Annotated in this window: 54 protein-coding genes (1 of these 54 running past the window's edge); 22 read left to right on the plus strand and 32 right to left on the minus strand. The window is 67.1% G+C overall.

Translation table 11 applies throughout. The annotated features are described in order from the left end of the window. Together glp and ASE48_RS17090 are read right to left on the minus strand one after the other, a co-directional pair. Positions 1 to 404: the beginning of a molybdotransferase-like divisome protein Glp gene (glp, locus tag ASE48_RS17085; protein ID WP_057168297.1), read on the minus strand. The gene continues 850 nt to the left of window position 1, outside the view; only the first 404 of its 1,254 coding nucleotides appear in the window; it begins with the start codon at positions 402 to 404; its stop codon lies off the left edge, out of view. 39 nt (positions 405 to 443) lie between these two features. Next, positions 444 to 1,355 (minus strand): UTP--glucose-1-phosphate uridylyltransferase, encoded by a 912-nt coding sequence (locus ASE48_RS17090; RefSeq protein WP_057168298.1) that lies wholly within the window; start codon positions 1,353 to 1,355, stop codon positions 444 to 446. Between the two features lie 53 nt (positions 1,356 to 1,408). Here ASE48_RS17090 and ASE48_RS17095 point away from each other — a divergent pair, with 53 nt between their 5' ends. The 4 genes from ASE48_RS17095 (at position 1,409) to mscL (ending at position 3,601) form a co-directional block, all read left to right on the plus strand. After that, positions 1,409 to 1,990: a 5-formyltetrahydrofolate cyclo-ligase gene (locus ASE48_RS17095; protein ID WP_057168594.1), complete on the plus strand. Its 582-nt coding sequence runs from the start codon at positions 1,409 to 1,411 to the stop codon at positions 1,988 to 1,990. A 67-nt stretch (positions 1,991 to 2,057) separates the two neighbouring features. Further along, positions 2,058 to 2,402: an FmdB family zinc ribbon protein gene (locus ASE48_RS17100; RefSeq protein ID WP_057168299.1), complete on the plus strand. Its 345-nt coding sequence runs from the start codon at positions 2,058 to 2,060 to the stop codon at positions 2,400 to 2,402. A gap of 67 nt (positions 2,403 to 2,469) precedes the next feature. Continuing rightward, positions 2,470 to 3,129, plus strand: coding sequence for an SAF domain-containing protein (locus tag ASE48_RS17105; RefSeq protein WP_057168300.1), 660 nt, complete (start codon positions 2,470 to 2,472; stop codon positions 3,127 to 3,129). Between the two features lie 64 nt (positions 3,130 to 3,193). Next, positions 3,194 to 3,601: a large-conductance mechanosensitive channel protein MscL gene (mscL, locus tag ASE48_RS17110; protein WP_057168301.1), complete on the plus strand. Its 408-nt coding sequence runs from the start codon at positions 3,194 to 3,196 to the stop codon at positions 3,599 to 3,601. A 75-nt stretch (positions 3,602 to 3,676) separates the two neighbouring features. On the opposite strand, the gene ASE48_RS17115 is transcribed toward mscL, so the two are convergent. The 9 genes from ASE48_RS17115 to rpmF all read right to left on the minus strand — a co-directional run bounded on the left by ASE48_RS17115 (position 3,677) and on the right by rpmF (position 10,450). After that, positions 3,677 to 4,030, minus strand: a complete 354-nt coding sequence (locus ASE48_RS17115; RefSeq protein WP_057168595.1) for a hypothetical protein — start codon at positions 4,028 to 4,030, stop codon at positions 3,677 to 3,679. Positions 4,031 to 4,202: 172 nt separating this feature from the next. Beyond that, a complete protein-coding gene (locus ASE48_RS17120) occupies positions 4,203 to 4,556 on the minus strand; it encodes a hypothetical protein (protein WP_057168302.1) in 354 nt (117 codons plus the stop codon). A gap of 99 nt (positions 4,557 to 4,655) precedes the next feature. Further along, positions 4,656 to 5,309 (minus strand): MspA family porin, encoded by a 654-nt coding sequence (locus tag ASE48_RS17125; RefSeq protein ID WP_057168303.1) that lies wholly within the window; start codon positions 5,307 to 5,309, stop codon positions 4,656 to 4,658. A 377-nt stretch (positions 5,310 to 5,686) separates the two neighbouring features. After that, the gene (locus ASE48_RS33140) at positions 5,687 to 5,845 is read right to left on the minus strand and encodes a hypothetical protein (RefSeq protein WP_200962190.1); all 159 of its coding nucleotides are present in this window, start codon (positions 5,843 to 5,845) and stop codon (positions 5,687 to 5,689) included. 127 nt (positions 5,846 to 5,972) lie between these two features. Continuing rightward, the gene (locus ASE48_RS17130) at positions 5,973 to 6,467 is read right to left on the minus strand and encodes a MogA/MoaB family molybdenum cofactor biosynthesis protein (protein WP_057168304.1); all 495 of its coding nucleotides are present in this window, start codon (positions 6,465 to 6,467) and stop codon (positions 5,973 to 5,975) included. Positions 6,468 to 6,523: 56 nt separating this feature from the next. Then, positions 6,524 to 7,822: a S1C family serine protease gene (locus tag ASE48_RS17135; protein WP_057168305.1), complete on the minus strand. Its 1,299-nt coding sequence runs from the start codon at positions 7,820 to 7,822 to the stop codon at positions 6,524 to 6,526. A 148-nt stretch (positions 7,823 to 7,970) separates the two neighbouring features. After that, positions 7,971 to 9,500, minus strand: coding sequence for a HAMP domain-containing sensor histidine kinase (locus tag ASE48_RS17140; protein WP_057168306.1), 1,530 nt, complete (start codon positions 9,498 to 9,500; stop codon positions 7,971 to 7,973). Continuing rightward, positions 9,500 to 10,189, minus strand: coding sequence for a response regulator transcription factor (locus ASE48_RS17145; RefSeq protein ID WP_057168307.1), 690 nt, complete (start codon positions 10,187 to 10,189; stop codon positions 9,500 to 9,502). The genes ASE48_RS17140 and ASE48_RS17145 overlap by 1 nt, the downstream gene beginning before the upstream one ends. 87 nt (positions 10,190 to 10,276) lie before the next feature. Beyond that, the gene (rpmF, locus tag ASE48_RS17150) at positions 10,277 to 10,450 is read right to left on the minus strand and encodes a 50S ribosomal protein L32 (protein WP_057168308.1); all 174 of its coding nucleotides are present in this window, start codon (positions 10,448 to 10,450) and stop codon (positions 10,277 to 10,279) included. 254 nt (positions 10,451 to 10,704) lie between these two features. On the opposite strand from rpmF, the gene ASE48_RS17155 reads away from it, so the two are divergent. From ASE48_RS17155 to ASE48_RS17185, 7 genes are all read left to right on the plus strand, one after another. After that, positions 10,705 to 12,408, plus strand: a complete 1,704-nt coding sequence (locus ASE48_RS17155; RefSeq protein WP_057168309.1) for an acyclic terpene utilization AtuA family protein — start codon at positions 10,705 to 10,707, stop codon at positions 12,406 to 12,408. Further along, positions 12,405 to 13,553 carry an acyl-CoA dehydrogenase family protein gene (locus ASE48_RS17160; RefSeq protein ID WP_235571280.1) on the plus strand — a complete coding sequence of 383 codons (1,149 nt, stop codon included), beginning with the start codon at positions 12,405 to 12,407 and terminating at the stop codon, positions 13,551 to 13,553. Before ASE48_RS17155 ends, ASE48_RS17160 begins: the two co-directional genes overlap by 4 nt. Next, entirely contained in the window at positions 13,550 to 15,145 is a 1,596-nt protein-coding gene (locus tag ASE48_RS17165) for an acyl-CoA carboxylase subunit beta (protein ID WP_057168311.1), read from the plus strand. The genes ASE48_RS17160 and ASE48_RS17165 overlap by 4 nt, the downstream gene beginning before the upstream one ends. Before the next feature lie 12 nt (positions 15,146 to 15,157). Further along, entirely contained in the window at positions 15,158 to 17,134 is a 1,977-nt protein-coding gene (locus ASE48_RS17170) for an ATP-binding protein (RefSeq protein ID WP_057168312.1), read from the plus strand. After that, positions 17,131 to 18,291, plus strand: a complete 1,161-nt coding sequence (locus ASE48_RS17175; RefSeq protein WP_057168313.1) for an acyl-CoA dehydrogenase family protein — start codon at positions 17,131 to 17,133, stop codon at positions 18,289 to 18,291. Before ASE48_RS17170 ends, ASE48_RS17175 begins: the two co-directional genes overlap by 4 nt. Beyond that, positions 18,291 to 19,046, plus strand: a complete 756-nt coding sequence (locus tag ASE48_RS17180; protein WP_057168314.1) for an enoyl-CoA hydratase family protein — start codon at positions 18,291 to 18,293, stop codon at positions 19,044 to 19,046. Before ASE48_RS17175 ends, ASE48_RS17180 begins: the two co-directional genes overlap by 1 nt. 72 nt (positions 19,047 to 19,118) lie before the next feature. Continuing rightward, on the plus strand, positions 19,119 to 19,697 hold the full coding sequence (locus ASE48_RS17185) for a DUF1707 SHOCT-like domain-containing protein (protein WP_057168315.1): 579 nt from the start codon (positions 19,119 to 19,121) through the stop codon (positions 19,695 to 19,697). A gap of 44 nt (positions 19,698 to 19,741) precedes the next feature. Here the strand turns inward: ASE48_RS17185 and ASE48_RS17190 are convergent, their stop codons facing one another. Continuing rightward, positions 19,742 to 21,724, minus strand: a complete 1,983-nt coding sequence (locus tag ASE48_RS17190) for a vWA domain-containing protein (protein ID WP_156409249.1) — start codon at positions 21,722 to 21,724, stop codon at positions 19,742 to 19,744. Then, positions 21,699 to 23,081: an ATP-binding protein gene (locus tag ASE48_RS17195; protein WP_057168596.1), complete on the minus strand. Its 1,383-nt coding sequence runs from the start codon at positions 23,079 to 23,081 to the stop codon at positions 21,699 to 21,701. The genes ASE48_RS17190 and ASE48_RS17195 overlap by 26 nt, the downstream gene beginning before the upstream one ends. 84 nt (positions 23,082 to 23,165) lie before the next feature. Here ASE48_RS17195 and ASE48_RS17200 point away from each other — a divergent pair, with 84 nt between their 5' ends. After that, entirely contained in the window at positions 23,166 to 24,188 is a 1,023-nt protein-coding gene (locus ASE48_RS17200; protein WP_442928729.1) for an alpha/beta hydrolase, read from the plus strand. A 79-nt stretch (positions 24,189 to 24,267) separates the two neighbouring features. On the opposite strand, the gene purH is transcribed toward ASE48_RS17200, so the two are convergent. From purH to sfnG, 5 genes are all read right to left on the minus strand, one after another. Then, positions 24,268 to 25,830 carry a bifunctional phosphoribosylaminoimidazolecarboxamide formyltransferase/IMP cyclohydrolase gene (purH, locus tag ASE48_RS17205; RefSeq protein WP_057168317.1) on the minus strand — a complete coding sequence of 521 codons (1,563 nt, stop codon included), beginning with the start codon at positions 25,828 to 25,830 and terminating at the stop codon, positions 24,268 to 24,270. After that, positions 25,827 to 26,459, minus strand: a complete 633-nt coding sequence (gene purN / locus ASE48_RS17210; RefSeq protein WP_057168318.1) for a phosphoribosylglycinamide formyltransferase — start codon at positions 26,457 to 26,459, stop codon at positions 25,827 to 25,829. Before purN ends, purH begins: the two co-directional genes overlap by 4 nt. Before the next feature lie 10 nt (positions 26,460 to 26,469). Next, entirely contained in the window at positions 26,470 to 27,858 is a 1,389-nt protein-coding gene (locus tag ASE48_RS17215; protein WP_057168598.1) for a cell division protein PerM, read from the minus strand. A gap of 63 nt (positions 27,859 to 27,921) precedes the next feature. Next, positions 27,922 to 28,803: a DUF5336 domain-containing protein gene (locus ASE48_RS17220; protein ID WP_057168319.1), complete on the minus strand. Its 882-nt coding sequence runs from the start codon at positions 28,801 to 28,803 to the stop codon at positions 27,922 to 27,924. Between the two features lie 57 nt (positions 28,804 to 28,860). Next, entirely contained in the window at positions 28,861 to 29,991 is a 1,131-nt protein-coding gene (gene sfnG, locus ASE48_RS17225; RefSeq protein ID WP_057168599.1) for a dimethylsulfone monooxygenase SfnG, read from the minus strand. A 115-nt stretch (positions 29,992 to 30,106) separates the two neighbouring features. On the opposite strand from sfnG, the gene ASE48_RS17230 reads away from it, so the two are divergent. Continuing rightward, positions 30,107 to 30,955, plus strand: coding sequence for an LLM class F420-dependent oxidoreductase (locus ASE48_RS17230; protein ID WP_057168320.1), 849 nt, complete (start codon positions 30,107 to 30,109; stop codon positions 30,953 to 30,955). A 1-nt stretch (position 30,956) separates the two neighbouring features. Here the strand turns inward: ASE48_RS17230 and ASE48_RS17235 are convergent, their stop codons facing one another. Further along, entirely contained in the window at positions 30,957 to 32,489 is a 1,533-nt protein-coding gene (locus ASE48_RS17235) for an acetyl-CoA acetyltransferase (protein WP_057168321.1), read from the minus strand. A gap of 142 nt (positions 32,490 to 32,631) precedes the next feature. Here ASE48_RS17235 and ASE48_RS17240 point away from each other — a divergent pair, with 142 nt between their 5' ends. The 3 genes from ASE48_RS17240 to ASE48_RS17250 all read left to right on the plus strand — a co-directional run bounded on the left by ASE48_RS17240 (position 32,632) and on the right by ASE48_RS17250 (position 36,748). After that, positions 32,632 to 33,747, plus strand: coding sequence for an ATP-binding protein (locus ASE48_RS17240; protein WP_057168600.1), 1,116 nt, complete (start codon positions 32,632 to 32,634; stop codon positions 33,745 to 33,747). Positions 33,748 to 33,749: 2 nt separating this feature from the next. Further along, on the plus strand, positions 33,750 to 34,814 hold the full coding sequence (locus tag ASE48_RS17245) for an ATP-binding protein (protein ID WP_327049652.1): 1,065 nt from the start codon (positions 33,750 to 33,752) through the stop codon (positions 34,812 to 34,814). Positions 34,815 to 34,879: 65 nt separating this feature from the next. Next, on the plus strand, positions 34,880 to 36,748 hold the full coding sequence (locus tag ASE48_RS17250; RefSeq protein WP_235571282.1) for a S9 family peptidase: 1,869 nt from the start codon (positions 34,880 to 34,882) through the stop codon (positions 36,746 to 36,748). Between the two features lie 64 nt (positions 36,749 to 36,812). On the opposite strand, the gene sucD is transcribed toward ASE48_RS17250, so the two are convergent. Together sucD and sucC are read right to left on the minus strand one after the other, a co-directional pair. Continuing rightward, positions 36,813 to 37,715 carry a succinate--CoA ligase subunit alpha gene (gene sucD, locus ASE48_RS17255; RefSeq protein WP_057168323.1) on the minus strand — a complete coding sequence of 301 codons (903 nt, stop codon included), beginning with the start codon at positions 37,713 to 37,715 and terminating at the stop codon, positions 36,813 to 36,815. Between the two features lie 14 nt (positions 37,716 to 37,729). Further along, positions 37,730 to 38,893 carry an ADP-forming succinate--CoA ligase subunit beta gene (gene sucC, locus ASE48_RS17260; protein WP_057168324.1) on the minus strand — a complete coding sequence of 388 codons (1,164 nt, stop codon included), beginning with the start codon at positions 38,891 to 38,893 and terminating at the stop codon, positions 37,730 to 37,732. A gap of 274 nt (positions 38,894 to 39,167) precedes the next feature. Between sucC and ASE48_RS17265 the strand changes: the two genes are divergently transcribed. Next, on the plus strand, positions 39,168 to 40,256 hold the full coding sequence (locus ASE48_RS17265; RefSeq protein ID WP_057168325.1) for a M23 family metallopeptidase: 1,089 nt from the start codon (positions 39,168 to 39,170) through the stop codon (positions 40,254 to 40,256). Between the two features lie 10 nt (positions 40,257 to 40,266). Further along, the gene (locus ASE48_RS17270) at positions 40,267 to 40,839 is read left to right on the plus strand and encodes a hypothetical protein (RefSeq protein ID WP_057168326.1); all 573 of its coding nucleotides are present in this window, start codon (positions 40,267 to 40,269) and stop codon (positions 40,837 to 40,839) included. On the opposite strand, the gene pcrA is transcribed toward ASE48_RS17270, so the two are convergent. After that, positions 40,840 to 43,179, minus strand: a complete 2,340-nt coding sequence (gene pcrA / locus ASE48_RS17275) for a DNA helicase PcrA (RefSeq protein WP_057168602.1) — start codon at positions 43,177 to 43,179, stop codon at positions 40,840 to 40,842. 84 nt (positions 43,180 to 43,263) lie between these two features. Here pcrA and ASE48_RS17280 point away from each other — a divergent pair, with 84 nt between their 5' ends. The 3 genes from ASE48_RS17280 (at position 43,264) to ASE48_RS17290 (ending at position 45,790) form a co-directional block, all read left to right on the plus strand. Beyond that, positions 43,264 to 43,521 carry a chorismate mutase gene (locus ASE48_RS17280; protein ID WP_057168327.1) on the plus strand — a complete coding sequence of 86 codons (258 nt, stop codon included), beginning with the start codon at positions 43,264 to 43,266 and terminating at the stop codon, positions 43,519 to 43,521. 382 nt (positions 43,522 to 43,903) lie between these two features. Then, positions 43,904 to 44,719 carry a methyltransferase domain-containing protein gene (locus ASE48_RS17285; RefSeq protein WP_057168328.1) on the plus strand — a complete coding sequence of 272 codons (816 nt, stop codon included), beginning with the start codon at positions 43,904 to 43,906 and terminating at the stop codon, positions 44,717 to 44,719. 3 nt (positions 44,720 to 44,722) lie between these two features. Then, on the plus strand, positions 44,723 to 45,790 hold the full coding sequence (locus tag ASE48_RS17290; protein ID WP_082614254.1) for a rhamnan synthesis F family protein: 1,068 nt from the start codon (positions 44,723 to 44,725) through the stop codon (positions 45,788 to 45,790). 854 nt (positions 45,791 to 46,644) lie between these two features. On the opposite strand, the gene ASE48_RS17300 is transcribed toward ASE48_RS17290, so the two are convergent. From ASE48_RS17300 to ASE48_RS17310, 3 genes are all read right to left on the minus strand, one after another. Beyond that, positions 46,645 to 47,397, minus strand: coding sequence for a class I SAM-dependent methyltransferase (locus ASE48_RS17300; RefSeq protein WP_057168331.1), 753 nt, complete (start codon positions 47,395 to 47,397; stop codon positions 46,645 to 46,647). Positions 47,398 to 47,657: 260 nt separating this feature from the next. Further along, positions 47,658 to 48,638: a glycosyltransferase family 2 protein gene (locus ASE48_RS17305; protein WP_057168332.1), complete on the minus strand. Its 981-nt coding sequence runs from the start codon at positions 48,636 to 48,638 to the stop codon at positions 47,658 to 47,660. 202 nt (positions 48,639 to 48,840) lie between these two features. Continuing rightward, entirely contained in the window at positions 48,841 to 50,289 is a 1,449-nt protein-coding gene (locus ASE48_RS17310; RefSeq protein ID WP_057168333.1) for an NAD-dependent succinate-semialdehyde dehydrogenase, read from the minus strand. A gap of 50 nt (positions 50,290 to 50,339) precedes the next feature. Between ASE48_RS17310 and pgi the strand changes: the two genes are divergently transcribed. Continuing rightward, positions 50,340 to 51,989, plus strand: a complete 1,650-nt coding sequence (gene pgi / locus ASE48_RS17315) for a glucose-6-phosphate isomerase (protein WP_057168334.1) — start codon at positions 50,340 to 50,342, stop codon at positions 51,987 to 51,989. 3 nt (positions 51,990 to 51,992) lie between these two features. Here the strand turns inward: pgi and ASE48_RS17320 are convergent, their stop codons facing one another. From ASE48_RS17320 to ASE48_RS33460, 7 genes are all read right to left on the minus strand, one after another. Beyond that, positions 51,993 to 52,532 carry a hypothetical protein gene (locus tag ASE48_RS17320; protein ID WP_057168335.1) on the minus strand — a complete coding sequence of 180 codons (540 nt, stop codon included), beginning with the start codon at positions 52,530 to 52,532 and terminating at the stop codon, positions 51,993 to 51,995. Continuing rightward, positions 52,516 to 52,818 (minus strand): helix-turn-helix transcriptional regulator, encoded by a 303-nt coding sequence (locus tag ASE48_RS17325; protein WP_057168336.1) that lies wholly within the window; start codon positions 52,816 to 52,818, stop codon positions 52,516 to 52,518. Before ASE48_RS17325 ends, ASE48_RS17320 begins: the two co-directional genes overlap by 17 nt. 153 nt (positions 52,819 to 52,971) lie before the next feature. After that, positions 52,972 to 53,418, minus strand: coding sequence for a hypothetical protein (locus ASE48_RS17330; protein ID WP_235571288.1), 447 nt, complete (start codon positions 53,416 to 53,418; stop codon positions 52,972 to 52,974). 85 nt (positions 53,419 to 53,503) lie between these two features. Continuing rightward, complete coding sequence (locus tag ASE48_RS17335; protein ID WP_057168337.1) at positions 53,504 to 54,253, minus strand: SDR family oxidoreductase; 750 nt, start codon at positions 54,251 to 54,253, stop codon at positions 53,504 to 53,506. A 46-nt stretch (positions 54,254 to 54,299) separates the two neighbouring features. After that, complete coding sequence (locus tag ASE48_RS17340) at positions 54,300 to 55,520, minus strand: threonine/serine ThrE exporter family protein (RefSeq protein ID WP_235571290.1); 1,221 nt, start codon at positions 55,518 to 55,520, stop codon at positions 54,300 to 54,302. Further along, positions 55,513 to 57,027, minus strand: coding sequence for an MFS transporter (locus ASE48_RS17345; RefSeq protein ID WP_057168338.1), 1,515 nt, complete (start codon positions 57,025 to 57,027; stop codon positions 55,513 to 55,515). Before ASE48_RS17345 ends, ASE48_RS17340 begins: the two co-directional genes overlap by 8 nt. 9 nt (positions 57,028 to 57,036) lie before the next feature. Next, a complete protein-coding gene (locus ASE48_RS33460; RefSeq protein WP_235571306.1) occupies positions 57,037 to 57,510 on the minus strand; it encodes a zinc finger domain-containing protein in 474 nt (157 codons plus the stop codon). Positions 57,511 to 57,553 lie beyond the last annotated feature (43 nt).

Genomic DNA, 57,553 nt, shown 5'->3' on the forward strand with positions numbered 1-57,553 from the left:
CGCACACCGCGCAGCACCCGGACCCGGGACTGGCCGCCGTCGGTCCAGCGCAGCGGCAGCACCGCATCGGCAAGGGTGGGCATCGGCGCGCCGGTCTGCACGCGCGCGGCCTGGCGTGGCTGCAACCGGCTCGGTGTCCGTGCGCCGGCCTCGATCTCGCCCACCACCGGCAGGCTGACCTCGCGGTTGAGGCCGTCGTCATCGGTCCCGCCGACCGACAGCACATCCACGCTGCGCACCGCGTAACCGTCGATCGCCGCCTGGTCGAATCCCGGCAACGGCCTTTCGGTGACCACCTCTTCGGCGCACATCAAGCCCTGGGATTCGGCGATGGCCACCCGCACCGGCCGGGGAGCCACCGCAGCGGCCGCTACTCGAGCCTGCTGCTCCTCAACCGACCGCACTGCATGCCTTTCTCCTGTCCAAGACCCGCCGTGCTGTCGTTATTCTCCGGCCAGGCCCAATCGCTCGACCAACCAGCGCCGCAGTTCCGGTCCGTAGTCGTCGCGCTCTAGCGCAAAGTCAACCGCAGCCTTGAGGTAGCCGCCGGGATTTCCCAAGTCGTGTCGGGAACCGCGGTGCACCACCACGTGCACCGGATGGCCCTCGGCGATGAGCAGCGCGATGGCGTCGGTCAGCTGGATTTCGCCACCGACACCGCGGTCGACCCGGCGCAGCGCGTCGAAGATCGCCCGGTCGAGCACATAGCGGCCTGCCGCTGCGAAGTGCGACGGTGCGTCCTCGGGCTTGGGCTTCTCGACCATGCCCTTGACCTTCAGCACATTCGGGTTCGCCGCGTCGGGCACCACCTCGACGTCGAACACACCGTAGGCACTGATCTCGTCGCCGGGGACCTCGATGGCGCACAGCACCGTTCCGCCGCGCTTGGCACGCACCTTGGACATCGTCTCCAGTACGCCGGTCGGCAGCACCAGATCGTCGGGCAGCAGCACGGCGATGGCATCTTCGTCGGGCAGCAGCGTGGACTCGACACAGCCCACCGCGTGCCCCAGGCCGAGAGGTTCGGCCTGCACCACGGCCTCCACCTTGATCAGCGCGGGTGCGCGGCGCACCTTTTCGAGCATCACATGCTTGCCGCGGGCCTCCAGCGTGCCCTCCAGCACCAGGTCCTCGACGAAGTGCGCGACGACGCCGTCCTTGCCTTCGGAGGTGATGATGATCAGCCGCTCGGCGCCGGCTTCGGCAGCCTCGGCGGCCACCAGCTCGATGCCCGGGGTGTCGACCACCGGTAGCAGTTCCTTCGGGACCGTCTTGGTCGCCGGGAGAAATCGGGTTCCCAGACCTGCCGCGGGGACCACAGCGGTCCGCGGAATAGGAACAAGTGCCTGTGCCATCGTTGACACACTAATGCCCAATGGTGGTTCAGGCGAAGGGTGTCGGCGCAAACGTGTCAATCCGGACAAAACCCGCGCTCAGGACGAGGATTCTTGCGGCTCGGCGGGCGCTCACCGAGCACCAGCGGGCAACGGAAACACGTTCCCTGCAAACGCAAATATCCGAACTCACCTTCGGTGCCGGCACCGTGGGCGCCTACATTCCGGTCGGATCCGAGCCCGGCGCGGCCAAGGATTCGGTACCGCTGCTGGATGTCCTGTTCGGGGTGCGGATTCTGGTGCCGATCGCACGCACCAATTTGCCCATGCAGTGGGCCGAGTACCGGCCCGGGGAGCTGGTTGCGGCGCCCTTCGGTTTGCGCGAACCGCCGCCGCCGTGGCTGACCCCGGAATCCATCGCTGAGGCGTCGGTCGTCCTGGTGCCCGCGCTGGCCGTGGACCATCACGGCAACCGGCTCGGCCGGGGCGCCGGCTTCTACGACCGTGCCCTGCCGTTGGCCGCCGCCGGCGCGCAACTGATCGCGGTGGTCCGTGATGAGGAACTTCTCGACGCCGTTCCCGCCGAACCGCACGACGTCCCGATGACGCATGCCCTGACCCCCGGCCGGGGCCTGATCCGGTTGGGAATGACCTAGCCCACGTAGCGGTTCTAGCACTTGAGCCGCTAGAGTGCTAGAAGGTTTGACAGTCTCGGAGGATTTCGTGCCTACCTACTCCTACGCGTGTACCGAATGTGACAATCGGTTCGACGAGGTCCAGGCGTTCAGCGATGATGCGCTGACCGTATGCCCCAAGTGCAACGGACGGCTGCGCAAGCTGTTCGGCAAGGTGGGCGTCGTATTCAAGGGCAGCGGCTTCTACCGCAACGACAGCCGCGACTCCTCGAAGTCCAGCAGCACCGTGGGCTCGTCGAAGGGCAGCGACAGCTCGACGTCGACATCCAACGGTTCCTCGGACTCCTCGAGCAGCTCCTCGGATTCCTCGAGTACCTCGTCGTCCTCGTCGTCGAGCTCGACCAGCTCGACGCCGGCCGCAGCCTCCAGCTAGCGAGTTATCCACAGGGCACGCCGTCGCCGACTGCCGTCATACCCCCGGGCCGCCTAGCGTTGCCCTGGTGGGGGAATCGCTGAATCCATCGGTGCTGTCCCGGCTGCGCCGGGCACTACGCCCGGACTGGACGCGTACCGTCGCCGCCCGCCGAACCGCCGCCGGGCTGCTGGTGGTGCTGGCCGCCGTCGCCGCGTTACGCCCGGACCCGGCCGGTGAGCGCACCGATGTCGTCATCGCACTGCGCGACCTACCCCCGGGCGCACCGCTCACCGCCGGCGATATCGTCGTCGAATCCCGTTTGGCCACAACAGTTCCCGACGGCGCGACCGGAGACGTGGGCGTCGTGATCGGAGCCACTCTGGCCGGCCCAGCGCGCCGCGGTGAGGTGCTCACCGACGTACGGCTGCTCGGAACCCGGCTGACCGAGGCGAGCGCCGGTCCCGACGCCCGGATCGTGCCGTTGCACCTCGCCGACGATGCGCTCGTCGATCTCATCCGGCCCGGAGACGTCGTCGACGTCCTCGCGGCCGGCAGCACCGGCACCGGGCCGGACACCCCGCCGGAGGTCATCGCGACCGAGGCTGTCGTCGCGCTGGTGTCGGCCGAACCCGCGGGTCCGGCAGGCTCGACAGGCCGGGTGGTGCTGGTGGCACTGCCGCGGCACGCCGCCAATGCGGTGGCCGGTGCGGCGCTCACCCGCCAGATCACCGTGACCTTTCACTGACTCCGGGCGCCACCTGCTCGGTTACTGTTTGCGTGTCACCATTACCTGCTGGAAGGGTCCCCGCATGATCAAGGGTTTCAAGGAATTCCTGCTGCGCGGCAACATCGTCGATCTGTCGATCGCGGTGGTCATCGGCACCGCGTTCACCGCGCTCGTCACCAAATTCACCGAGAGCATCATCCAGCCGCTGATCGACCGGATCGGCGCGGGCGGCGAATCCGATTACGGGGTGCTGCGCATCCCCATCGGCGGCGATCAGACCATCGACCTTAATGTGCTGCTCTCCGCGATGATCAACTTCGTCCTCGTCGCCGCCGTCGTCTACTTCCTGATCGTGCTGCCCTACAGCAAGTTCCGGAAGAAGGAAGAGGAGACGGTCGAGGCCGAGGTCGTGCTGCTCACCGAGATCCGCGACCTGCTGGCGACGCGTCCCGGTCCGACCGCCGGAGAACGCGTCACTCCCGACGCCTGATCCGGCGACACGCACACCAACGCCCGGCTGGAGAACCCAGCCGGGCGTTGGTGGTTGACAGCTATCGGACGACGATCACCAGTCGCCGATGGGCGGGCTGAAGACGAACGCCCCGTTGGAGTCGAGGTTGAACGGTGCGGACTTGGTGCCCGGCACCGCCTTGATGGTGTCGACATGCACACCTTCACCCTGGGCGTGCACGATGCCGGAGTCGGCGCTGCGGGTCTCGAGGAACCCGCGCGCCTGGCCATAATCGGACACGCGCAGCGCGTTGTCGTCGACCAGCAGCGCCTGACGGCTAGTGACATAGGGGGCCGGTGCCGATTCCTCGACCTCTGCACTCGCGGTGGCGCTGCCCAGACCGGCCAGCAGCGTCGCTCCCGCGAAGGAACCGAGCCCGAGGATTACGAACTTCTTCGATGAAGCCATGAGCGCCACTCTCTCAACTGTCGTCCAGCATCTACACCTGGTGCCCCAAGGGTAGCGCGTGTCACACCGGCGGGTTGCCGGTTCACCATCGACGGCTGACCCCACACAGCAAAACGCCCGGCCGGGGAGAACCCCGACCGGGCGTTTGCGTGAAGCAACTACGAAACGTCGGTCACCAGTCGCCAATCGGCGGGCTGAAGACGAACGAGCCGTTGGACTCAAGGTTGAACGGCGCGGACTTGGTGCCCGGCACCGCCTTGATGGTGTCGACGTGCACACCTTCACCCTGGGCGTGGACGATGCCGGAGTCGGCGCTGCGGGTGTCCAGGAACCCGCGTGCCTGGCCATAATCGGCCACCCGAAGGGCGTTGTCGTCGACCAGGAGGGCCTGACGGCTGGTGACATAGGGGGCCGGTGCCGATTCCTCGACCTCTGCACTCGCGGTGGCGCTGCCCAGACCGGCCAGCAGCGTGGCACCCGCAAATGAACCGAACCCGAGAACTGCAAGCTTCTTCGATAGGGCCATGACCCTTTCCTTTCCTGCTTGGGTAGTCCCACTCGTCACCATGTGGCCCGCCTGTCAGAGCACGGGCCACATGGCAACGTCGGGTTTAGGAGCGAACTGTCAGTTCATGTTCCAGGGCTCGCCGTAGGTGGTGACGCTGTCACCCTCCGAGGCGATGAGCCGTGCGTAGGGGCGCAGCAGCACGCCGCCGGCAGCACCGGTCACGGTCCCGTGAGCGTTGGAGACTGCAACCGCACCGCTCTCGCCTGCGACGTCAGCGGAGAAGGTCGCAACTTCCTGGATGCCGGGGCCGTTGCCGAGGTCGGCGCTGATCGAGGCACCGGGGAACAGCGGCGGGGTCACGATGGCCGGGATGATGTCGAAGTCGACGCCACCGGGGCCCACGTAGCCGTAGTCCTGACCGTCGAACGCGATGTTCGGGGTGGTGTAGCTGAAGTTGATGCCGACGCCCAGCGACCACGGGAAGCCGACCTGGTAGCCCAGCTCCAGCACGCCCTCGAAGTCCTCAGCGCCCGGACCCGAGACGATGTACTTGGCCTTGCCGGAGTGGAACCACTCGCGGGTCAGGCGGTTGCGGTCGAGCGGGAACACACCATTGAGGAAGGTGTCCCACTGCTGGATGGTCAGGGTCCGGTCCTTGCCGTCCACGAGGCTGAGCTCGTTGTCCAGACCCGCGTTGGAGGTGCCTGTGCTCACGAACAGCGACGCAATGGCCGCGATCATCGCGATCAGCACCCGACTGATTACCTTCATGTTCTCCCTATGCTGCCGACGGTTGGTGTGCTGTCAACCGTGTTTGTTGATGCGGATCCCGGCCCTACCGAGATATCACACCTTGCAAGACCTCCATGTGGTGCGAATTAGAAACTCCACATGTTGCTCTTACGATTCGCTCATCGTTGACACGAGGAACATAACGGTGCCCCATCAACCCGGCAACGCGTAGGTCCCATCGCGGGGACCCGACCCGATGGGGCTCCAGGGTTTGCTGGGACGGCCATACAGAGGTATTCAAGGTGTCGTGACCAGCGCGACAACTTAGCGTGCCTCAGTTTGCTTCGCACGTCGTGGAGAAAGAAATGATCGGCTGGAATCAAGAAGATTCCAGCCGATCAGGGGGAAATTACTGCTCAGTCGTGGTGCGGAGGGACGTTGTCCCGGAGCCACCGATCGCGGTCGAAGTTCTCTTCGGAGGTATCGCCATCACGCTCGTCGCGGGTGGTGCTCGGCAGTTCCTCGCCGAAGATCGCGTTAACTGCGTCCTTCGATGGCCGCGTAGGCCCGGTCACGATGCGGTAGCTCCTGTGACCAACGTCACATTGGCGGTGGGATTACCGTTCACCTGCCCGTAACCTGCCGCGCTTGAAAAGAGTGCGCAGACCTGCATGATTGCCATCCGGACACGCACTTCCCGGCTCAGATATCGAGGCTCGAGAGCTGCCCGATCACCTGGACGGCGAGCGGGTTGAGGGTGGCCATGCCGTCCCGCACCGCGGCACGTGAGCCGGCGATGTTCACCACGAGGGTGCTGCCCGAGATGCCGGCCAGTCCGCGCGATACGCCGGCATCCACGATGCCCGCAGACAGCCCGGAAGCGCGCAACGCCTCGGAGATGCCCAACAACTCACGGTCGAGCAGCTCGACAGTGGCCTCAGGGGTCACGTCGCGGGGGCTCACCCCGGTGCCGCCGACCGAGATCACCAGGTCGACTCCGCCGATGACGGCGGTGTTGAGCGCGTTGCGGATCTCCACCTCGTCGGCGGAGACCACCACGACCCCGTCCACCAGGAAACCGCTCTCACCGAGCAGCTCGGTGACCAACGGTCCGCTGTGATCCTCTTCGCCGTGTGCTGTCCGGTCGTCGACGACGACAACGAGCGCCCGCCCGACGAACTCCGCTGGTTGTTCCATGACAGTCACCGTATATCCGGACGCCGTCAACGAGTTCGACAAGGGTTCCAATACGGTCACTGCTGAGCCTTCCCCAAGGTCACGTCCAGGGTCTCGGCTCCGCCGGACCCCTGAAAGGTCAACGTCACCTTGGTACCGGGCGCCTTCGAGCGCACCGCGGCGACCAGGGCGTCGGCGCTGTTGATCACGCGTCCGTCGACCTTGGTGACCACCACGCCGCTGGGCAGTCCCGCCGCAGCCGCCGCACCGCCCTCGGTGACCTCGACGATCTTGGCGCCGTCCACCGAGGCATCGTTACCGACCTGCACACCCAGCGAGGCGTGCGATGCGGTGCCGCCCTGCACCAACTCGTCGGCGATCCGCTTGGCCTGGTCCACCGGAATGGCGAACCCGAGGCCGATCGAGCCGCTCTGGGACTCCGCGGAATCGCCACCGAGGGTCGCGATGGCCGAGTTCACCCCGACCAGCTCACCGTTCATGTTGACCAGCGCGCCACCGGAGTTACCCGGGTTGATCGCGGCGTCGGTCTGGATCGCGTCCAGCACGGTGTTCTGGTCATTGCTGTTCCCGCCGGCGGCCACCGGGCGGTTCAGCGCGCTGACGATGCCGACGGTGACGGTGCCCTCCAGGCCGAGGGGCGAGCCGATCGCGACCACGTCCTGGCCGACCCGCAGATCCCCCGAGGACCCGAGTGCGATGGGGGTCAGATCCGATACCCCTTCGGCCCGCACCACGGCGATGTCACTGCTGGGGTCGGTGCCGACCACCGTGAACGGTGCGGTGCGACCGTCGGCGAAGGTCACCTTGGTCTGCGGCCGCCCGCCGGGCGCGCCTTCGGTGGCGACGACGTGGTTGTTGGTGAGGATCAGTCCGTCGGTGGACAGGATGATGCCCGAACCCTCCTCGGAGGCCCGGCCCAGGTTCGTCTCCAGCTTGACCACGCTGGGGACCACCTTGGCCGCAACCTGCTCCACCGAGCCCACCGGCAGGCTCGCCGCCGGCATGCCCGGAGTGGCACCGCCGCCGCTGGAGAAGCTGGTGGAGGGCTGGTCGGGCTGAGCCAGCACCGCCACGCCGCCGCCGATACCGGCGGAGACGACCGCTATCGCTGCCGCGCCGGCAATCAAAGCGCCTGCACGCGAACGCTTCTGGGGCCTGGCGGCGGGCGTTCCGGCCGGGCGGTACGGGTCGTACTGCGACCGCGTCTGCTGGGGATGCTGCTGGGCGTAGCGCCAGTCATAGGGCTGCTGTTGGTAGCCCTGCTGGTAAGTGTTGCGCTGCGTGGAATAGCCGGTCGGGTTCGCTTCGTAGCCGGGCTGGGACGGAGGCGGTGTGTACCTCGGGTCGTTCGTCATATCGCTCGGCGCTCTTTCTTTTCAGCGGTTCAGTTATCTGTTCAACGCATCGGACAGCCATACAGTGCCGAGTGGGGCTGAGAATCCACTTAGAGAATGACGCGTAGGAACCCATCAATTTCTGAAGATTTCCCCACGTCACACCCCGCTACCCATTGTCGGCGCCCGAAGACGTGGCGTCCATCGATTTGTCCCCGCGTGTCGGCGACAAACCGGCAGGCACCTGGAACGGCGCGGTCGCCGTGGCGCTCTCGGGCAACACCCGCCGGCCGGGCAGCACGAGGCGAACCGAGGTACCCGACGGCTCACCTCCGGGCACGGTGTCCTCAACCTGAAGTGTCCCACCGTGTTTGAGGACCACCTGCTTGACGATCGCCAACCCCAGACCCGAACCCGGCATCGCACGGGCCGATGTGGAGCGGTAGAAGCGCTCGAACACGAGCTCGCGTTCCTGCGGCGGAATGCCCGGGCCCATATCGGAGATCACGAGTTCGGCGTGCAGTGCGTCACGTTGCCTCAGCCGCACCAGCACGGTGCTGTCGGGCGGACTCCACTTGGCCGCGTTGTCGAGCACGTTGAGCACCGCCCGGGACAGTCCGGCGACGTCGCCGTCGACCTGCCAGTCGATCAACTGCACGTCGAAGTCAATATCGTTGCGGCGGCGTCGAACTCGTTCCAGTGCGCGATCCACCACATCGGACAGGTCGACCTTCTCCCGGATCACCACACCGGCGTCGTCGCGGGTGAGGTCCACCAGATCGCCCACCAATGTGGACAATTCCTCGATCTGGGCAATCACATCGGCCTGCAGCTCGACCATCTCGCCGGCGGGCAACCGCGGAGCGCCGGGCGCCATCGCCGCCATCAGCAGCTCGACATTGGTGCGCAACGAGGTGAGCGGAGTGCGCAGCTCGTGCCCGGCGTCGGTCACCAGCCGGGACTGGCGCTCCCGCGATTCCGCGAGCGCGCGCAACATCATGTTGAACGCATCGGTAAGCCGGGCCAGCTCGTCGGTGCCGACCACGGGGATGGGCCGCAGATCGTCGGTGCGCGCGACCCGCTCGGCGGCCTGGGTCAACCGGGCCACCGGGCGCAGACCGGCGCGGGCGACCATCCCGCCGGCTATGGCGGCCACCGCCATACCGGAGGCGCCGACGATGGCCAGCACGGTGCCCAGCCTGTTCAGCAGGGCGATCGTGGGCGCAAGGCTCTTGGAGATCAGCAGCGAGTCGCCGTTGGCCAGGTGCACGGCCAGCACCCGCTGGTTGTTGACGGTGCGCAGCGACATAAGCAGCTCGCCCTGGACGACGGCTTTCTCCGGCGCTCCGAGTGGCAGCGTCTGGCCCTGCTGGTTGGCGGTGTAGATACAGCATCCCGGGCTGACCAGCATGGCGTTCACATCGGAATATGCGGTGCCCTCGATGGCCTTGCCGGGATCCTTGGCCAGCGAGCCGCTCTCGATGAGCAACTGCACCCGGCTGTGCAACTGGGTGTCGATGTCGTCATAGACGGAGCGGGACACCACGGCGTACACGGCAACGGCCATCAGCACGACGACCATCGCGACCATCGACATCGCCAGCAGCATCACCCGCCAGCGCAGCGAGACCGCGCTGACGTTTCTGGTGTACCGGCGTTGACTGTCCGATCGGAACACCGGTTTCTTGAACAGCCGCATCAGGGCGGGGTTTCCCGCAGCACATAACCCACCCCGCGCACGGTGTGGATGAGCCGCGGTTCACCCTCGGCCTCCGTCTTGCGACGCAGGTAACCGACGTACACCTCCAGCGCATTACCCGAGGTCGGGAAGTCGAATCCCCAGACCTCTTCGAGAATGCGACTGCGGGTGAGCACCCGCCGGGGGTTGGCGATCAGCATTTCCAGCAGCGAGAACTCGGTGCGGGTCAGGCTGATCTGCCGTTCACCGCGGGACACTTCCCGTGTCACCGGGTCCAGGCTCAGATCGGAGAAGGTGAGCGCCCGGGAGTCCGCGGACTCGTCCGGAAGGGTGCGACGACGCAACAGGGCCCGCATCCGGGCCAGCAGTTCCTCCAGCGCGAACGGCTTGGGCAGATAGTCATCGGCTCCCGCGTCCAGGCCGGCCACCCGTTCGGACACCGAATCCCGGGCGGTGAGCACCAGGATGGGCAGATCGTCACCGGTGCTGCGGAGATGCCGGCACACTTCGAGGCCGTCGAGCCTCGGCATCATCACGTCCAGGACAAGGGCGTCCGGTCGGTCACTGGAGATCGCCTCGAGAGCCTCGACACCATCCTGGGCGAGCTCGACGGAATAACCATTGAACGAAAGCGACCGGCGCAGAGATTCGCGCACCGCGCGATCGTCATCAACGACAAGAATGCGCACAGCCACAGTGTCATCCCTCTATCTGAGAGCGACCTGAGAGACGCGCCGCACGGAGCCGCAACGGCCAGGCGACATCCAGCGCAGCGGTTACTTGCGGTCGAGGTCGACCAGGCCGAGGCGAGCGGCCTTGAGCAGGCGACGCGGCACCTTGCGCTGCTGGCCACCCACAGCGACGTTGACCAGGCCGACGGCCTCGGTCTTCCACTGCGACCGGCGGCTACGGGTGTTCGAGCGCGACATCCGGCGCTTGGGCACAGCCATGTTGGAGATCTCCTCTTGCGGGTTTCCGCCGCGCAGCGAACAGCGACGGCAATTTGCACTACAGAATAGCCCGCACCGCCGGATGCCTCCAAACCGCACGCCTCAGCGCGAAACACATGCGCGGTTTCCGCCTTTCGGCGCGGCTGCTGCGCGAGACTGAAACAACGCACCGATCGGGGCCCACCCCTTGACGCGATACCGTCGGTACCGAGTAACCTACCTACCGGTTGGTCGGAGTGCGATGGGAGTGATGGGTGCAGTCTGCAGCAGTCCGGATCGGCAACTGCTCGGGGTTCTACGGTGACCGCATCGCGGCCATGCGCGAGATGCTCGAAGGTGGTGAGCTCGACTACCTCACCGGCGACTACCTGGCCGAACTGACCATGCTGATCCTGGCCCGCGACCGGGCCAAGAACCCCGAACTCGGCTACGCCAAGACGTTCCTGCGCCAGCTCGAAGACACCCTCGGACTCGCCCTGGACAAGGGCGTGAAGATCGTCGCCAACGCCGGCGGCCTGAACCCGCGAGCACTCTCCACCGCGGTGCGCGACCTCGCCGACCGCCTCGGACTGACGGTGAACGTGGCCCATGTCGAGGGCGACGACCTCATCGCGCGGGCCGACGAGCTCGGGTTCCCAGGCGTGCTGGCCGCCAACGCCTACCTGGGCGCCTGGGGCATCGTCGAGTGCCTGACCGCCGGCGCCGAAATCGTCGTCACCGGCAGGGTCACCGACGCCTCGGTGATCGTCGGACCGGCCGCCGCCCACTTCGGCTGGACCCGCACGGACTACGACGCGCTGGCCGGCGCGGTCGCGGCCGGCCACATCATCGAGTGCGGCGCCCAGGCCACCGGCGGCAACTTCTCGTTCTTCAACGAGGTACCCGACCTGAACCATCCCGGCTTCCCGATCGCCGAGATCGCCGCCGATGGCTCCTCGATCATCACCAAGCACCCCGGGACCGGCGGACTGGTCAGCACCGACACCGTCACCGCCCAGCTGCTCTACGAGATCGCCGGTGCGCGCTACCCGAATCCGGACGTCACGCTGCGCATGGATTCGGTCTCGGTCACCGCAGCCGGTCCCGATCGGGTCCGGGTGAGCGGGGTGCGCGGCGAGGCTCCGCCCCCGACGCTGAAGGTCTCGCTGAACAGCATCGGCGGATTCCGCAATGCCACCTCGTTCGTGCTGACCGGCCTGGACATCGAGGCCAAGGCCGCGCTGATCAGGTCCCAGCTGGAAAGCCACCTCACGGTCCGGCCCGCCGAGCTGCAGTGGACGCTGGCCCGCACCGATCATCCCGACGCCGACACCGAGGAAGCCGCCAGCGCGCTGCTGCACTGCGTCGTCCGCGACCAGGACCCGAAGATCGTCGGGCGGCAGTTCTCCTCCGCCGCAGTGGAACTGGCCCTGGCCAGCTACCCGGGCTTCACCTCGACGGCGCCGCCCGGAGACGGCCAGGTGTACGGCGTGTTCACCCCGGGCTTCGTCGACGCCGCCGCGGTCCCGCACGTCGCCGTGCTCGCCGACGGCACCCGGGTGGACATCGCCCCGGCAGCCGAGACGCTGGCGGTCGAACCCGCCGAGGCACCCGCGCTCCCCGAGCCGGCAGAGTCGGGCCCCACCGTCCGGGCACCCCTGGGCCGCATCGCCGGCGCCCGCAGCGGCGACAAGGGCGGCTCCGCCAATGTCGGGGTGTGGGTGCGCAGCGATCCCGAATGGGATTGGCTGGCACATACTTTGACCGTAGAGAAGCTGCGCGAACTGCTCCCCGAGACGGCCGGTCTGCCGGTGACGCGGCATCTGCTGCCCCGGCTGCGGGCGGTGAACTTCGTCATCGAGGACATCCTCGGACAGGGTGTCGCCTATCAGGCCCGATTCGATCCGCAGGCCAAAGGTCTCGGCGAATGGCTGAGATCTCGACATGTCGACATCCCGGAAAGGCTGTTGTCTTTGTGACCGATATCTGGCACGCCCCAGAACGTGACGATCTGCGAAAGACGGTGCGGGCGTTCGCCGAACGCGAGATCCTGCCCTACGCGCAGGACTGGGAACGCACCGGTGAACTGCCCCGCGAACTGCACGTCAAGGCCGGCGCGGCCGGGCTGCTCGGCGCGCCCTACCCGGAATCGGTGGGCGGCGGAGGCGGCGACAGCGCCGACGCGGTGATCATCTGCGAGGAACTGCACCAGGCCGGCGTGCCCGGCGGCACCTTCGCCTCACTGTTCACCTGCGGCATCGCGGTGCCGCACATGATCGCCTCCGGCGATCAGCGCCTCATCGACACCTACGTGCGCCCCACCTTGCGCGGCGATCTCATCGGGTCACTGGCCATCACCGAACCCGGCGGCGGCTCCGATGTCGGGCACCTGACCACCAAAGCGGTCCGGGACGGAGACGATTTCATCGTCAACGGCGCCAAGACCTACATTACCTCCGGGGTGCGCGCCGATTACGTGGTGACCGCGGTGCGCACCGGCGGACCGGGCGCGGCCGGGGTGTCACTCCTGTTGGTGGACAAGAACACTCCGGGCTTCGAGGTCAGCCGTAAGCTGGAGAAGATGGGCTGGCGCTCCAGCGATACCGCGGAGCTGTCCTATACCGATGTGCGGGTGCCGGCCGCCAACCTGGTGGGGGCGGAGAACACCGGCTTCGTGCAGATCGCCGGCGCCTTCGTCTCCGAACGCGTGGGACTGGCCGCGCAGGCCTATGCCAGCGCGCAGCGCTGCCTGGACCTGACCGTGCAGTGGTGCCGCGACCGCGAGACCTTCGGCCGTCCACTGATCTCCCGGCAGGCCGTGCAGAACACCCTGGCCGACATGGCGCGTCGCATCGATGTGGCGCGGGTGTACACCCACCGGCTGGTGGAGCGTGAAATGGCGGGTGAGACGAACCTGATCACCGAGGTCTGCTTCGCCAAGAACACCGCCGTGGAGGCCGGCGAATGGGTGGCCAACCAGGCCGTCCAATTGTTCGGCGGGATGGGCTATATGGCCGAATCCGAGGTCGAGCGCCAGTACCGCGACATGCGCATCCTGGGCATCGGCGGCGGCACCACAGAGATCCTCACCGCGCTGGCAGCCAAGACGATGGGCCTGCAATGACGAGACTCAAATCGACCCTGGATCCGCGCGCAGCCGGGTACGGCGAGGCCGCCGACGCCATGTCGGTCAAGCTCGCCGAGCTGGCAGGAGAACATGAGCGCAGCCTGGCCGGCGGCGGCACCAAATACGTCGACCGCCACCATGCCCGGGGCAAGCTGACGTCACGCGAACGCGTCGAACTGCTGCTGGACCCGGACGCCCCGTTCCTGGAGCTGAGCCCGCTGGCCGCCTGGGGCAGCGATTTCACGGTGGGCGCCAGCGTCGTCACTGGCATCGGTGCCGTCGGGGGTGTCGAGTGCCTGATCGTGGCCAACGACCCCACCGTCAAGGGCGGCACCAGCAACCCATGGACGTTGAAGAAGATCCTGCGTGCCAACCAGATCGCCATGGAGAACCGGCTTCCGGTGATATCCCTGGTGGAATCCGGCGGCGCCGACCTGCCCACCCAGAAGGAGATCTTCATCCCGGGCGGGCAGATGTTCCGCGATCTGACCCGGCTGTCGGCGGCCGGGATCCCCACCATCGCACTGGTCTTCGGCAACTCCACCGCCGGCGGCGCCTATGTGCCCGGCATGTCCGATCACGTGGTGATGATCAGAGAACGCTCCAAGGTGTTCCTCGCCGGTCCCCCGCTGGTCAAGATGGCCACCGGCGAGGAATCCGACGACGAGTCCCTGGGTGGCGCCGAGATGCACGCCCGCACCTCCGGATTGGGTGACTACCTGGCCAACGACGAGCTCGACGCCATCCGCATCGGACGGCGCATCGTGGCGCGGCTCAACTGGCGCAAACAGGGCCCGGTGCCGGTCCCGGTCGTCGAACCCGCATACGACGCCGAGGAACTGCTCGGCATCGTCGGAGCCGACCTGCGCATCCCGTTCGACCCGCGCGACGTCATCGCCCGCATCGTGGACGGTTCGGATTTCGACGAGTTCAAACCGCTCTACGGTTCGTCGCTGGTCACCGGCTGGGCCACGCTCTACGGCTATCCGGTCGGCATCCTCGCCAACGCCCGCGGCGTGCTGTTCTCCGAGGAGTCGCAGAAGGCCACCCAGTTCATCCAGCTGGCAAACCGGGCGAACACGCCATTGCTGTTCCTGCACAACACGACCGGCTACATGGTCGGCAAGGCGTACGAGGAGGGCGGCATGATCAAACACGGATCGATGATGATCAACGCCGTCTCCAACTCAGGAGTGCCGCACATCTCGCTGCTGATCGGGGCGTCCTACGGGGCCGGCCATTACGGCATGTGCGGGCGCGCCTACGATCCGCGTTTCCTGTTCGCCTGGCCCAGTTCGAAATCCGCGGTGATGGGCGGGACGCAGCTGGCCGGCGTGCTGTCCATCGTCAGCCGGGCCGCCGCGGAGGCGCGCGGCCAGCAGGTCGACGAGGCCGCCGACGCCGCGTTGCGCGCCGCGGTCGAGGCGCAGATCGAGGCCGAATCCCTGCCGATGTTCCTGTCCGGCCGGCTCTACGACGACGGTGTCATCGACCCGCGGGACACCCGCACCGTGCTCGGAATGTGCCTGTCCGCCATCGCGAGCGGACCGATCGAGGGGACGTCGAACTTCGGCGTCTTCCGGATGTGAGGGCGTAAACGCATGATCACACGAGTCCTCGTCGCCAACCGCGGCGAGATCGCCCGCCGGGTGTTCACCACCTGCCGTCGCCTCGGCATCGGCACCGTCGCGGTGTACACCGATCCCGACGCCGCGTCCCCGCACGTCGCCGAGGCCGATGTGCGGGTACGCCTGGAGGGCCGCAACGGCTATCTGGACACCGGTCAGCTCATCGCCGCCGCGCACAAGGCCGGTGCCGACGCCATCCATCCGGGTTACGGATTCCTCTCCGAGAACGCGGATTTCGCCGAGTCCGTGCAGCGCGCCGGGCTGATCTGGATCGGCCCGCCGGTGGCAGCGGTGCGGTCGATGGGATCCAAGATCGAGGCCAAGAAGCTGATGGCCGCCGCCGGCGTTCCGGTGCTGGCCGAACTGGATCCCGATACTGTCACCGCCGCGCAGCTGCCGGTGCTGATCAAGGCATCCGCCGGTGGCGGCGGCCGCGGTATGCGGGTGGTGCACGATCTGGCATCGCTGCCCACCGAAGTCGCGGCGGCACAGCGGGAAAGCCAGTCCGCCTTCGGCGATCCGACGGTGTTCTGTGAACGTTATCTGGCCGCCGGTCACCATATCGAGGTCCAGGTGATGGCCGATCAGCACGGCACCGTGTGGGCCGTCGGCGAGCGCGAATGCTCCATCCAGCGCCGGCACCAGAAGGTCATCGAGGAGGCGCCCTCACCCCTGGTGGAACGCACACCGGGGATGCGCGCCAAGCTCTTCGAGGCCGCCCGGCTCGCCGCCGACGCGATCGGGTACACCGGCGCGGGCACCGTCGAATTCATGGCCAGCTCCGATCCGGGGTCCCAGGGTGACTTCTTCTTCCTGGAGATGAACACCCGACTGCAGGTGGAGCATCCGGTCACCGAGGAGACCACCGGTCTCGATCTCGTCGAGTTGCAGATCGAGGTGGCCGACGGTGTGGCGCTGCCCGCGCAACCACCTGCCGCGCAGGGACATTCGATCGAGGCCCGGCTCTATGCGGAAGATCCGGCCAGGGGCTGGCAGCCGCAGGCCGGTGCCGTGCACCATTTCGAGGTACCCGCCGCGCGCACCGAGTTCGGCACGCTCGGCCGGGTCGGGGTGCGGCTGGATTCGGGCATCGTGGACGGGTCCCAGGTGTCGGTGTTCTACGACCCGATGCTGGCCAAGGTGATCTCCTTCGCGCCGACCCGCCAGCGAGCCGCAGTCACCCTCGCCGACGCGCTGTCGCGCGCCCGGATCCACGGGGTGGGCACCAACCGTCACCTGCTGGTCAACGTGCTGCGGCACCCGGCGTTCCTGTCCGGTGCCACCGACACCGCGTTCTTCGACACCCACGGGCTGGCCGACCTGGCCGCCGGACCGGCGGACACCGCCGCGCTGTCGGCGCTGGCCGCCGCACTCGCCGATGCCGCACACAACCGCGGCACCGCAACGGCTTTCGGCCCCGCACCCAGCGGGTGGCGCAACCTCATCTCGGGCTACCAGACCCGGGCATTCCGCGATGCCGCCGATGAAGAACAGCTCATCCGGTACCGCTTCGGCCGCAACGGAATCGGGCTGCCCGACTTCCCGGGCGTCACCGTGGTGTCGACCAGCCCCTCCCGCGTGGTGCTGTCGGTGGATGGCGCTGAGCAGGCCTTCGACGTGGCCCGCTACGGCGACGACGTCTTCGTCGATTCGCCGATCGGGCCGGCCCGGCTGACCAGCCTTCCGCGTTTCCCGGACCCGGACTCCGCGGTGGCGCACGGTTCGCTGCTCGCCCCGATGCCCGGCTCGGTGGTGCGGGTGGGCGCCGCGGCAGGAGACACCGTCACCTCCGGGCAGCCGTTGATCTGGCTGGAGGCCATGAAGATGGAGCACACCATCACCGCACCGGGCGACGGTGTGCTCGCCGAACTGAATGTGCAACCCGGACAACAGGTCGAGGTCGGAGCCGTCCTGGCCCGGATCGAGAACCCCGAAGGAGATCAATCATGACCAGCTTCATCGAAACCGAGGAACAGCAGGCACTGCGCAAGGCCGTCTCCGCGATGGCCGCCAACTACGGCCAGGACTACTATCTGGAGAAGGCGCGCGCCGGCGCACACATCGACGAACTATGGTCGGAGGCAGGCAAACTCGGCTTCATCGGGGTCAACCTGCCCGAGGAGTACGGCGGCGGCGGTGCGGGCATGTACGAGCTGTCGATGGTGATGGAGGAGATGTCGGCGGGCGGCTGTCCGCTGCTGATGATGGTGGTCTCCCCCGCCATTAACGGCACCATCATCAGCAAGTTCGGCACCGACGAGCAGAAGAAGCGCTGGATCCCGGGGATCGCCGACGGCTCGATCACGATGGCCTTCGCCATCACCGAACCCGACGCCGGCTCCAACTCGCACCGCATCACCACCACCGCGCGCCGCGACGGCAGCGACTGGATCCTGTCCGGCCAGAAGGTCTACATCTCCGGTGTCGACCAGGCCCAGGCGGTGCTCGTCGTCGGCCGCACCGAGGATCACAAGACCGGCAATCTGAAGCCGGCGTTGTTCGTGGTGCCCACCGACACCCCCGGGTTGTCCTGGACGAAGATCGAGATGGAGATCCTCAGTCCCGAGTACCAGTTCCAGGTGTTCCTCGACGACGTGCGGTTGCCCTCCGACGCGCTGGTCGGCTCCGAGGACGCAGCGATCGCGCAGCTGTTCGCCGGGCTGAACCCCGAGCGCATCATGGGTGCGGCCAGCGCCGTCGGCATGGGACGCTTCGCCATCGGCAAGGCCACCGACTACGTCAAGACCCGGCAGGTGTGGAAGACACCCATCGGTGCGCACCAGGGCATCTCGCATCCGTTGGCGCAGAACCACATCGAGATCGAGCTCGCCAAGCTGATGATGCAGAAGGCCGCCGCACTCTATGACAGCGGTGACGACTTCGGTGCCGCCGAGTCCGCGAACATGGCCAAGTACGCCGCGGGTGAGGCCTCGGTGCGGGCCGTCGACCAGGCCGTGCAGTCCCTCGGCGGCAACGGGCTGACCAAGGAGTACGGCATCGCCTCGGTGCTCACCGCGTCCCGGTTGGCACGCATCGCGCCGGTGAGCCGGGAGATGATCCTCAACTTCGTCGCGCAGACCTCGCTGGGCCTGCCTCGGTCGTACTGATGCTCGTCCACTACGCCCTGGAAGGCCGGGTGGCCCGGCTGACGCTGGACTCGCCGCACAACCACAATGCGCTGTCCACCGCGCTCGTCGAGCAACTGCACAGAGGTTTCGACGACGCCATCGCGGCCGGCGCACGCGTGGTGGTGCTCGGCCACACCGGCCGGACCTTCTGTGCGGGCGCGGACCTCAGTGAGGCCGCAGGCCGCGACCCGGGGGATATCGCGGTGGACCGCGCCCAGGAGATGACCCGGCTGCTGCGGGCGATCCTGGCGGCGCCGGTGCCCGTGATCGCCGCCGTGGACGGGCACGTCCGCGCCGGCGGGATGGGACTGGTCGGGGCGTGCGATATCGCGGTGGCCGGACCGCAGAGCACCTTCGCGCTCACCGAGGCCCGCATCGGTGTCGCCCCGTCGATCATCTCGCTGACGCTGCTGCCGAAGCTGACTGCGCGGGCGGCCGGGCGGTACTTCCTGACCGGGGAGAAGTTCGGTCCGCAGGAGGCAGCGGACATCGGGTTGATCACCGTGGCCGCCGACGACGTGGCCGGCGCAGTGGACGCCCTCACCGCCGATATCGCCAAGGCCTCCCCCCAGGGACTGGCGGCGTCCAAGGCGCTGACGACGGCCGGCATCCTCGCTGGGTTCGACGCGCACGCCGACGCGTTGACTGCGCAGTCCGCCGAACTGTTCACCTCCGCCGAGGCCCGCGAGGGCATGCTGGCGTTCCTGCAGAAACGCCAGCCCGACTGGGCGTGAGCGAACTCCTCGCGTTTGCCAGTTTCGACGACGAGCTTGCGTTTATCGGCGTGAGTCGTAGGCTCAGTAACAATGAGCACTTCGTCGTGGCAGAACGGCTCGACCCGCGCCGGCGACGCCGAGCGCATTCAGGTAGCCCAGTTGCTGACCGACGCCGCCTCCCAGGGCAGGCTGTCGATGGACGAATACGAGCAGCGGTTGGCCAAGGCCTACGCCGCCACCACGCACGGCGAACTGGCCCGGCTGTCCGCCGATCTGCCGGACTTCGCCACCACCGCCAATTGCGGTGGCACCCGCAAGCCCGCACCGTCGACGCTGCTGCTGGCCATCCTGAGCGGCTTCGAGCGGCGCGGTCGCTGGAATGTCCCGAAACGGTTGACGTCGTTCGCGCTGTTCGGCGGCGGTGTGATCGACCTTCGGTACGCCGATTTCACCTCGCCCGAGGTGGACATCCACTCGATCTCGATCTTCGGCGGACAGACCATTCTGCTGCCGCCGGAGGTCAACGTCGCCGTCCGCGGCCACGGCGTGATGGGTTCCTTCGATCACGTCGGCGAGCAGGGCACACCCGGCGCGCCGTGCATCACCATCCGCGGCTTCTCGTTGTGGGGCAGCGTCGGCATCAAGCGCAAAAAACGCAAGAACAGCTGAGACGTTTTCTTTGCTCGAATTGCACGCGCAAGCCTGAGAGCAGATCAGCGGCGGCGTGCCCGCAGGTAGTCCCCGACCACCGCCGCGCCCAGCCCGTCCAGGTCCGGCACCACCACCCGGCCACCGACGCGTCGCGCCACCTGATCGATGAACCGAGCCAATCCGGGATCGCTGCCGAGGCGGAAGATCGTCAACTGCGCACCGAGTGCGGCCAGCTCGTCGAAGCCCTTCACCGTCAGCGCGATGGTGCGCGGATGCGGCGGGTAGTAGAAGAACGCCTCGGCCCCGTCGCCGAAATCCTCCAGGTGCGCGGTCGGCTCGCCGTCGGTCACGATCATCACCACCGGCTGCGCGTTGGGGTGGCGCCGCAGATGCCGGGCGGCCAGCGCCAGCGCGTGGTGCAGGTTGGTGCCCTGGTCGCGCACGCCCTCCAGCGCGGTCAGTTCGGCGGCGCTGACGGTGCGCGCGTGCCTGCCGAACGCGATGATCTCCAGGTCGTCGGAACGGAAACGGGTGCTCACCAGATGGTTGAGGGCCAGCGCGGTGCGCTTCATCGGCAGCCACCGGTTCTCCATCACCATGGAGAAGCTGGTGTCCACCAGCAGCGCCACGGCCGACTGGGTGCGGGTCTCGGTCTCGGAGATCTCGACGTCCTCGACGCTGAATCGCACCGGCCCGTCGATGGTCCCCGAACCGGCTTGGCGCAGCACCGCATTGGTGATCGTGCGGGTGACGTTCCATGGTTCGGTGTCCCCGAAGGCCCACGGCCGGGTGGCACCGGTCAACTCTCCCGCGGCGCCGGCACGGCGGGTATCGCGTTCACCGTGGCGGCCGGAAAGCTGTTGCGCCACATCACGTAGCGCGGTCTGCCCGAGCTGCCGCATCGCCTTGGGCGACAGCCGGAACTGGCCGTCGGAACCGCGGTCCAGGAATCCCTGATCGGTCAGCGCCCGCTCCAGATCGGCGAGGGTGCGCGCGTTGACCGCGGCCTCGTCACCGAGCTGGCGGGCCAGCATGTCCAGGTCCACGTCCTCCATGGACGCGCCGGCGTAGCTCTGCGACAGCTGTTCGGCCAGCTGCTCCAGCTCGCTGATATCGGCCAGCGCCTGGGTGCCCTGGCCCATGCCCATCGGGTCGTCGCCGCTGAACTCCTCGGAGCCCGACCAGTCCTCGCCCGGCCGGGCCGCCTGCAGGTTGGCGTCCAGCCGGTTCAGTGCGTTCATCAGCGACGGGGACCCGAAAGCCTGCTGCGCCAGCGCATCCAGCTCGGCACGCTGGGATTCGGACAGGCTGTTGCGGAAACGTTGGGCGGCGGCGGACCGCTTGGCCAGCGAGTCCATCAACTCGTCGACATTGCGCGGGTTCTCCGGGAAATGCTGGCCGTGTTCGGCCATGAACTTCTCGAAGTCCTCCTCGGTGTCCTCGCCCGCTGCGTGCTTCTCCAGCAGCTCGTTGAGATCGTCGAGCATCTTGTTGATCGCCTGCCGGTCCTCATCGGTGGCGTTCTGCATCGCCTCCTTCATGCCGGCGAAGCGCTGATCGAGCATCTCCCTGCCGAGCAGATCCTTGATCTGGTCGTACTTCTCCCGGGCTTCCGGTGAGCGCCAGTCATATTCGGCGAGTTCCTGGACTGCTTTGGCCGGCGACGGGGACAGTGCCTCCATCTGCATCTCGTCGAAGCGGGCGTCATCGTCCAGCGCCCGGGCCAGTTCCTTGCGCTCGGCCAGCACGGCCTCGTCGAGTAGCTTCTTGACCTCGGCCAGGGTGCCGTCGAGGTTGTTGCGCTGCAACAGTTCCCGGCGCCGGCGGTTGACCTCGGCGGCCAGCCGGTCGGCCCCGGTCATGTTCTCGGTGCCGCGGCGCATCAGCTCCTGCAGCGCCCGGCGCGGCGAGGCGCCGGACATGACGTCCTCGCCGATCGCGTCGAGCGCCTCCCGCAGATCGACCGGCGGCGCCAGCGGATCGGGGCCGCCGGAGTACCGCGAATACCTGGAAAGGCGTTTAGCCATAGACGGTTTCACCCTCATCGGATTGCTTGTCGATGCGCTTGGCCAGGTACAGGCCCTCCAGCACGAGCTCCACCGCGGCCGCGCGCTGGCCCTCGGTCTGCGCGCCGAGGCGCTCGGCGATCTCGTCGAGCACCGGCAGTTCGGGCAGCGCGGCCAGCACATCCTTGGCCGACACCCGCTCCCCCGTCGTCACCGGTGACCCGGCCTCCACGGCGGCCACCAGCGGCCCGACGTCGATACCGCCGAGCGCACGGGACGCGGTGTCGGCGGTGGCGCGGCGCAGCAGGTGCTCCATCACCGCCTGCTCGCGGCCTTCTTCACCGGATTCGAACTCCAGCTTGCCGCGCAGCACGTCGATCACGGTGCCGAGGTCGACCACCCTGGCCACCGGGTCCTGCTCACCGAGGATGGCGCCACGGTGGCGGGCCGAGGCCGCCACCGTCTCGGCCGCGGCGATGGCGAAGCGCGCCGAGACACCTGAGCGCTGATCGACGGCGGTGGACTCACGAAGTGCGCGCGCGAACCGGGCGATGACGGCCAGCAGATATTCGGGGACCTCGGCCGACAGGTGCGCCTCCTGGGAGATGACACCGACCTCGGCGTCGAGTTCCAGCGGGTAGTGGGTGCGGATCTCGGCGCCGAAGCGGTCCTTGAGCGGGGTGATGATGCGGCCGCGGTTGGTGTAGTCCTCGGGGTTGGCGCTGGCCACCACGAGCACATCCAGTGGCAGCCGCAGCGTGTAGCCGCGCACCTGGATGTCGCGCTCCTCCATCACGTTGAGCATCGCGACCTGGATGCGCTCGGCGAGGTCGGGCAGCTCGTTGACCGCGACGATGCCGCGGTGCGAGCGCGGGATGAGGCCGTAGGCGATGGTTTCCGGGTCACCGAGGCTGCGGCCTTCGGCGACCTTGATGGGGTCGATGTCGCCGACCAGGTCGGCCACGCTGGTGTCCGGAGTGGCCAGCTTCTCGGTGTAGCGCTCGCTGCGGTGGATCCACACGATCGGCAGGCCGTCGCCCGAGGCGGCGGCCCGGCGGGTCGATTCCGGCGTGATCGGGGAATAGGGGTGCTCGCGCAGTTCGGAGCCTTCGATCACCGGCGTCCACTCGTCGAGCAGCCCGACCAGCGAGCGCAGCAGCCGGGTCTTGCCCTGGCCGCGCTCACCGAGCAGGACGAAATCGTGACCGGCGATCAGGGCGCGCTCCACCTGCGGCAGGACGGTGTCCTCAAAACCGAAGAGACCGGTCCAGATCTCCTCGCCGTTCGACAGTCGAGCCAGCAGGTTCTCCCGGAGTTCCTGCTTGATGCCGCGCTCCTGATGGCCGGAGGCGCGCAGCTCGCCGAGGGTACGGGGCAGGTCGTTAGGTGACGTCACAAGCTCCACGCTACGACTGCTCTCGGCTGCGGGCTTGCCCACCTGACTGATCACCGGTTCGCTGTGAGAAAACTACCCAGTACCATGGGTACCGTGAACTTGCATGAGTGGCGTGATCGGCCCAGCACAGTGAGCTTCGGCCCGGCATCGTGGCAGTCCCGGGCGCTGGGTGTGTCGACCGCACTGACGCTGCGTCCGGTGCTGGGATTACTCACCCTCATCGGCCTGCTCATCAACCGGATCTGGCCGGCCGGACTGCAGCGCGCGCACCTCGACACCATCGACCGTCCGCTGCGTCTGATCAGGCCGCTGCCCGGCACCGTCGTCACCCCCGAACGGCTGCCGCACTGCCCCGCCGAGTGGGTGGCGGCACCCGTTGCCACGGATTCCGATCAGGTGATCATCTATTTCCACGGATCGGCGTTGGTGACGCTCGGCCTGAACTCACACCGCCGGTTCGTCTCGAAGCTGTCGGCCGCCACGGGTGCCCGGGTGCTCAACGTCGGCTACCGGCTGGCACCGCAGGCCAGCATCGACGAGGCCGTCGAGGACGGGCTGGACGCCTACCGGCACGCGCTGGCGCTGGGTTTCCAGCCCGGCCGCATCGTGCTCGCCGGTGACTCGGCGGGCGGGCTGATCGCCGCCGACACCGCACTGGCCATCCGCGACGCCGGTCTGACGGTGCCCGCCGGGCAGGTGCTGTTGTCGGCGTTGACGTCCGCCGACATGGATCTCAAGTACCGCGCCCTGCGGGATCACAAAGATGTGCTGTTCCCGTTCATGACGGTCAAGTTCATCTACGACGTGTTCGCCACCGTGAACGGGACCCGGCCGGTGCCGATCATGCCCGCCGAGTCCAACGCGGCCGGGCTGGGCCCGTTCCTGCTGCAGATCGGCACCAACGAGATGCTGCGCAATGACACCTTCGTGCTGGCCGACCAGCTCACCGCCGCGGGCGTCGATGTGTGGGTCCAGGTGTGGGACAAGGCGATGCACATGTTCCAGCTGTCCTTCGACGTCAACCCCGATGCCCGGCGCGCGGTCGAGGAGATCGCGTCCTTCATCGGGCATGTGACCGCCGCCGAGAGCCACGAGGCCACCGCTTGACTCCCCTATTGGCCGAATGGCCACTCATCACACAGATTCTGCGAGATCCCGTGCAATAAGTGGCCACTCGGCGTAGGCGCTAGTGCGCGAAATGCCGTGCGCCGGTGAGGTACAGCGTGATCCCCGCCGCCGTTGCCGCCGCGGTCACCTCGTCGTCGCGCACCGATCCACCCGGATGCACGACCGCCTTCACCCCGGCGTCGATCAGCGTCTGCAGACCGTCCGGGAACGGGAAGAACGCATCCGAGGACGCCACCGCGCCCTGGGTGCGCTCACCGGCCCGCTCCACCGCCAGCCGCGCGGCGTCCACCCGGTTGACCTGTCCCATGCCGACGCCGACGGTGGCGCCGTCCTTGGCGACCACGATGGCGTTGGATTTCACCGCGCGGCCCGCACGCCAGGCGAAGACCAGATCGGCCAGCGTCGCCGGGTCGGCCGGGTCCCCGGTGGCCAGCGTCCAGTTGTTCGGATCGTCGCCCTCGGCGTCGAGTGCGTCGCGCTCCTGCACCAGCAGCCCGCCGCTGATCGGCCGCAAATCGACAGCAGCACCCTCCGGCTCGGCGGCCACCAGGATGCGGATGTTCTTCTTCTTGGTCAGCGCCTCCACCGCACCGGGCGCATAGGCCGGCGCGACGATCACCTCGGTGAAGATGTCGGCCACCGTCTCGGCCATCTCCACGCTGACGGTGGTGTTGGTGGCGATCACTCCACCGAAGGCGGACAACGGATCACACGCGTGCGCCTTGGCGTGCGCATCGGCGACCGACTCCGAGGACACCGCGATACCGCACGGGTTGGCGTGTTTGATGATCGCCACACAGGTCTGCTCGTGGTCGAACGCGGCCCGCCAGGCGGCGTCGGCGTCGGTGTAGTTGTTGTAGGACATCTCCTTGCCGTGCAACTGCTCGGCCTGCGCCAGGCCCGGCCAGCCTGAGTCGTCGCGGTACAGCGCGGCCTTCTGGTGCGGGTTCTCGCCGTAGCGCAGCACCGCACTCCGGCGCGAGGTCGACCCCACCCAGCGCGGCAGCTCTGCGTCGCCCTCCTCGGGGGCGAGCACCGAGACCATCCAGCCCGCCACCGCCACGTCGTACTCGGCGGTGTGCTGGAAGGCCAACGCCGCCAGCTTCTTCCGCTCGGCCAGGGTGAATCCGCCGGCACGCACCGCGGCCAGCACACCGTCATACCCGAGCGGGTCGACGACCACTGCGACGCTGGGATGGTTCTTCGCGGCCGCCCGCACCATCGACGGGCCGCCGATGTCGATCTGCTCGACGCACTCGTCGGGCCCGGCGCCCGAGGCCACCGTCTCGCTGAACGGGTACAGGTTCACCACCACGAGTTCGAAAGGCGCGATACCCAGTTCGGTCAGCGCCGCCTCGTGCTCGGGCTTGCGCAGGTCGGCGAGCACACCGGCGTGCACCTTCGGGTGCAGCGTCTTCACCCGGCCGTCGAGCACCTCGGGGAAACCGGTGACATCCTCCACCGGAGTCACCGGGACACCGGCTCCGGCAATGGTTTTCGCGGTCGAGCCGGTGGAGACGATGCTCACGCCCGCCTCGTGCAGTCCGCGGGCCAGGTCCACCAACCCCGTCTTGTCGTACACACTGATCAACGCACGCCGGATCGGCCGCTTGTCACTCATCCCAGAATCGCCTTTCGTCCGGTCCAGGTCACACCGCGCGTCGCCAGCGCGGCCAGCACGTCCACCAACAGTCGTCGTTCGACGTCCTTGATGCGTTCGTGCAATGTCTCTGCGGTGTCATCCTCGTACACCGCCACGGCCTCCTGCGCCAGGATCGGCCCGGTATCCACCCCGCTGTCGACCAGGTGCACGGTGCACCCGGTCACGCGCACGCCGTAGTCGATGGCATCGGGTACCGCATGCGCACCGGGGAAGGCGGGCAGCAGCGCCGGATGGGTGTTCACGATCCGGCCTTCGAAGCGCGAAAGGAATTCCTGCCCAAAAATTTTCATGAAACCCGCGCTGACCACCAGGTCCGGTGTGTGCTGCGCGACGGCCTCGGTCAGCGCGGTATCCCAGGCGGCGCGATCCGGATGATCGCCCAGGCGCACCTGAAACGACGGGATCGACGCCTCGGCCGCGACCTCGAGCGCCGGGCAGGCCCGATCGGCCCCGACGGCCACCACCCGCCCCGGGTAGTCCCCGGCGGCGGCCTCCAGCAACGAAGCCAGCAGCGATCCGGTACCCGAGGCCAGGACCACCAGCCGGGCCGGCGCGGTCGCCGGTACGCGGAGTGGTCGCTGCTGCACCCGCAGCAGCCTAGTCGTCCTGATCGCGCGGCTTTTCAGCGGTCGCGCCGGGAAGATCGCCGTCGACCATGAAGTGCTCCTCGGGGTCCAGCAGCGGGTCGTCATGCACCTCGGCGGGCGGCGGCGGTGTGCCCAGTTCGAAGGACTCGGCGTGCTCGGGCAACTCGGCCTGCGCATCGAACAGCACGATATCGGTGATCGCGTCCTCCTCCCCGAAATCGTCCTCGTACTCGGGTTCTGGTTCGGGGGTCGGAGCCGGGACCGGTTTCACCCGCTTCGGCCTGCGCACCAGGCCGCCGGCCATCACGACCGTCAGCCCACCGATGGACAGGAACCACAGGAACACCGCGGGCCCGAAGGTGACCTGATCGACGCCGACGTCGCCGAAGTTACCGAGCCGCCCGCCACCGGCGTATCCGAGCAGTGCCATGGTCAGCCCGGCCACCATGGCGGCCACCGCGAGCTTCGCGGCGGCGGTCGGCCAGGGCACCGCCCGGCGCGCACACTGCTGGCCCAGCGCCACCGCCGAGACCGCGGCCACGATCAGCAAGGCCACCCAGATCGGGCCCAGCGGCGGTGTGGGCACCGCGGCGAGCACCGGCACGGCCGGGATGTCGCCGCCCAGCACGGTGAAGGAACTGAAGTTGGCCAGCCCGATGTGGGCGCTGGAACCCACCGCGACGGCGGCCGTCCCGACCAGCACGTTGGGGATGTAGAGCGCCGAGAGCAGGGCCAGGCTGAACTGGCCGAACATCGAGTCGGTGATACCGAACAGGTCGTGCATGGTTCCCCAGTGCACGACGATCGAGCCGGCGGCCACCACACCGGACAGGCCGAGCAACGCCAGCACCCCGGCCGCGGCGGCCCGCAGCGACTCGGGCAGCCAGTGCGGCACCCACGACAAGGTGAGCAGACGGCCCGCCATCGCGACGCCGATCAGCGCGCCGATGGCGTGCACCGCGAGCACCCCGGCGAACGCCCGCGAGGCGTCGGGGGTCTGCAGTTCGGTGATCACCGAGGCCGCGTCGTGGATGACGGCCAGCGCCAGCGCCGCGATGAGCAGCGGTCCGCCCAGCGCCGAGGCCACCACCCAGCGGATGACGAACCAGGAGGACCGTGACGCCGCGGCCGCGGTGGTGCGCGCGGTGCCCCACACCATCAGCAGCACCGGCAGCAGCGGCATCACACCGAGTTCGCGGCCGCCGATGGAGACCGGAACCTGGTGCACGCCCAGCCACATGCTGGCGATGGCGCCGAACGCGCCGGTCATGTCGCTGTTGGCGATGAGCAGCTGGATCAGCGTCACCGCCGCGATCACGCCGAGCGCGACGACCGACGGCCCGAACGCGACCCTGAGCAGGTCGCGAGCCTGTCGGGTACCGACTGACCGGTTGTCCACCACTAGCTGGGTCGCTCCTCGCGCGCGTCGGCGCATCCGACGTCCGGGTGCGCGACGCCCAGACTACGACGAGGGCGTGCCGGACTGCGGTGAGGACTCGGGGTGGCTCGGCGGTGTCGCGGCCGACTGCGACGGAACCGCGGCGGTCGGCGCCGAGGAACCCTGCGGCTCATATCCCGTCGCTTCGCTCGCCCTGGACGGCTGACCGAACGCCGGGAAACCGGTGGGCGGCGTCGGCGGCCCGTTGTGCGAACCGGGGGCACCGGCGGCGGACTGGAATCCACCGGTGTTCGGGGCGCCCTGGTAGCCGTACTGCGACGGGTAACCGGGACGCTGCTGCTGCGGCTGATGGGTCGGGGCGCCGTACTGCTGCTGCCCGCCGGGCTGGCCGTAGTACGGCGCGCCGTACTGGCCGTAGGGCTGCTGCTGCTCGTAGCGGGGCTTGGGCGCCGGCGGCGAGAGCACACCCGCGTCGAACAGCAGTGCGGCGATGGAGGCACCGGTCTGCAGCAGGGTGGTGGCGATGACCAGGTACAGCCCCCAGCCGATGGACAGCCCGGCCGGGGCGTTGATGACCTCGGCCAGCACCAGCAGGAAGGACAGCGTGGACGCGACGGCGACCAGACCGGTACGGGCCTTCTGCTTGGGCAGCAGACCGACACCGGCCAGCAGCGCGGCGAGCACCGAGGCCGCGACCGCCAGGCCGAGGCCCGGGGTGCTGCCGCTGGCGCTGCCGAACTGCGGGAAGTCCGAGTTGCTGATGGTCAGCAACGGACCGAAATTGAACGCGTAGGTCGCCAGACCGAACACTGCGACGGCGGCGGTCAGGTAGACAGGCAGCTTGCTGGGGCCTACCTCTGCGGGCTCGCCGTACTGCTGGGTGGGCGCGTACTGGTTGCCCTGCTGGGCAGGCGGATATCCGGGGTTACCGGGCGGGTAAGTCATGACTCTCCTGTGTGAGCGATTTCGAACCCACGCTAGCGCACCCTGCTGGGCGGCGGCTCAGGCCGATACGAGCACCGGAGCGTCCGGAGCCGTCTGATCGGCTGCCTCGATTTCCCGGACCAGCGGCAGCACTTTTTGCCCGAAGTACTCGATTTCCTCCTGGAAGTGGAGGAAGCCGCCCAGGATGAGGTCCACGCCGCGTTTGCGGTACGCCGCGATCCGCTCGGCGATCTGTTCCGGGGTCCCGATGAGTTGGGTGCGGAATCCGTCGTTGTATTGGACGAGATCCTCGAAGGACGAGTCCGCCCACATTCCCTTCTTGTCCCCGGTGGAACTGCCGGCCTGCTGCACGGCGCCGCGGAAGCCCTCGACGGCCGGCTTGTTGGCCTTCTCGATGATCTCGCGCAGGGTGTCGCGGGCTTCCTTCTCGGTGTCGCGGGCAATGATGAACCCGTTCAGCCCCACCTTGACCTCGCGCCCCACGGTGCGGGCATGGTCGCGCACCTCCACCACCTGCTCGGTGATGCCGGCGAAGTCCTTGCCGTTGGAGAAGTACCAGTCCGAGTACAGGCCGCCGTTGCGGCGCGCGGCGGTGGAGTTGCCGCCCTGGAACAGTTCCGGGTTGGGACGGTCGGCGGTGTTCAGCGGCTTGGGCTTCAGCGTGAAGTCGTGGATGCGGTAGAAGTCGCCGCGGAAATCCACGTCATCCTCGGTCCAGATTTTGCGCAGCACCTGCAGGAACTCCGCGCTGCGCCGGTAGCGCTCGTCGTGTTCCAGCCATGGCTCGCCCAGATGGGTGAACTCGTCCTTGAACCATCCGGACACCACGTTGACGGCGAACCGGCCGTTGCTCAGATGGTCGGCCGTGGCCCCCAGCTTGGCCAGCACCGCGGGCTGCCACAGGCCCGGATGCACCGCGGCGATCACCTTGAGGCGTTCGGTGGCCAGCAGCAGCGCCAGGCTGAAGCTGGTCGACTCGTGCTGGTACTCGGCGCCGTAGCTGGCCTCGTAGCGCACCTGGGACAGCGCGTACTCGAACCCGTTGTTCTCCGCGGTCTGCGCCAGCTTCTTGTTGTACTCGTAGTTCCAGTCGGTGCGCTGCTCGATATCGCTGGTCACCAGGCCGCCGCTGACGTTGGGCACCCAGTAGGCGAACGTGGTGTGGTCGGCGATGCGTTCGGTCGTCATGGGTGCCATGGCAGCAGCCCGGGCGCCCCTTCGTCACCAGTAACGATCGGGCTGAACGGAACGGCTTGCGGCCCGGCCTTGCGCTGGCGGACTAGAACACGTTCTAATTCTGGGCATGGACTACGGGCTCGTACTTTTCACCAGTGACCGCGGCATCGCCCCGGCGCCGGCGGCCAAACTGGCCGATGACCACGGTTTCACCACCTTCTACGTGCCCGAGCACACGCACATCCCGATCAAGCGGGAGGCGGCGCACCCGACGACCGGCGACGAGTCCCTGCCCGACGACCGTTACATGCGCACCCTCGATCCCTGGGTCAGCCTGGGCACCGCGGCCGCCGTGACCAGCCGGGTCCGGCTGTCCACCGCGGTGGCCCTGCCCGTGGAGCACGACCCGATCACGCTGGCCAAGTCGATCGCGACGCTGGATCACCTGTCCGGGGGGCGCGTCAGCCTGGGCGTCGGATTCGGCTGGAACACCGACGAATTGGCCGACCACAAGGTCCCGCCGGGCCGCCGCCGCACCATGCTGCGCGAATACCTGGAGGCCATGCGCTCGCTGTGGACCGAGGAAGAAGCCTCCTACGACGGTGAATTCGTGAACTTCGGCCCTAGCTGGGCGTGGCCCAAGCCGGTGCAGTCACACATCCCGGTACTGGTCGGCGCGGCGGGCACCGAGAAGAACTTCAAGTGGATCGCGAAGTCGGCCGACGGCTGGATCACCACCCCGCGGGACTTCAACATCGATGAGCCGGTGAAGCTGCTGCAGGACACCTGGGCCGCCGCCGGCCGCGAGGGCGCCCCGCAGATTGTGGCGCTGGACTTCAAGCCGGATCCCGAGAAGCTGGCCCACTGGCGCGATCTCGGCGTCACCGAGGTGCTGTTCGGGCTGCCCGACAAGCCCGAGGCCGAAGTCGGCGCCTACGTGGAGCGGCTGGCGGGCAAGCTCGCCCAACTGGTCTGAGCTAGGCCAGGGACGCCTGGTTGATGCCGTCCTCGGTGGACTTCACCTCGATGCGCGCCCCCAGCGGATCACCGTCGGACATCAGCGCCACCAGCGCTTCGTCGGTGCTCAGCGCCATGAACCGGGAGTTGTCGGCCTCCAGCCGGCCGATGATGACGCCGGTGGTCTCGGGCCAGTCGTAGCGCACCGAGTACGTCTCGATGACGCCTGTGCCGTCGGCGTCGCGCGTGACGGGCACCGTGGGCAGCGCGGCAATCTCGGCCTGCCGCGCCTTGCTGTCGTCGGCTTTCCACTCGGCGGGTGTGGTCGAGTACACCCCGACCGAATACTTGCTCATCACACCACCGTTGGCGCCGACGAGGCCGAATGCGCCCGGCTGGGCCCGCATGTGGGCGACCGTCTCGGCGATGCCATGGACGGAGTAGCTGTTGCCCGGGCCGCCGAAGTACGGAAGCCCGCCGGTCAGGGTGAGGCCGCGCGGATCATCGGTCGCCAGCCCGGTCGAATCGCAGACGGAGAACACCGGGAACGGGAAGCAGCTGTACAGGTCGAAGGTGGACACCTCGGCCAGGCCTATTCCGGCCACCCGAAGCGCCTCTGCCACAGCTTTTTCCGCAGAGAAGCTGGCGCTGAGGTCCTCCCGGTCGAGCAGCTGCTGCTCCACCATGTCGGCGTGGCCGTGCAGGTACACCCATTTGTCCTCGGGCACCGATAGTCTGCGGGCCGCGGCCACCGACATGATCAGCACGGCGGCACCCTGGTTCACCTGATCGCGGGCCACCATCAACCGCGGGTAGGGATCGCAGATCATCCGGTTCTCGGCGGTCACGGTGAGCAGTTCGTCGACGGAGCGTTGCACCGGAGACGACGACAGCGGGTTCCGGGCGGCAACTTCGGAGAACGGCGCGAACAACTCGGCCATGTCTCGGCGGTAGTCGTCCACCGTCGCGCCGAGGCGGGCCCGGCGCGCATTGTCCAGCAGACCGTATTGCACCGGCGCACCGGTCAATCCGTGCTTGGCGGTGTACTCGTTCATGTACTGATCGAAGCCGTACCCGCGGTCCTCGAGTTGACCGCCAACCTGTTCGGAGTGATCGGGTAAGGCATCACGGCCGGCGAAATAGCGCAGCGTGGAACCGTTCTCGGAGCCGAGCACCAGCACCACCTCGGCATCCCCGGCCGCGATGGCACCGGAGAACTCGGTCACCACCTTCTGCGATCCGTGCCCGCCCAGCGGTTCGAGCACCGCGCGGGCCGGGTCGGCGCCGATGCGGGCGGCGACCGAACGCGGGTAGTTGTCCGAGCACCCCAGCGGCGCTTCGGAGAACGGTGTGCAGATCTCGAACTGCCGGAGCGCGACGAAGACCTCGATCGCCTCGGCCACCGCGGATACGTCGGCGCCGGTGTCGGCCAGCGCGGCCCGCACCGCCTCGGTGGCCAGCTCGACCGACGACATCCCTCGATAGTCCGGCGCGTCGACGCGCTCGGTGAACTGTCCGACACCGACGATCACCGGCGTACGCGGATCCACCATTACAGGCCTCCTGACACGTGTTAGTTCGTCAGGCTAACCGATTGACCTCCAGTAGCAAAAATACACCATCCTTGTTGTACAACTTGATTGACGTACATCAACACGAGCGTATGATTGTCTGATGAATTGGACCGCCCGGCCGATGTCCCTGGTGGTCGGAGGCGTGGTGCCGCCGGAGAACGTGGTCGGCCGCGTCCGCGAAGAGCAGGAGATCCTGTCCAGCCTGGCCCACGGCGGTGCGGCCCTGGTCGGCGACCGCCGCCACGGTAAGACCTCCCTGGCCCGCCTGGTCGCCCACACGGCGCGGCAGCGCGGGCTCACCGTGGTCTCGGTCAGCGCCGAACGCCAGACCTACGCCGAATTCGTCACCGCCCTGGCCGGCGAACTCGGCCGGATCGACAGCGCCTTGCGCCAGGAGGTCGAGCGCTGGAAGGTCGCGTTCGGCACCGGGCCGGTGCGTTTCGAACGCGCCCAGGCCGGGGCCGCCCTCGACGATCTGCTGCAGCGCGCGGTCGCCCGGGCCCGCAGCGGGCCCCTGGTGCTGTTCATCGACGAGGTGACCGTGCTGGCCCGGAATCTGGAGCGGGAAGGCGCCAGCGGTGGTGATGCCTTCCTGCACCTGCTGCGGCGATTCCGGCAGGACAACACCGGGCGGCTGGCCACCGTGCTGTCCGGGTCCATCGGCTTTCATCACGTCTCCGGCGACGCCCTGAGTTCGGTCAACGACATCCGCAAGGTCACCGTCGGCCCCATCCGCCATGACCACGCCACCTACCTGGCCGAGTGCCTCATGCTGGGCGCCCGGGTCGACGGCACCGATGCGCACCTGGTCGCCGAGTCCATCGCCGCCACCGCCGAGAACGTGCCGTACTACATCCAGCATCTGGTCGCGGCGTCCGCGCGCACCGACGGCCCCGTCCGCCCCGGCGACATCCCGGCGCTGCTGCGGGCCGCGGTGACCGACCCCCACGATCCGTGGGATCTGCGCCATTACCGCGACCGCTTGCGCAACTACTACGGCGACGACGCCGCGGCCATCGCCAACCTGCTGGACATCTACGCGCACGCGGCGGGACCCGTCAGTGTCGACACCGTGGCACACCTCCTGCGTTCAGAGGGGTCCACCATCGGCGATCGCGACCAGTTGGTGTCGTTCATCGAACGCCTGGAGCAGGACCACTATCTGCGCCGGGCCGGCGACGAGGACTGCTTCGCATCGGGATTGGTGCAGTCCGCCTGGCTGGCCATGCGGAGGTGACGGTGAGCATCCTCTTCTCCCCCGGCACCGTGGACCCCGGTGAACTGGATGCCCGCACCGTCGGGCGCCGGCCCCTGCTCGAGCGACTCACCGACCGGATCGTCTCGGCCGCCCGCGACGGCTCGCGGCCGCACACCTTGCTGATCGGTCCGCGCGGCAGCGGTAAGACGCACACCGTCGCGGTGGCGGTGCACCGTGCACTGTCCGACACCGCCACCGCCGAAAGCGTGCTGCCCCTGCGTCTTCCCGAGGACGCACTGGCGATCGGTCACTACGGCGACCTGCTCGTCGAGCTCATCCGGCCCTATCGACCGCAGGCCGGCGCGCTGCGCACCGAGGTGATCGAACTGGAGCGGGTGATCCTCGACATCGCCGACGGCAGGATGGTGCTGCTGGTCATCGAGAACCTGGACCGGGTGTTCGACGCGATCGGCGAATCCGGCGCGGGCAGCCTGCGCGCCTGGATCGAAACCTCCACGGCGGTATCGATTCTCGGCACCGCTCCGGCACTGTTCCCCGGCGTCGCGTCCCGCGCCCACCCCTGGTACGGCTCGTTCATCATCGAGGAACTCGACGATCTCACCGCCGCCGAGGGCGCCCAGATCATCGCCCGCAACCCCGCGCTGGCCGACTACGTCGGCACCCCCGAGGGACTGGCCCGGCTGGAGTCCATCTACGAATTCGCCGGGGGTTCGCCGCGGTTGTGGCAGACCGTCGCCGAGACCGCGGATGTCGCCGACCTGTCGGCGCTGGAGCCCGCCAAGGCCGTACTGCTGGACCGGTTGTCACCGGCATACCAGCAGCAACTCTGGCTCCTGCCCGCCGGCGAGCAGCGCCTGGTGGTGGAGCTGGCCCGCGGGCCCGGAGCCCGCACGGTCACCGATCTCGCTGCCGCGGTGGGTGTTTCGAACCAGTCGGCGGCCGCGGCGCTGGGGCGGCTGGCCGCGGCACGCTGGGTGGACTCCGCCAAATCCGCTATCGGCGACCGGCGCGCCACCTGGTATGACCTCACCGATCCCCTGGTCCGTCACATCATCCGGTACCGCGAGGGCACCCATCTCACTTGACGGTCTTGTCACTTAGTGACACTGTGGAGATGTCACTTAGTGACACTCCATCGAGAAAGGACCTCGTGACCGACACGACGCACACCCCCGCGATCATTTCCGTCGAGGACTTCTTCAGCCCGCCCGAACGCGCCGGGGCCACGATCTCCCCGGACGGCACCCGCATCGCCTACCTCGCCCCGTGGCGGAACCGCCTCAACGTGTGGGTGCAGGACGTGGACGGTGAGCAGGAGCCCCGCTGCGTCACCGCCGACGAGACCCGCAGCGTGTACTTCTACAGCTGGACCCACGATTCGCGGTGGCTGCTGTACATGCAGGACAGCGGCGGCGACGAGCACTGGCACGTGTACCGGGTGGACCCGGACGCGCCGGGCACCCCGGCCGTGGACCTCACCCCGTTCCCCCGGGTGCGCGCCTCCTACGAACTGCTCAAGGCCCGTCCCGGCAAGGCACTCGTCCAGCACAACGCGCGGAACGCCGAACTGGTCGACGCCTTCGAACTCGACATCGCCACCGGTGAGCTCACCCTGCTCGCCGAGAATCCCGGCACCGTCGTCAGCTGGATCGGCGGGCCCGGCGGTGACCTGTTCACCAATACCCTGACCGCCGAAGGCGATGTCGAGATATCGCAATGGGATTCGGCCACCCAGACGTTGCGGCCCATCCGGGTGTACGAGGGCAGGGACTATCCGCTGGGCATCCACCCCGTCGCCGTCTCCCCCGATGGCACCGGCATCTGGCTGGGCTCCTATCAGGGCAGCGACCGGCTCCGGCTGGCCCGCGTCGACGTGGCCACCGGGGAGGAGACCGAGGTGCACAGTCACCCGACGCTCGACCTCGGCGCGCAGTTGGTGCTGCCCTCACCGTTCATCATCAGCGAGCGGACCGGGGAGTTGATCGGCGCTCGCTATTACGGTGAGCGACAGGTGATCCACGCCCTCGACGACGAATTCGCGGAGGTATTGCAGGCACTCACGAAGCTGTCCGACGGTGACCTGGCCGGCATGTCCTGCGATGACAGCGGGCAACGCTGGGTGGTCAATTTCAGCCATGACCGCGATCCGAACGTCACGTATTTCTACGATCATGGGACCGGTGCGAGCCGACTGTTGTTCCGGCCCTACCCGCATCTGGATCCCGCCGCGCTGGCCGAGATGAAACCGGTCACCGTCACCGCACGCGATGGGCTGGAGCTGCATTCGTATCTGACGCTGCCCGTGGGCGTGCCGCCGGAGAACCTGCCGCTGGTGCTGCTGGTGCACGGCGGCCCGTGGTCGCGGGACTGTTGGGGCTATCAGCCGGACGTGCAGCTGCTGGCCAACCGCGGATATGCGGTGCTGCAGGTCAACTTTCGCGGATCCACCGGCTACGGGAAGTCGTTCACCCAGGCCGCGATCGGCGAGTTCGCCGGCAAGATGCACGACGATCTGATCGATGCGGTGGACTGGGCGGTCAAGCAGGGCTTCGCCGACCGGGACCGGGTGGCCATCTTCGGCGGCTCCTACGGCGGATACGCCACCCTGGTCGGTGTCACGTTCACCCCGGACGTCTTCGCCGCGGCCATCGATTACGTCGGGATCTCCAGCCTGCCCAACTTCATGCGCACGCTGCCCGACGTCGGCCGCCGGTTCCTGGCCAACAACTGGAACCTCTACGTCGGCGACCCGAAGGATCCCGCACAGGAGGCCGATATGTTGGCCCGCTCGCCGATCACCCGGGTCGATCAGATCCGCACCCCGCTGCTGGTGGTGCAGGGCGCCAACGACTCTCGCGTGGTGCAGGCCGAGTCCGACAACATGGTTGCGGCCCTGCGCGATCGTGGCGTCGAGGTCGAGTACATGGTCAAGGAGGACGAGGGACACGGATTCCTCAACCCGGACAACAACATCGACATGTACCACGCCGTGGAGAAGTTCCTGGCCAAGCACCTGTAGACCCGGAACACGTAAAAGCCCCTGGAATCGCAGTGATTCCAGGGGCTTTTCGCGTGCTCGGTGCCTACAGGCCTGCCAGCAGCTCGCGCGCCTTGGCGGCGGTCTCCGACGGGGTCTTGCCGACCTTCACGCCGGCGGCCTCCAGAGCCTCCTGCTTACCGGCCGCGGTGCCCGCACCGTCGGACACGATGGCGCCGGCGTGGCCCATCGTCTTGCCCTCGGGAGCGGTGAAGCCCGCGACGTAGCCGACGACCGGCTTGGTGACGTTGGCCTGGATGTAGGCGGCGGCCTTCTCCTCGGCGTCGCCACCGATCTCGCCGATCATCACGATCAGCTTGGTCTCGGGATCCTTCTCGAACGCCTCGATGGCGTCGATGTGGGTGGTGCCGATGACCGGGTCGCCGCCGATGCCGATGGCGGTGGAGAAGCCCAGATCGCGCAGTTCGTACATCATCTGGTAGGTGAGGGTGCCGGACTTGGAGACCAGTCCGATCGGGCCCTTGCCGGTGATGTTGTTCGGCGTGATGCCGACCAGCGACTCGCCGGGGGTGATGATGCCGGGGCAGTTCGGCCCGATGATGCGGGTCTTCTCGCCCTTCTCGACGTTGTAGGCCCACGCATAGGCGCTGTCCTGCACCGGGATGCCCTCGGTGATGACGACCAGCAGCGGGATCTCGGCGTCGATGGCCTCGATGATGGCGTCCTTCGAGAAGGCCGGCGGCACAAAGGCAATCGACACGTCGGCGCCGGTCTCCTTGATGGCCTCGGCCACCGAACCGAACACCGGCAACTCGATCTCGTTGCCGTCTTTGTCTTCGTGCTTGACCGTGGTGCCGGCCTTGCGGGCGTTGACGCCACCGACGATCTGGGTGCCGGCCTTGAGCATCAGCTTGGTGTGCTTGGTGCCTTCACCGCCGGTGATGCCCTGGACGATGACCTTGGAATCCTTGTTCAGGAAGATAGACATCTTTGTTGGCTCCCTTACTTGTTGGCCAGCTCGGCGGCCTTGTCGGCGCCGGCGTCCATGGTGTCGGCCTGGATGACCAGGGGGTGGTTTGCCTCATCGAGGATGCGACGGCCCTCTTCGACGTTGTTGCCGTCCAGGCGGACCACGAGCGGCTTGTTCGCACTGTCGCCGAGCTTCTTGAGCGCGCCGACGATGCCGTTGGCGACCGCGTCACAGGCGGTGATGCCGCCGAAGACGTTGACGAAGACGCTCTTGACCTGGCTGTCGCCCAGGATGACGTCCAGACCGTTGGCCATCACCTCGGCCGAGGCGCCGCCGCCGATGTCCAGGAAGTTGGCGGGCTTCACGTTGCCGTGATGCTCACCGGCGTAGGCGACGACGTCCAGCGTCGACATGACCAGGCCGGCGCCGTTACCGATGATGCCCACCTCGCCGTCGAGCTTGACGTAGTTGAGGTCGTTCTCCTTGGCCTTGAGCTCGAGGGGATCGGTGGCGTCCTTGTCCTCGAACTCGGCGTGGCCGGCCTGCCGGAAGTCGGCGTTCGCGTCCAGGGTGACCTTGCCGTCCAGCGCCAAGATCTGATCGTCGGGGGTGCGCACCAGCGGGTTGACCTCCACCAGGGTGGCGTCCTCGCCGATGAACACCTCCCAGAGCTTCTGGATGGTCACGGCCGCGGCGTCGAGCACCTCGGCGGGCAGGTGGCCCTTCTCGGCGATCTCACGCGCGAAGGCCAGATCGACACCCTTGACGGCGTCGACGGGCACCTTGGCGAGGCGCTCGGGCTTGGTGGCGGCGACCTCTTCGATCTCCATGCCGCCCTCGACCGAGCACATGGCCAGGTAGGTGCGGTTGGAGCGATCGAGCAGGAAGGAGATGTAGTACTCCTCGGCGATGTCACTGGCCTCGGCGACCAGCAGCTTCTTGACGATGTGGCCCTTGATGTCGAGGCCCAGGATGTTGGTGGCATGCTCCAGCGCGTCGGCGGGGGTGGCCGCGTACTTCACGCCGCCGGCCTTTCCGCGGCCGCCGACCTTGACCTGCGCCTTGACCATGACCGGCTTGCCGATTTCCTCGGCGATCGCCTTGGCGTCCTCGGCGGATTCGGTCACCCGGCCGGGCGTCGTGGGAACGTTGTGCTTGGCGAACAGTTCTTTCGCCTGGTATTCGAAAAGATCCATGAGCTTCCTAAGTTGCGTCGGTGCGAATGACTTATGAAGTGGGCCGCCGGACCGGCCGGAAGGCCGCGACAGGCTCGCTGGCACTGTATCCATCCCGGTGTCGACCGCCGTCATCGCCTACCGCTCATGTGGTACATCTCACCGGGGCCGCTTGGTGATACAAGTCACATTCACGGTGGGAATGCTCACTTAAGTTGCCACCAACATTGGGATTTGGTTAACGTGCCTACTGGTCTTGATAACGGACAGGTCACGACGCTAAGGACATTCCAGGTTGGCTGAGCACAGTTCGTCCCGAACCCTCAGGGGGACAGCGACGAAAGGGCTCTCCACCCAAAGTCCCGCGGAAGTCACCGACATCATCCCGTTCAATGAGTTCGGCGACCTCCATGACCTGGACTTTCGCGACAGCTCCGCGTTCGATAAAGAACAGCGTGTGATCGCCGCGCCCGAGCTCGACGACCTCCACGACACCGACGATCTGGTGCCGCTGCGGCTGGTCGTGCCCACCGAATTCCGGTCACAGACGACGCCGACCGGCGATGTCGGCAAGGATCTCGGTTCCTCGCACGCCTATCGCGATAGTCACACCGACCTCAGTGACGGCAACGCCCTGACCGACGTGATCGACATGCGCGGCACCCATCAGCGCAGCGGCGGCGCCCACCGCAAGCAGACCGTCGGCGCGGTCAAGAGCCGCCTGATGATCGCGGCCATGGCCGCCGGCGCGACCGCCTCCGGCGCGTACTCACTGAGCAACCCGGACACCACCCCGACCACCGACACGGTGCTGGCCGCGGACAACGCCCTCATCAACGGTGCGGCCATCAGCGGCTCCCCGGACGGTATGCAGATCGTCGCGGTGCAGCCGGTCGCTTCGGGCGCCATCCACGCCGAGGAGATCAACAAGGCCGCCGCATTCGCCCAGGAGCGCGCCGAGCGCGAGGCACGCCTGGCGCGTCCGCTGTTCGCGATGCCCACCAAGGGCGTGTGGACGTCCGGTTTCGGTTACCGCTGGGGTGTGCTGCACGGCGGTATCGACATCGCCGGTCCGATCGGCACCCCGATCATGGCGGCCAGCGACGGCGTCGTCGTCGAGGTCGGCCCGACGGCCGGTTACGGCGCGCTGGTGAAGCTGCGCCACTCGGACGGCACCGTGACGCTCTACGGCCACATCAACACCTGGTTGGTCAGCAAGGGCCAGCGCGTCATGGCCGGCGACCAGATCGCGACCATGGGCAACCGCGGCAACTCCACCGGCCCGCATCTGCACTTCGAGGTGCTGATGAACGGCTCCAACCGGATCGACCCGGTGCCGTGGCTGGCGCAGCGGGGGCTCAGCCCCGGCAACTACGTCGGCTAGAAAACGTACGTTGGGTGATGTGACCCCGGATCCACCCGCCGAACCGTCGGCTGAACACCCTCGCATCATCCGCCGGACCCCCACCGGTTCCTTTCCCGCGCTCACCCCTCCCTCGCTGAGTGACGACCGCACGTCGTTTGTGCGTACCCCTGCCGAGACGGGACAAACCACCTACATCCCGCGCCCCATCCCGGTCGCGGTGCCCCCGCTTCGCACGCCGGGACCGGCCACCGCCATCGCGGCCGCTGTGCTGAGCATTCTGAGCGGGTGGGCCACCGCCGTCATCGCCACCGATCTGATCGCCGGGTGGTGGAACACCGATCTGTTGTTCTGCGTCGCCATCGGTTTCCTCACCGCCATCTCGGCGGCCGCCGGTATCGGTGGGTTGATCGCGCTGCTGCTGCAGCGCCGGATGGGTCGGCTGTTGATCGCCGTCGGTGCCGCCATCGCATTGCTCATCTTCGGCAGCCTGTTCCTCGCGGGCGCCAAACTGCATCCCGTGGTGTACGCGATGCCACTGCTGCCGGTCTCGGCCATCGTGCTCGCGCTGTTGCCGAGTACCCGGGACTGGACCCGGATCTAGTTAGAGCTTCTGCACCGGCGCGTGGTTGTGCATCAGCTTGACGCGTCCGGCGCTGCCGAAGTCGATCAGCGACATCGCCGACTCCCCCATCCCGGAGACCTCTTCGACGCGCCCGAGCCCGTACTTGTCGTGGGTGACCCGGTCTCCCGGTTCCAGCGTGATGATGGCCCGGTTGCGGGCCTTGGCCGGAACCGGCGCGGGCCGGGCACTGTCGGCGAACCGTCCCACCCGTGGAGCGCTCAACGCCGCCGACGGCGCCTCGACGCGGCGCCAGTTGATCAGGTCCTCCGGGATCTCGCGCAGGAACCGCGATTCCGGGTTGAGCATCGGCTGACCCCAGGAGGAGCGCACCTTGGCCCGGCTCAGGTACAGCCGCTGCCGGGCGCGGGTGATCCCGACGTAGGCCAGCCGGCGTTCCTCGGACAGCTCGGTGGGATCTCCCAGTGCCCGCATGTGCGGGAACATGCCGTCCTCCCAGCCGGTCACGAAAACGACCGGGAACTCCAGGCCCTTGGCGGTGTGCAGCGTCATCATGGTGACCACACCGGATTCGTGTTCGGGGATACCGTCGGCGTCGGCGACCAGCGACACCCGCTCCAGGAACTGGGCCAGCACGCTGGTGTCGGGAACGTCCTCGTCCTCGGGTATGCCCTCTTCGTCGCGTAACGCCTGCGCATTGGCCAGGTCGATGCTGAATTCGTGTGCGACGCTGACGAGTTCGTTCAGGTTGTCCAGCCGCGCCAGGTCCTGTGGGTCGCTGGAGGCTTCGAGTTCGCGCCGGTACCCGGTGCGGTCCAGCACGGCCTCGACCAGATCGCCGAGCTCACCGTCCAGGCCGCCGCGCAGACTGTCGAGCAGCTGGGTGAACGAGGCGATCGCCTTCTCCGACCGGGTGTTCAGCATCGGCACCCGGCCCTCGGCGGCGGCCTGCAGGGCATCGTTGAAGCTGCCGCCGGTGTTCTCTGCGTACACCGCCACGCAGGCCTCGGCCCGGTCGCCGATACCGCGGCGCGGGGTGTTCAGGATGCGCCGCATGCTCACCGCATCGCCGGGGTTGTCGAGCACCCGCAGATAGGCCACGATGTCGCGGATCTCTTTGCGCTCGTAGAACCGCACTCCGCCGACGACCTTGTACGGGATGCCGGCGCGGATGAAGACCTCTTCCAGCGCACGCGAAGAGTTGTTGGTCCGGTAGAAGACCGCCACGTCGGAGTACTTCACCTGGTGGCCGTCGGCCAGCGCGTCGATCTCCTCGGCGACGAACCGCGCCTCGTCGTGTTCGTTGTCGGCGACATAGCCGACGATCAGTTCGCCCTCACCGGAATCTGTCCACAGGCGCTTCTCGCGGCGCCCGGCGTTGCGGGAGATGACGGCGTTGGCGGCGTTCAGGATGGTCTGCGTGGAACGGTAATTCTGTTCCAGCAGAATCGTTGTCGCGTTCGGGTAGTCGCGCTCGAAATCCTCGATGTTGCGGATCGTCGCGCCGCGGAACGCGTAAATCGACTGATCCGCGTCGCCTACCACGCACAGCTCACCCGGTGTCACCCCGTCCTGGGTGGTCTCCACGCCGACGAGTTCGCGCACCAGCATGTACTGGGCATGGTTGGTGTCCTGGTACTCGTCGACCAGGATGTGCCGGAAGCGCCGCCGGTAGTACTGGGCGATCTGCGGAAAGGCTTGCAGCACAGCGACCGTCTCACCGATGAGGTCGTCGAAGTCCAGCGCGTTGGCCGCCCGCAGCCGGCGCTGGTACTCACCGAACACCGAGGCCACCGTCTTGGACATGACGTCGGCGGTCTCGGTGAGATCGGCGAGGGCCTGATCGGGGTCGATCAGTTCGTTCTTCAGGTTGGAGATGCCGTTGGCCAGCAGCCGCGGCGAGTACCGCTTGGTGTCCAGGCCCATGTCCTTGGCGATCATCATGAGCAGCCGCCGCGAATCGTCGGCGTCATAGATGGAGAAGTTGGAGTTCAGCCCGGGCAGCAGCGAGGCCTGGTTACGCAGGATGCGCACGCAGGTGGCGTGGAACGTGGACACCCACATGCTGCGGGCGCGCGGCCCGATCAGGGCCACGACGCGCTCCCGCATCTCCGCGGCTGCCTTGTTGGTGAACGTGATGGCCAGCACCTGGCCGACGCCCACCTCGCGGGCGGCCAGCAGGTAGGCGATGCGCCGGGTCAGCACCGCGGTCTTGCCCGACCCGGCGCCGGCCACGATGAGCAGCGGGGACCCTTCGTGCAGTACCGCCTGGCGCTGCTGCGGGTTGAGCCCGTCCAGCAGCTGGTCGGTTTCGGAGGCCCCACCGGACGCGTGAGCTGGTGCGTGAGAAAGCGATGTCATTTCGGTCTCGAATCTACCGCTGAACGGTGACATCCCCGTGACCCGGCTTTGCACCGAATCTGCGCCGGGTGGCACACTCGGTTCGTGCTACCCGAGCCCACCGCCGACATCGACGATCTCCGTCTGGAGATCGACGAACTGGACGCCGCGATCCTGGCCGCGGTGAAGCGCCGGACCGAGGTTTCCCGGATCATCGGCAAGGCCCGGATGGCCTCCGGTGGCACCAGGCTGGTGCACAGCCGGGAGATGAAGGTCATCGAGCGCTACAGCGAGCTCGGCCCGGAGGGCAAAGACCTGGCCATGCTGCTGTTACGCCTGGGCCGTGGGCGGCTTGGGCACTGACCCACCTTTTTCCATCGGCGCAAGACTGCATGTGCCGGCGCCAGTCCCTGTCGCGCCCGGCTTCAGGATTGGTGTCGACCTTGGTTGAACTCGCAACTAGCCGATCTTGGATCCCGCGGGGTCGAAGCGAATGCGAATCCTCGAAGTCGTACGTGTCAGCTACTCGATTTGCCTAGCTAGGTGAATCTACTTCCACGCATCTTGCGCATGTTACCGCTAGACGGCTAATCGCCTTAGTTGACTTCGCAACGTTATTCACATGAGGCGACAACGGCGAGGACTGATGGACACATACGGTAATTAACCGTTCACGTTCAAAGCCTGCGCCCTACCCGCTGGCATACGGTACTGTCCCGACAACGGTGTCAGACTGACCACCTCAGTGGACTCGCAGACCATTGGGCAACGGTCGGGGACTTGGGGATTCATGGGTTTTAGCTTTAATGCGAAGGCGTCGACGAAGAGAATCGACCCGTACGGTTACTTTCGTTATGAGCGCTGGCGCTTTCCAATCAACAAGGCCTACAGGCCAGTCGTCGAACGTAGACGTGGAATCGAAGTCGGCGGACCAAGCAACGTCTTCAGGACAACGCTCCCCCTGTACCATTTCGTGGGCGCGCTCGACGGTGTCAACTTCTCCTGCGACACCGTCTGGGAGGGTCATATCGAAGCTGGCGACACCTTCGCCTACGCGGACTCTAGGACCGGACATCAATTCGTTGCCGACGCCACGGATCTAGGCGAAATTCCTACGTCTACATATGATTTCCTGTTGTCCTCGAATTGCCTCGAGCACGTTGCCAACCCCATCCGGGCGCTCACCGAGTGGCGGCGGGTAATCAAACCGGGCGGGGCGCTCGTTCTGGTACTGCCGAACAAGAAGAGCAATTTCGATCACCGCCGCCCGGTGACGCACTTTGAGCATCTGCTTGACGACTTCTCGCGAGATGTCGCCGAAGACGACCTCACCCATCTAGACGAAATCCTGGAACTCCACGATTTGTCCAGGGATCCCCTTGCCGGTGACAAGTCTAATTTCCGAGAGCGCAGCCTCAAGAATTATTATAATCGCACCCTCCATCATCATGTCTTCGACGCCGCGCTCATCAGACGACTGTTGGATCACACGGGTTTCGAGATCGAACATGCCGCAAAAGTGCACACTGACTTCTTCGCACTGGCAAAGAAACGAGCGTGACCAATGTCAGGCGTCGACAAAGATTCCAGAGTTGAAATGCCCGGAATTCTCGCGCCCGGACAGGCCGGTGTTGTCTTTGAGCAGTACGGGTGGTTTGCCCGGCACCTGAATTCCGTCCGCCACCACGTGGACCACGATGCGCATCGCTTCATCTGCCAGACCCACCAGGACATACCGCCTCAGCCACCTCGGAGACGTGGTGCTCTCGTCCTGTTCGCCCACTATGACCCGCACGGCATAGTCGATCCCTACGTCGTTTATTACCTGCAGGCGCTGCATCGCCTTGGCACCACGATCGTGTTCATCTCCGGGTCACCCAGTCTCACCCCAGAATCGGTCGCACCCCTTCGTTCGATATGCGCCGGTATCTACACCCGTCGCACACTTTCTCTCGACTTCGGCTCATGGCACCTCGGCTGGAATATCCTGCGTGCGCATGGCTGGTCGCTCGACCAGTTCGACCGCCTGGTCCTGGCCAACGACAGTGTTTACGGGCCCCTTTTTCCGCTGGAGGAGATGTGGGACTCGTTCCAGGATGCCGACATGTACGGCTCTATAGAGAGCCTGGAGCAAGGCCCACACCTGCAATCTTTCTTCCTCGCGTGGGACCTTAATTCGCGCACTCGACCGTTCTTGAACGATTTTTGGGAGAATTTCCGCTACACCGTCAATAAGAACAGGCTGATTCAGAGATGTGAGATCGGACTGTCCCGGCGTGCGCACAAGGCGAGACTCCGCATCAAACCATTCGTTTCGGCGGATGCCATCAGGGACGCCCAAAAACGGGTGCCGGACCATCAATGGTCGCAAAAGTTCGCCGAACCTCAGGTCAATAACTCGCTGTACTTCTACGACGGGCTCATCAAACATCTCCGGTACCCGTTCATCAAAACCGTTCTGCCCCGCACCGGGTCTCCGCAGCACGACTCGCTGAAGCATCTGCGGGCGTTCATCGAAGAGAACACGACTTATCCCTACGCCCTTGTGCAGTTCAACCTGAATCGGCTGGGTTGCGATGCGACGACGGAGTCTCCGCGCCTGGTCAACGCGCCTCCGTCGCCGGGCTTTTGAGTTCATCTGCATACCCACCTTGCCTCCTGAACTCACGCGGGCAGAATTTCGTTGCGTCGTGTGTGGCCCGGTAGGGACGCGCCGCGTGCCCGGCGCCGATCGTTCGCAGAACCGCCGGCACGCATTGCTCAACTCGCCTGCCGTGTCCTGATCGTTGGGTCCTCGATGATCAACAGGTGGGTTTCGGCCGCGATCTGGATGCCGCAGTTGACCCGCCCCTCCTGCGCCGCACACCTAGGCCTCAGGCGATCACATGTTGCGGCAGCGACGTTGGGATTCCAGGTTCTGTAGAATCTCTGCTCCGCGGTCGCTATCGGTATCAATCCACCGTCGGCCACTGCCTCGCACGCTGCCGCAGCAACTTCTGGGGTGCGGATCGCACGGAAGTCGTCCATAACGACCACGCCGTGGTCCTTCATTAGTCCCCTGACATCGCAGCGATAGGGGATCGATATGTTCGGTGATGCCCAGCGAGAGTTTCAGCAATGACAATCGGCGGCCGGGACACCCACTGCCGGTAGTTACCCTCGAACTTGCTGCGGGTAAGGCCGGCGTACGAATGCACGTTCTCTCCCGAGATGTCGATGTCACCTTCATCGGCGTTGAAGACGTCGCAGATGATGACTTTGTCGTCAGCCCCTGCGTGGCACCCCAGGACGATCGAGCTCTCTCCGAAGGGTGCGCCAGTCTCGAGAAGGTCACCGCGAGTCTCAGATTCCGTTTGCGCGCGGAGAATGAGGCCAAACAGCAGGACGGTCCCAGAAGGCCCCAGCGAGGGAACTGCGTCTCTTTCAGCCTTGCGGTCGCCACCCTGGATACATTGGTGAGCGCCACGCCCACCCTGCGTGCCGCACCTACCGATAAACCGAGCGCGGTAAGTCGCGTGGTGTTTTCGCTCGGTGGACGGCCGCTACGGAGTCGTAGAATTCGATCTTGTCGATCAGCTTTGCAGCACGCGGAACTCGCACCTCTTTCAACCGATTAGCCCCTCCCGATCGGAAGTCCGTTTCTGTACGCGCCGCTTGGTACGGCGCGTGCATCGCGTCCACCAGCGACTTGGTGAAGTCGACGAACGTCGTCGGAGTGTCACGCCAGCCGACCCAGTAGTTCGTATGAATGTCCTCGACCACGTACACACCGCCGTCAGCTAAGGCGTTCGGAAACAGGTATCGAAACGAGCCCTTCAAGTGAGAAGCAACATGGCTGCCGTCGTCAAGGATTACGTCAAACGGCCCGAACTCCGCGTTGACCGACTTCAGAAACGATATGTCCTGCTGTCCACCTATGCGGACGTGCTGTGCTGTCGACGGATCGTCGAATTGCGCGGTGCTCGGATCGATATCGATCCCGACAATGACAGAGTCCGGGTGCAGATAACGCCGCCACATCTGCAACGATCCGCCACGGGCCACCCCGATCTCGAGCATTCGCACTGGTCGCGACTTGCACGGTGCCAATACCAAGTCATAGCTGGGCAGGTAGTGAGCCCACTTGTGAACATTGTCCGTCTGGGAGAAGATCTCGGAAAGTTCACCGCCCGGTAGCGGCGGGTCGGAAGCACTCCAGGTTTCCCCTGCGCCGAGGTCAGTACCTAGTGTGCGAAGCATCCACCGGCGACCGAAATATGGGTACCGCCCGTTTTCGACAAGACGCCGCGTATATCGCCGTACTCAGTTCAACACGATTCTGCTCCTGCCCCACTCCAGACGGATGCGCACAGCCTTTGCGTCGCAACCAGAAAACGCACATCACAGTTGGGCTCGTCACAATAAGCGGCAGTCACGGCACCCCCGGTCGGCTGAGACATGACTCTACCGACCATTCGTCCGACGTGTGGATCTTCGGCCGCAGTCGGCTTTCAGGTACGTCAGGCTCCAACTCGGGTTTTGTCCAAAAGCCGCTTGGCGCGCCCAAACTCGCGAAACGGCGCTGACAGAGCCTCCTTGAACCGCGCCCAACGTTGCGGCCCCAGTACCGCACCCTCCACCACCAGGCGCGGCCAGATCAGAACCCACCACAGCGCATTGACGATGCGGATGCGCGTCGGCGCCGCTGGGTCCACAACCATCCACGTGATGACACGCAGCTGATCCAGCCAATCCTTGGAAAGAGCTTTGTTACGAATCGTTTCCGTCGCCGCCGTGTGGCTGCGCACCGAGAGCTCCGCCGGAACAAAGCAGACCGTTGTCCGAACCATGAGCCGCAGCCAGTAATCCAGATCCAGCAGTTGGTAGATGTCGTCGCGGAATGGTCCGGCGTCGAGCGCCAGATCGCGGCGAAACATCACACAGGTGGGCTCGCCCACCCAGTTGTGGTGCGTCCCGCGGAGCGCGATTTGCATTGCCAGTCGGCGTCCGTCGTTGCACGCGGCGAGATCTCTGAAATGCGTGTGCAATTGGCCGTACCGCTGGACCCATCCGTCGTCCTCGGTGTCGATTCTCCGCGGCGCGAAGGCCATTCCGGCATCCGCATCCTGCAGGACGCCGACCAACCTATCGAGGGCCCCCGGAAGTAACCAATCGTCGCCATGGACGAATTGCACGTATGTGCCACGCGCCAACTCGAGACACCTGTTGTGGTTCCCGACGAGTCCGAGGCGGGAGTCGTTGACCACCAGTCGATCTCCCGGCCGCAACAATTCCTTGACCACATCGGTGGTGCCGTCTGAGGACGCGTCGTCCACCACGAGGATCTCGAAATCGACGCCGGCCTGCGCGAGGGCACTGTCGAGGCACCGTGCGATCGTTGCCGCGTTGCGGTACGTGGGGACGCAGATCGATACCGTGGGTACACGGACTGACCCCGTCGGTACTGCGACGATCGTCGCGTCAGTATCGAGAAGAGACAACCTCTTATACCCCCCCGGCTCGTCGACGCGTTCTCTTGGCGTCGAACTCGACTGCGGCTAGCTTTCGCTCTGCAGCCAGGGAGATTGTAAGCATGAATGACCGACAACGTGTCAGTTCCTGCCACTGTAATTAGCCCACACGCAAATTGTTCGTTATTCGACCGGACATGGTAGCCCCGCCAACTGACTTGGTCAGGTCTTATCAGCTTGTGAAGGCGATGTACTTGGTCTCCAAGTACTCCTCGATACCTTCCGAACCACCCTCGCGCCCGAACCCGGATTCCTTGATACCGCCGAACGGGGCGGCCGCATCCGAGATCACACCGCGGTTCACCCCGACCATGCCGGCCTCCACGGACTCCGCGACCCGCAGCGCCCGGTCCAGGGACTGCGTGAAGATGTAGGACGCCAGGCCGTATTCGGTGGCGTTCGCCGCGGCGATGCCCTCCTCCTCGGTGTCGAACCCGGTGATCGGCGCGACGGGCCCGAAGACCTCCTCCTTGAGGATGCGGGCATCGGCGGGCACGTCGGCCAGCACGGTGGCCGGGTAGAAGTGCCCGGGTCCGCCCGGAGCCACCCCGCCGACCGCCACCTCGGCGCCGCGCGACACCGCGTCGGAAACCAGGTCGGCCACGATGCCGAGCTGCTTGGCCGAGATCAGCGGGCCCAGTGTCGAGGAATCCTCCAGGCCGTTGCCCAGGGTGTACTCGCTCATCCGCTTGACCAGCTTGTCGGTGAACTCCTCGCGCACCGCGTTGGCCACGTGGAAGCGGTTGGCCGCGGTGCACGCCTCGCCGCCGTTGCGCATCTTGGCCAGCAGGGCGCCCTCGACCGCGGCGTCGACATCGGCGTCGTCGAAGACCACGAACGGGGCGTTGCCGCCGAGTTCCATCGAGGTGCGCAGCAGTTTGTCGCTGGACTGTTTCACCAGGGCCTTGCCCACCCCGGTTGACCCGGTGAAGGTCAGCTTGCGCAGTCGGCCGTCGTCGATGAGGGCGCCGGTCAGGTCGCCGGGCTTGGTGGTCGGCAGCACCGACAGCACGCCCTTGGGCAGGCCGGCCTCGTCGATCAGCTTGGCCAGCAGCAGCATGGTCAGCGGCGTCTCCTGGGCGGGCTTGACCAGCATGGTGCAGCCGGCGGCCAGGGCCGGGCCGATCTTGCGGGTGCCCATCGCGAGCGGGAAGTTCCACGGGGTGATGGCGTAGCAGGGGCCGACGGGCATCTTGGTGACCAGGATGCGGCCGTTGCCCGCCGGCGCCGGGGTGTAGCGGCCGGCGATGCGCACCGCCTCCTCGGCGAACCAGCGGAAGAACTCGGCGCCGTACTTGACCTCGCCGCGGCTCTCGGCGATCACCTTGCCCATCTCCAGGGTCATCAAGGTGGCGAGGTCTTCGCTTCGCGCGGTGAGGGTTTCGAAGACCGACCGCAGGATCTCGCCGCGTTCGCGGGCCGGGGTGGCGGCCCAGTCGCCCTGCGCGGCCGCGGCGGCGTCCAGTGCGGCGATGCCGTCTTCGGCGGTCGCGTCGGCCACCGAGGTGATCACCTCGTCGGTCGCGGGATTGAGCACGTCGAAGGTGGACGAGCCTGCCCGCTCCTCACCGCCGATCCACAGTCCGGTGGGCACGGATGAAATCAAGTCTTCAATGCGCATACATCCATCATGTACACCCTCGATCCGGGCGCCGCACTAAGGTCAGAAGAATGAGTGCTGACATCACCGAAACGGCCGCATGGCATTCGCTGCAACGCCACCATGACGCGGTTGCGTCGAAGAATCTTCGGGAGCTCTTCGCCGAGGATCCGGCCCGTGGCACCGAACTCACCCTCACCGTCGGCGACCTCTACATCGACTACAGCAAGCACCGGGTGACGCGCGAAACCCTGGGCCTGCTGGCCGATCTGGCCAGGGCCGCCGACCTGGAGGGACGCCGCGACGCGATGTTCTCCGGCACCCACATCAACACCTCCGAGGACCGCGCGGTACTGCACACCGCGCTGCGGCTGCCCAAGGGCGCCGAGCTGGAGGTCGACGGACAGAACATCGTCGCCGACGTGCACGAGGTGCTCGACGCGATGGGCACCTTCACCGACCGGCTGCGGTCCGGCGAGTGGACGGGCGCCACCGGCGAACGCATCGCCACCGTCGTGAACATCGGGATCGGCGGCTCGGATCTGGGCCCGGTGATGGTGTACGACGCGCTGCGCCATTACGCCGACGTCGGCATCTCGGCCCGGTTCGTCTCCAATGTCGACCCCGCCGACCTGGTCGCCACACTCGACGGTCTCGACCCGGCGACAACGCTTTTCGTGATCGCCTCGAAGACGTTCACCACGTTGGAAACGCTGACCAACGCCACCGCGGCGCGGCGCTGGCTCACCGCGACGCTCGGCGATGATGCCGTGTCCAAGCATTTCGTGGCGGTGTCCACCAACAAGAAGCTGGTCGACGAGTTCGGCATCGACACCGACAACATGTTCGGCTTCTGGGACTGGGTCGGCGGCCGGTACTCGGTGGACTCGGCGATCGGCCTGAGTGTGATGGCGGTCATCGGCAAGGAACGGTTCGCGGAGTTCCTGGCCGGGTTCCATCTGGTCGACGAGCACTTCCGCACCGCACCGCTGGCCGAGAACGCGCCGGTGCTGCTCGGCCTGATCGGGCTCTGGTACAACAACTTCTTCGGCGCGCAGTCCCGCGCGGTGCTGCCCTACTCGAACGACCTGTCCCGGTTCGCGGCCTACCTGCAGCAGCTGACGATGGAGTCCAACGGCAAGTCGGTGCGCGCCGACGGCACCCCCGTCACCACCGACACCGGTGAGATCTATTGGGGCGAACCGGGAACCAACGGCCAGCACGCGTTCTACCAGTTGCTGCATCAGGGCACCCGGCTGATTCCCGCCGATTTCATCGGGTTCTCCCAGCCCACCGACGACCTGCCGACCGCCGACGGTACCGGCAGCATGCACGACCTGTTGATGAGCAACTTCTTCGCCCAGACCCAGGTGCTGGCGTTCGGCAAGACCGCCGAGGAGATCGCGGGTGAAGGGACCCCGGCCGATGTGGTGCCACACAAGGTGATGCCGGGCAACCGCCCGACGACATCGATCCTGGCGACCAAACTGACGCCCTCGGTGGTGGGCCAGCTGATTGCGCTCTACGAGCACCAGGTCTTCACCGAGGGTGTGATCTGGGGCATCGACTCGTTCGACCAATGGGGTGTGGAACTGGGCAAGACCCAGGCCAAGGCGCTGCTGCCGGTGCTCACCGACGACGCGGCACCGGCCGAGCAGAGCGACAGCTCCACCGATGCCCTGGTGCGGCACTACCGGAGCGAGCGCGGCCGCAGCGCGTAACGGCTACTCCCGCTCCGGATCCGGGCGCGTCCAGCCGAGGATCATCGCGGGCGTCGTTCCGCCGATGAGCAGGACGGTCAACGCCATGAGGCCGCCGGCGTAGGCCATGTCCGGGTCTGCGCCGTCAGTGATGACGGCGCCGAAGATCAGATAGAAGATCGGCACCAGCATCAGCAGTTGCGTCACCGCCAGGCCTGCCGAACGCGCGCTGTTGCGTTGCGCGATCTCGAACTCGTCGAGCTCGGATGCGGCGGCATCGCCACGCCGTCCCGACACCAGCTGCAGCACCCACAGCAGCGGGAAGTACACCACGCACGCGGGCAGCCACAGCAGCGGCGCCCAGTCGACCCCGAGGGCGCACAGCAGGCTGACCACAGCCATGAACGCGAACGTCGCCATGAGGAGCGTGACCAGGAGCCGGCGTCGGCGCTGGGTGCGCCACCCGGGCAGCCCTTCGGCATAGGCACGTTCGGCCTTGAGCACCCGGCGGGAGCGGTAGTTCTGGTATCGCTCGAGAATGCCCTGCTCAGTGGGAGTCGTCATGCGCGCCACTTCCTTCCGCTCGGTGTCTGGTGCCGTAGAGCTCGGCTGACAGGGGGGTGAATGCGGTGCGCGAGAAGACGGCCTCCACCGGCAGGTCGAAGACATCACAGATCCGGAACGCCAGATCGAGGCTGGGATAGTGATCGCCCCGCTCCAGCGCCCCCACGGTCTGCGGGTTGACCTCGATGAGTTCCGCGAGTTGGGCTCGCGTCATCCGCCGCTCGGCGCGCAGCACACCGATGCGGTTGTGGATGGGAAGTTGCTCTCCCCGACGCACCGGACTCATGCAATCAATTGTTGGGAAAACACAACAACTTGTCAAGCAAACGCCACGGTCTGATCACCGGCCGCCGAAGGACCTGGCCCGAAATGCGCGAAATGGCTGTCCCCGGGGCACCGGGAACAGCCATTTCGTGAATTTCGGGAGCGTATTTACGTGTTACGGGGCGGGGATGGTGGCGCACCCGACACCGGGGATGCAGCCACTGGCTCCACCGGGGCCTGCACTACCGACCGGACCGCCGGGAATCCCACCGCTCGCTCCGCCGGGACCGGCCGTACCTGCCGGGCCACCGGGAATCGAGCCGGTTGCACCCTCAGGCCCTGCCGAACCACCGGGGCCACCGGGGATCACGCCGCTGGCGCCACCGGGACCGGCTTCGCCACCGGGACCACCCGGAATCACACCGCTGGCGCCACCGGCGCCGGCCTCACCGACCGGGCCACCGGGGATCGCCACATTGGCGCCACCCGGGCCTGCCGTGCCGATGCTGGCACACGGCGTGCCATCGGGGTTCCAGCACGGCGGCGGAGCGGGCTCTGCTCCGGCGATCGGCGAGAACGCGATGGCCGCTCCCGCGGCACCGGCGAACACAAATGTCGTCATCTTCGTCAGTTTCACCATCATGAAAGAACGGTTACCACGGGCATAGATGAGCTAAACATCTTGAAAACGGAAATTGTTTACGGCGTCAGGCGAAGCGCTTGGTGTACTTCGGCGGCAGCAGTCGCATGATCTGCGTGATCGGCGCCCACGGCCAGGACGGCACGACGGCGCGGCCTTTTTCCTTCTCGATGGCCTCGACCATCTTGCGCACACCGGTCTCGTTGTCGACCATCAACAGAGTGGTCGCCGACTTCGCGGTCATCTCGGATTCGATGTAGCCGGGCTCGATCACGGTGATCCGGATGGGCCCCTTGTCGTACTCGGCGCGCAGGGATTCGCCCAGCGAGGTCATGCCGGCCTTGCTCGCGCAGTAGGCGGCCTTCCCCCCGGGCACCCCGGTGTTACCGAGCACCGACGAGATGAGCACCAGGTGCCCGGCGCCGGATTTCTTGAACATCTCCAGCGCGGTCTCGATCTGCGCCAGGCCCGAGATCAGGTTGGTGTTGATGGTGGCCTTGTTGGCCCACGGCTTTCCCTCGCCCAGCGGCCAGCCCTTACCGATACCGGCGTTGACGATGACCCGGTCGATACCGCCGAGTTCGTCGGACAGTTCACCGAAGACCCGCGGGATGGCCTCGTGGTCGTCGACGTCGAGCGCGGCGATGGCGACCTTGGCGTACGGGTGCTTGTCGAGGATCTCGGCGCGGAGTTCTTCGAGGCGCTCCACACGGCGGGCGCACAGTGCCAGGTCACGGCCCTTGGCCGCGAAGGCACGCGCCATGCCGGCGCCCAGGCCGGAGCTTGCACCGGTGATGAGGATCTTCTGGCGGGTCATGCGCAGAAGAATAACCGAGTTATACATCTGCCCGAAATGCGCGGGCTCAGTCGACGAAGTCCTTCGCGCCGCCCCGGCGGCCGAACATGTTCCACAGCGCGAAACCGGTGGTGAAGCCCAGCCCGATGGACATCATCGACACCAGCATCACGGTGATGGCGGTGCCGCCCTGCCCGGACGCCAGCTCGGCGACCCCGATCATGCCGACCGAGCTGGGCACCAGCAGCCAGAAGCCCGGCGCCAGCACCACCTGGGCGGCCGGTGTCATGGACAGCCGGCTCAGCGCGATCGCGCAGAGCATCAGGATCAGGCCGCCGCCGAATCCGCTTGCGTAGCCGCCGAAGAATGCGGCGGTCAGCGCCTGGGCGCCATAGGCGATGAACAGGACCAGCGTCAGCCACGGCATGAAGCCCAGCGGCGGTCCCAGATGCAGCAGGATGCCGACGGCGTAGACCGCGACGCCCAGCCACGGCGCCCACCCACCGAGCGTGTTGGCCTGGGTGTCGACCAGCTCCGACCACGACAGGCCCAGCAGCTGGACCGCGATCAGGATGCCCAGCGCCAGCTGGGCCAACCGGGTGAACCCGGCCATCAGTCGCGCCGACCCGGACACCACTTCCCCGGTGAAGGATTCGATGACTGCCAGCGTGATCGCCACCCCGGGCAGGAACAGCGTCAGCGGCGCGATCAGCACGCGCAGGCTGTCATGCCCCATGTGCAGCAGCCGCCCCAGACTGAACGCGACGTAGGTGACCAGGAAGGCACTCAGCGCGGGCAACAGATGCCGCAGCGACGCGTTGCCCCGGGTGATCAGTTCCAGCAGTCCGACGATCAACCCGAAAACGGTCGCCGCGACCAGCGACACCACCGTGGGTTGCAGGATCAGCGCGTACGCCGCGCTCTGCAGCCCGTAGCCGATCACCCCGACCCAGCCGGGGTAGCGCCGCGGCAGCGCGTGGATGCGGTCGAGCTCGGCCAGCCCGTCCGCGGGCTCGAGCTGCCCGTGCTCGGCGCGGTTGACCAGATCGCCCAACGGGAAGGTCTGGTCGTAGCGCAGCGGGCTGTCCCGGCGGACGACCGTGGTCTGGTGCCGGTCCCCGGCCTGGATGAAGTTCGGCAGCACCAGCATCGGGCATTCGATACCGCGCCGGTCGGCATAGGCCTCCAGCGTGGAGCGCACGACGTTGACCGAGTAGTCCGCGCTGAGCATGGCCGAGCCGAGTTTGGCGATGAACTCGATGACGGTGGGATCGTCGACCTCAGGCACGGGCGGGCCTTATCAGGATCAGCGCCGCCACGATGGCCGCCAGCGGCACCGCGGTCAGCGTCCAGCCCAGGGTGTGGATGGCCTCGATCATGCCGGCGTGCGCGCCGTCCACCACCTCGCGGGCCCGCCGCGGGTCCAGCACATTGGTGCCCGCGGTCGAACCGGCGCCCCCGTGGGCCGCCCGCAACGCCTCCCGCGCCTGCCCTTCGCTGATCCCGCTGCCGGCGAGCCTGTCGGCGGCGGAATGCACGAAGACGGTGGTGCCGACGAGCGCGAACAGGGCCGGCCCCATCGAGTAGGCCGCCTGTCCGACAGCACTTTTCACCGCTGCGACCGCGCCGCTCAGCTCGACAGGGGCGGTCTGCAACATGACCGTCGCCTCGATGGTCTCGACGACGGCAGCGCCGACGGCATTGAAGGCCACCGCCGCGAACAGCACCCACAGTGAGCTCTGCTCGCCGAGCCGGGTGAGCACCAGCAGTCCTGCGACCAGCAACCCCAACCCGCTGACGAGCACGGCCCGCTGCCCGAGCCGTACCGCGGCCCGGCCCGCCGCCGCGGCCGCAACGGCCGACAGCAGCGCGGCGGGCGCCATCAGGAGACCCAGCGCGGTGGGTGCTTCACCGCGCACCGCGACCAGGTAGAAGGCCAGCAGCACGGTCACGCCGCCGCTGAGGAAGTTGAACGCGATTCCGGCGACGACGGCGGCGTTGAACGGACCGGAGGCGAAGATCCGCAGATCCAGGGCGGGGCTGGGGGTGCGTCGTTCGACGATCACGAACGCCACCGCGGCGAGGAGCCCGATGGCAAGCGCCCCCACCACCTCGGCGGTCAGTCCGCTTTGGAGCCGGGAGAGCCCGAAGACGGTTCCCGACAGGGCGACGGCGACCAGCAGCAGCCCGACGACGTCGAGTCGCCGCTCGGCGCGCGGTGTCTCCGGCACGTACGTGCGCACCATGGCCAGTGCGACCAGCGCCAGCGCCGGGGCCACCAGAAAGCAGGTGCGCCAACCGATGTGCTCGGCCAGCAGGGAGCCGATGGCAGGCATCGGCACGGCCGCGACGAACCCCGCGCCCAGGTGCAGTGAGATGGCGGTCGCCCGGCGCTCGGGCGGGAAGACGACGTTGACGATGGCCAGCGCCAGCCCGAGTTGCAGGGCGAACGCCAGCCCCACCCCGGCGCGGGCCACGATCAGCACTCCCGCGTTCGGCGCCAGCGCGGCCAGCACACCGAAGACGACCGTGCCCGTCAGGCCGAGCGAGAACATCCGCTTCATGCCGTACTTGTCGCCGAGGGCGCCGGCGCCGAGCACACCGGCCGCCAGGGACAGGGTGGCCACGCTGGCGACGAAACTGGCGGTGCCCGACGACAGGTGCAGGCCTTCCCGGACCGCCGAGATGTTCGCCGACAGGATCACCGGATCGGCAGCGGTGATGCTGGCACCCAGACCGGTCGCGACAATCGTCATCGTCGCGGCGGTGCCGGACACCCACTGCGGTTGGGTCACAGCAGCAAACTACTTGAGCAGACGCGACATCCGCCGGTCGGCCAGCTTTTTGCCCGCGGTCTGGCAGGTCGGGCAGTACTGGAACGACTTGTCCGCAAACGACACCTCGGCCACGGTGTCTCCGCAGACGGGGCACGGCAGCCCGGTGCGGGCGTGCACCCGCAGCCCGGAACGCTTCTCCCCTTTCAGCGTTGCGGCCTGCTGCCCCACCGAACGCGACACCGCATCGGTGAGCACCGAGGACATCGCGTCGTGCAGGTCGGCCAGTTGCGCGGCCGAGAGTTTGTTGGCGGTCGCGAACGGCGACAGCCTGGCCACGTGCAGGATCTCGTCGCTGTAGGCGTTGCCGATACCGGCGATCACCTTCTGGTCGGTGATGACGGTCTTGATGCGGCCGCCCTGAGCCGAGAGCACCTGCGCGAGGTCCTCGGGGCCCAGTGCCAGCGCGTCGGGCCCCAGGCCGGCGATCTGCGGGACGTCCATCGGGTCCCGGACGACCCAGACGGCCAGCCGTTTCTGGGTGCCG

The organism is Mycobacterium sp. Root265 (assembly GCF_001428895.1).
Taxonomy (GTDB): domain Bacteria; phylum Actinomycetota; class Actinomycetes; order Mycobacteriales; family Mycobacteriaceae; genus Mycobacterium.

What these genes read in the sequence shown, in the direction of transcription:
- ASE48_RS17090 (WP_057168298.1), bottom strand. Translation starts at nt 1,355, where the DNA reads ATGGCACAGGCACTTGTTCCTATTCCGCGGACCGCTGTGGTCCCCGCG.
- mscL (WP_057168301.1), top strand. Translation starts at nt 3,194, where the DNA reads ATGATCAAGGGTTTCAAGGAATTCCTGCTGCGCGGCAACATCGTCGAT.
- ASE48_RS17115 (WP_057168595.1), bottom strand. Translation starts at nt 4,030, where the DNA reads ATGGCTTCATCGAAGAAGTTCGTAATCCTCGGGCTCGGTTCCTTCGCG.
- ASE48_RS17120 (WP_057168302.1), bottom strand. Translation starts at nt 4,556, where the DNA reads ATGGCCCTATCGAAGAAGCTTGCAGTTCTCGGGTTCGGTTCATTTGCG.
- ASE48_RS17125 (WP_057168303.1), bottom strand. Translation starts at nt 5,309, where the DNA reads ATGAAGGTAATCAGTCGGGTGCTGATCGCGATGATCGCGGCCATTGCG.
- ASE48_RS17130 (WP_057168304.1), bottom strand. Translation starts at nt 6,467, where the DNA reads ATGGAACAACCAGCGGAGTTCGTCGGGCGGGCGCTCGTTGTCGTCGTC.
- ASE48_RS17135 (WP_057168305.1), bottom strand. Translation starts at nt 7,822, where the DNA reads ATGACGAACGACCCGAGGTACACACCGCCTCCGTCCCAGCCCGGCTAC.
- ASE48_RS17140 (WP_057168306.1), bottom strand. Translation starts at nt 9,500, where the DNA reads ATGCGGCTGTTCAAGAAACCGGTGTTCCGATCGGACAGTCAACGCCGG.
- rpmF (WP_057168308.1), bottom strand. Translation starts at nt 10,450, where the DNA reads ATGGCTGTGCCCAAGCGCCGGATGTCGCGCTCGAACACCCGTAGCCGC.
- ASE48_RS17165 (WP_057168311.1), top strand. Translation starts at nt 13,550, where the DNA reads ATGACGAGACTCAAATCGACCCTGGATCCGCGCGCAGCCGGGTACGGC.
- ASE48_RS17170 (WP_057168312.1), top strand. Translation starts at nt 15,158, where the DNA reads ATGATCACACGAGTCCTCGTCGCCAACCGCGGCGAGATCGCCCGCCGG.
- ASE48_RS17175 (WP_057168313.1), top strand. Translation starts at nt 17,131, where the DNA reads ATGACCAGCTTCATCGAAACCGAGGAACAGCAGGCACTGCGCAAGGCC.
- ASE48_RS17180 (WP_057168314.1), top strand. Translation starts at nt 18,291, where the DNA reads ATGCTCGTCCACTACGCCCTGGAAGGCCGGGTGGCCCGGCTGACGCTG.
- ASE48_RS17185 (WP_057168315.1), top strand. Translation starts at nt 19,119, where the DNA reads ATGAGCACTTCGTCGTGGCAGAACGGCTCGACCCGCGCCGGCGACGCC.
- ASE48_RS17190 (WP_156409249.1), bottom strand. Translation starts at nt 21,724, where the DNA reads ATGAGGGTGAAACCGTCTATGGCTAAACGCCTTTCCAGGTATTCGCGG.
- ASE48_RS17200 (WP_442928729.1), top strand. Translation starts at nt 23,166, where the DNA reads ATGGGTACCGTGAACTTGCATGAGTGGCGTGATCGGCCCAGCACAGTG.
- purH (WP_057168317.1), bottom strand. Translation starts at nt 25,830, where the DNA reads ATGAGTGACAAGCGGCCGATCCGGCGTGCGTTGATCAGTGTGTACGAC.
- ASE48_RS17220 (WP_057168319.1), bottom strand. Translation starts at nt 28,803, where the DNA reads ATGACTTACCCGCCCGGTAACCCCGGATATCCGCCTGCCCAGCAGGGC.
- sfnG (WP_057168599.1), bottom strand. Translation starts at nt 29,991, where the DNA reads ATGACGACCGAACGCATCGCCGACCACACCACGTTCGCCTACTGGGTG.
- ASE48_RS17230 (WP_057168320.1), top strand. Translation starts at nt 30,107, where the DNA reads ATGGACTACGGGCTCGTACTTTTCACCAGTGACCGCGGCATCGCCCCG.
- ASE48_RS17235 (WP_057168321.1), bottom strand. Translation starts at nt 32,489, where the DNA reads ATGGTGGATCCGCGTACGCCGGTGATCGTCGGTGTCGGACAGTTCACC.
- ASE48_RS17240 (WP_057168600.1), top strand. Translation starts at nt 32,632, where the DNA reads ATGTCCCTGGTGGTCGGAGGCGTGGTGCCGCCGGAGAACGTGGTCGGC.
- sucD (WP_057168323.1), bottom strand. Translation starts at nt 37,715, where the DNA reads ATGTCTATCTTCCTGAACAAGGATTCCAAGGTCATCGTCCAGGGCATC.
- sucC (WP_057168324.1), bottom strand. Translation starts at nt 38,893, where the DNA reads ATGGATCTTTTCGAATACCAGGCGAAAGAACTGTTCGCCAAGCACAAC.
- pcrA (WP_057168602.1), bottom strand. Translation starts at nt 43,179, where the DNA reads ATGACATCGCTTTCTCACGCACCAGCTCACGCGTCCGGTGGGGCCTCC.
- ASE48_RS17290 (WP_082614254.1), top strand. Translation starts at nt 44,723, where the DNA reads ATGTCAGGCGTCGACAAAGATTCCAGAGTTGAAATGCCCGGAATTCTC.
- ASE48_RS17300 (WP_057168331.1), bottom strand. Translation starts at nt 47,397, where the DNA reads ATGCTTCGCACACTAGGTACTGACCTCGGCGCAGGGGAAACCTGGAGT.
- ASE48_RS17310 (WP_057168333.1), bottom strand. Translation starts at nt 50,289, where the DNA reads ATGCGCATTGAAGACTTGATTTCATCCGTGCCCACCGGACTGTGGATC.
- pgi (WP_057168334.1), top strand. Translation starts at nt 50,340, where the DNA reads ATGAGTGCTGACATCACCGAAACGGCCGCATGGCATTCGCTGCAACGC.
- ASE48_RS17320 (WP_057168335.1), bottom strand. Translation starts at nt 52,532, where the DNA reads ATGACGACTCCCACTGAGCAGGGCATTCTCGAGCGATACCAGAACTAC.
- ASE48_RS17325 (WP_057168336.1), bottom strand. Translation starts at nt 52,818, where the DNA reads ATGAGTCCGGTGCGTCGGGGAGAGCAACTTCCCATCCACAACCGCATC.
- ASE48_RS17330 (WP_235571288.1), bottom strand. Translation starts at nt 53,418, where the DNA reads ATGACGACATTTGTGTTCGCCGGTGCCGCGGGAGCGGCCATCGCGTTC.
- ASE48_RS17335 (WP_057168337.1), bottom strand. Translation starts at nt 54,253, where the DNA reads ATGACCCGCCAGAAGATCCTCATCACCGGTGCAAGCTCCGGCCTGGGC.
- ASE48_RS33460 (WP_235571306.1), bottom strand. Translation starts at nt 57,510, where the DNA reads ATGGACGTCCCGCAGATCGCCGGCCTGGGGCCCGACGCGCTGGCACTG.